This is a genomic window from Paramagnetospirillum magnetotacticum MS-1, assembly GCF_000829825.1.
Classification (GTDB): Bacteria; Pseudomonadota; Alphaproteobacteria; order Rhodospirillales; family Magnetospirillaceae; genus Phaeospirillum; species Phaeospirillum magnetotacticum.
Genome location: NZ_JXSL01000034.1, coordinates 57,672 through 99,102 on the forward strand (window position 1 = coordinate 57,672; position 41,431 = coordinate 99,102).

General features: G+C 64.8%; 37 protein-coding genes, 1 tRNA gene and 1 pseudogene (1 of these 39 running past the window's edge). 20 read left to right on the forward strand and 19 right to left on the reverse strand.

Annotation, left to right across the window (positions count from 1 at the left end; all coding sequences use genetic code 11):
• The 3 genes in view from CCC_RS20055 to CCC_RS20065 are tightly spaced (each overlapping or abutting the next) and all read left to right on the forward strand, a layout consistent with a single transcriptional unit that may run on beyond the window.
• Positions 1 to 1,119, forward strand: partial view of a M23 family metallopeptidase gene (locus CCC_RS20055; protein ID WP_009869385.1) — the 3' portion only. Its footprint begins 81 nt before the window's first position; the window shows 1,119 of its 1,200 coding nt (coding positions 82-1,200); its start codon lies beyond the left edge, outside the window; its stop codon occupies positions 1,117 to 1,119.
• Positions 1,100 to 1,600 carry a bactofilin family protein gene (locus CCC_RS20060; protein ID WP_009869384.1) on the forward strand — a complete coding sequence of 167 codons (501 nt, stop codon included), beginning with the start codon at positions 1,100 to 1,102 and terminating at the stop codon, positions 1,598 to 1,600. Before CCC_RS20055 ends, CCC_RS20060 begins: the two co-directional genes overlap by 20 nt.
• Positions 1,597 to 2,577 carry a magnesium transporter CorA family protein gene (locus CCC_RS20065; protein ID WP_009869383.1) on the forward strand — a complete coding sequence of 327 codons (981 nt, stop codon included), beginning with the start codon at positions 1,597 to 1,599 and terminating at the stop codon, positions 2,575 to 2,577. Before CCC_RS20060 ends, CCC_RS20065 begins: the two co-directional genes overlap by 4 nt.
• Before the next feature lie 3 nt (positions 2,578 to 2,580).
• On the opposite strand, the gene CCC_RS20070 is transcribed toward CCC_RS20065, so the two are convergent.
• Complete coding sequence (locus tag CCC_RS20070; RefSeq protein WP_041042875.1) at positions 2,581 to 2,763, reverse strand: DUF2934 domain-containing protein; 183 nt, start codon at positions 2,761 to 2,763, stop codon at positions 2,581 to 2,583.
• Between the two features lie 147 nt (positions 2,764 to 2,910).
• Between CCC_RS20070 and CCC_RS20075 the strand changes: the two genes are divergently transcribed.
• The 5 genes from CCC_RS20075 (at position 2,911) to CCC_RS20095 (ending at position 7,482) form a co-directional block, all read left to right on the forward strand.
• Positions 2,911 to 4,299: a tetratricopeptide repeat protein gene (locus tag CCC_RS20075; protein ID WP_009869382.1), complete on the forward strand. Its 1,389-nt coding sequence runs from the start codon at positions 2,911 to 2,913 to the stop codon at positions 4,297 to 4,299.
• Between the two features lies 1 nt (position 4,300).
• The gene (locus tag CCC_RS20080; protein ID WP_009869381.1) at positions 4,301 to 4,783 is read left to right on the forward strand and encodes an FKBP-type peptidyl-prolyl cis-trans isomerase; all 483 of its coding nucleotides are present in this window, start codon (positions 4,301 to 4,303) and stop codon (positions 4,781 to 4,783) included.
• A gap of 166 nt (positions 4,784 to 4,949) precedes the next feature.
• Positions 4,950 to 5,789: a 2,3,4,5-tetrahydropyridine-2,6-dicarboxylate N-succinyltransferase gene (dapD, locus tag CCC_RS20085; RefSeq protein WP_009869380.1), complete on the forward strand. Its 840-nt coding sequence runs from the start codon at positions 4,950 to 4,952 to the stop codon at positions 5,787 to 5,789.
• The gene (dapE, locus tag CCC_RS20090; protein WP_009869379.1) at positions 5,789 to 6,928 is read left to right on the forward strand and encodes a succinyl-diaminopimelate desuccinylase; all 1,140 of its coding nucleotides are present in this window, start codon (positions 5,789 to 5,791) and stop codon (positions 6,926 to 6,928) included. Before dapD ends, dapE begins: the two co-directional genes overlap by 1 nt.
• Positions 6,925 to 7,482 carry a hypothetical protein gene (locus CCC_RS20095; RefSeq protein WP_009869378.1) on the forward strand — a complete coding sequence of 186 codons (558 nt, stop codon included), beginning with the start codon at positions 6,925 to 6,927 and terminating at the stop codon, positions 7,480 to 7,482. Before dapE ends, CCC_RS20095 begins: the two co-directional genes overlap by 4 nt.
• Before the next feature lie 107 nt (positions 7,483 to 7,589).
• On the opposite strand, the gene tpx is transcribed toward CCC_RS20095, so the two are convergent.
• Positions 7,590 to 8,087, reverse strand: coding sequence for a thiol peroxidase (gene tpx, locus CCC_RS20100; protein WP_009869377.1), 498 nt, complete (start codon positions 8,085 to 8,087; stop codon positions 7,590 to 7,592).
• A 93-nt stretch (positions 8,088 to 8,180) separates the two neighbouring features.
• Positions 8,181 to 8,543, reverse strand: coding sequence for a hypothetical protein (locus tag CCC_RS20105; protein WP_009869376.1), 363 nt, complete (start codon positions 8,541 to 8,543; stop codon positions 8,181 to 8,183).
• Positions 8,544 to 8,754: 211 nt separating this feature from the next.
• Between CCC_RS20105 and CCC_RS20110 the strand changes: the two genes are divergently transcribed.
• From CCC_RS20110 to CCC_RS21405, 4 genes are read left to right on the forward strand one after another with little or no spacing between them, the layout of a single operon-like run.
• Positions 8,755 to 12,294: a response regulator gene (locus CCC_RS20110; RefSeq protein WP_009869375.1), complete on the forward strand. Its 3,540-nt coding sequence runs from the start codon at positions 8,755 to 8,757 to the stop codon at positions 12,292 to 12,294.
• A complete protein-coding gene (locus CCC_RS20115) occupies positions 12,278 to 13,117 on the forward strand; it encodes a CheR family methyltransferase (RefSeq protein WP_009869374.1) in 840 nt (279 codons plus the stop codon). Before CCC_RS20110 ends, CCC_RS20115 begins: the two co-directional genes overlap by 17 nt.
• Entirely contained in the window at positions 13,114 to 13,692 is a 579-nt protein-coding gene (locus tag CCC_RS20120) for a chemotaxis protein CheB (RefSeq protein ID WP_009869373.1), read from the forward strand. Before CCC_RS20115 ends, CCC_RS20120 begins: the two co-directional genes overlap by 4 nt.
• Positions 13,689 to 15,233, forward strand: coding sequence for a sensor histidine kinase (locus CCC_RS21405; protein WP_052473406.1), 1,545 nt, complete (start codon positions 13,689 to 13,691; stop codon positions 15,231 to 15,233). Before CCC_RS20120 ends, CCC_RS21405 begins: the two co-directional genes overlap by 4 nt.
• A 129-nt stretch (positions 15,234 to 15,362) precedes the next feature.
• Here CCC_RS21405 and CCC_RS20130 read toward each other — a convergent pair whose 3' ends face one another.
• The 5 genes from CCC_RS20130 to nadA are packed head-to-tail and all read right to left on the reverse strand — an operon-like array spanning position 15,363 to position 19,684.
• Positions 15,363 to 15,794: a hypothetical protein gene (locus CCC_RS20130; protein WP_041042877.1), complete on the reverse strand. Its 432-nt coding sequence runs from the start codon at positions 15,792 to 15,794 to the stop codon at positions 15,363 to 15,365.
• Between the two features lies 1 nt (position 15,795).
• Positions 15,796 to 16,182: a Crp/Fnr family transcriptional regulator gene (locus tag CCC_RS20135; RefSeq protein ID WP_009869369.1), complete on the reverse strand. Its 387-nt coding sequence runs from the start codon at positions 16,180 to 16,182 to the stop codon at positions 15,796 to 15,798.
• Positions 16,183 to 16,196: 14 nt separating this feature from the next.
• Positions 16,197 to 17,816: an L-aspartate oxidase gene (nadB, locus tag CCC_RS20140; protein ID WP_041042879.1), complete on the reverse strand. Its 1,620-nt coding sequence runs from the start codon at positions 17,814 to 17,816 to the stop codon at positions 16,197 to 16,199.
• Position 17,817: 1 nt separating this feature from the next.
• Positions 17,818 to 18,672, reverse strand: a complete 855-nt coding sequence (gene nadC / locus CCC_RS20145) for a carboxylating nicotinate-nucleotide diphosphorylase (protein WP_009866883.1) — start codon at positions 18,670 to 18,672, stop codon at positions 17,818 to 17,820.
• The gene (nadA, locus tag CCC_RS20150; RefSeq protein ID WP_201773322.1) at positions 18,662 to 19,684 is read right to left on the reverse strand and encodes a quinolinate synthase NadA; all 1,023 of its coding nucleotides are present in this window, start codon (positions 19,682 to 19,684) and stop codon (positions 18,662 to 18,664) included. Before nadA ends, nadC begins: the two co-directional genes overlap by 11 nt.
• Before the next feature lie 290 nt (positions 19,685 to 19,974).
• On the opposite strand from nadA, the gene CCC_RS20155 reads away from it, so the two are divergent.
• Positions 19,975 to 20,397 carry a response regulator gene (locus CCC_RS20155; RefSeq protein WP_009868864.1) on the forward strand — a complete coding sequence of 141 codons (423 nt, stop codon included), beginning with the start codon at positions 19,975 to 19,977 and terminating at the stop codon, positions 20,395 to 20,397.
• On the opposite strand, the gene CCC_RS20160 is transcribed toward CCC_RS20155, so the two are convergent.
• Both CCC_RS20160 and CCC_RS20165 read right to left on the reverse strand, forming a co-directional pair.
• Complete coding sequence (locus tag CCC_RS20160) at positions 20,351 to 22,999, reverse strand: cation-translocating P-type ATPase (RefSeq protein WP_052473407.1); 2,649 nt, start codon at positions 22,997 to 22,999, stop codon at positions 20,351 to 20,353. The two genes, CCC_RS20155 and CCC_RS20160, sit on opposite strands and share 47 nt — an antisense overlap.
• The gene (locus CCC_RS20165; protein WP_041042883.1) at positions 22,986 to 23,645 is read right to left on the reverse strand and encodes a response regulator; all 660 of its coding nucleotides are present in this window, start codon (positions 23,643 to 23,645) and stop codon (positions 22,986 to 22,988) included. The genes CCC_RS20160 and CCC_RS20165 overlap by 14 nt, the downstream gene beginning before the upstream one ends.
• Before the next feature lie 187 nt (positions 23,646 to 23,832).
• On the opposite strand from CCC_RS20165, the gene CCC_RS20170 reads away from it, so the two are divergent.
• From CCC_RS20170 to CCC_RS20185, 4 genes are read left to right on the forward strand one after another with little or no spacing between them, the layout of a single operon-like run.
• Positions 23,833 to 24,186 carry a DUF952 domain-containing protein gene (locus CCC_RS20170; protein WP_009868867.1) on the forward strand — a complete coding sequence of 118 codons (354 nt, stop codon included), beginning with the start codon at positions 23,833 to 23,835 and terminating at the stop codon, positions 24,184 to 24,186.
• A 2-nt stretch (positions 24,187 to 24,188) separates the two neighbouring features.
• Positions 24,189 to 25,256 carry a quinone-dependent dihydroorotate dehydrogenase gene (locus tag CCC_RS20175; RefSeq protein WP_009868868.1) on the forward strand — a complete coding sequence of 356 codons (1,068 nt, stop codon included), beginning with the start codon at positions 24,189 to 24,191 and terminating at the stop codon, positions 25,254 to 25,256.
• Complete coding sequence (locus CCC_RS20180) at positions 25,253 to 26,119, forward strand: TIGR01459 family HAD-type hydrolase (protein ID WP_009868869.1); 867 nt, start codon at positions 25,253 to 25,255, stop codon at positions 26,117 to 26,119. The genes CCC_RS20175 and CCC_RS20180 overlap by 4 nt, the downstream gene beginning before the upstream one ends.
• Positions 26,120 to 26,129: 10 nt before the next feature.
• On the forward strand, positions 26,130 to 27,143 hold the full coding sequence (locus tag CCC_RS20185) for an NAD(P)/FAD-dependent oxidoreductase (RefSeq protein WP_009868870.1): 1,014 nt from the start codon (positions 26,130 to 26,132) through the stop codon (positions 27,141 to 27,143).
• A 134-nt stretch (positions 27,144 to 27,277) separates the two neighbouring features.
• Here CCC_RS20185 and CCC_RS20190 read toward each other — a convergent pair whose 3' ends face one another.
• Both CCC_RS20190 and CCC_RS20195 read right to left on the reverse strand, forming a co-directional pair.
• On the reverse strand, positions 27,278 to 28,561 hold the full coding sequence (locus CCC_RS20190) for a DUF2336 domain-containing protein (RefSeq protein WP_009868871.1): 1,284 nt from the start codon (positions 28,559 to 28,561) through the stop codon (positions 27,278 to 27,280).
• The gene (locus tag CCC_RS20195; RefSeq protein ID WP_236686425.1) at positions 28,558 to 30,207 is read right to left on the reverse strand and encodes a sensor domain-containing diguanylate cyclase; all 1,650 of its coding nucleotides are present in this window, start codon (positions 30,205 to 30,207) and stop codon (positions 28,558 to 28,560) included. Before CCC_RS20195 ends, CCC_RS20190 begins: the two co-directional genes overlap by 4 nt.
• A 143-nt stretch (positions 30,208 to 30,350) precedes the next feature.
• Between CCC_RS20195 and CCC_RS20200 the strand changes: the two genes are divergently transcribed.
• Positions 30,351 to 31,040 (forward strand): pyrimidine 5'-nucleotidase, encoded by a 690-nt coding sequence (locus tag CCC_RS20200; protein ID WP_009868874.1) that lies wholly within the window; start codon positions 30,351 to 30,353, stop codon positions 31,038 to 31,040.
• 279 nt (positions 31,041 to 31,319) lie between these two features.
• Here CCC_RS20200 and CCC_RS22265 read toward each other — a convergent pair whose 3' ends face one another.
• From CCC_RS22265 to CCC_RS20215, 4 genes are all read right to left on the reverse strand, one after another.
• Positions 31,320 to 31,832 (reverse strand): hypothetical protein, encoded by a 513-nt coding sequence (locus CCC_RS22265; RefSeq protein WP_152619819.1) that lies wholly within the window; start codon positions 31,830 to 31,832, stop codon positions 31,320 to 31,322.
• Between the two features lie 11 nt (positions 31,833 to 31,843).
• Positions 31,844 to 32,569 (reverse strand): hypothetical protein, encoded by a 726-nt coding sequence (locus CCC_RS20210; RefSeq protein WP_041042889.1) that lies wholly within the window; start codon positions 32,567 to 32,569, stop codon positions 31,844 to 31,846.
• 13 nt (positions 32,570 to 32,582) lie between these two features.
• Positions 32,583 to 32,741, reverse strand: a complete 159-nt coding sequence (locus CCC_RS22510; protein ID WP_009868875.1) for a hypothetical protein — start codon at positions 32,739 to 32,741, stop codon at positions 32,583 to 32,585.
• Positions 32,742 to 32,983: 242 nt separating this feature from the next.
• Positions 32,984 to 33,068 (reverse strand) — tRNA-Leu (locus CCC_RS20215).
• Positions 33,069 to 33,341: 273 nt separating this feature from the next.
• Here CCC_RS20215 and CCC_RS20220 point away from each other — a divergent pair.
• Entirely contained in the window at positions 33,342 to 35,669 is a 2,328-nt protein-coding gene (locus tag CCC_RS20220; protein ID WP_041042891.1) for a methyl-accepting chemotaxis protein, read from the forward strand.
• 123 nt (positions 35,670 to 35,792) lie between these two features.
• Entirely contained in the window at positions 35,793 to 38,495 is a 2,703-nt protein-coding gene (secA, locus tag CCC_RS20225) for a preprotein translocase subunit SecA (RefSeq protein WP_009868219.1), read from the forward strand.
• Between the two features lie 22 nt (positions 38,496 to 38,517).
• Here the strand turns inward: secA and CCC_RS20230 are convergent, their stop codons facing one another.
• From CCC_RS20230 to CCC_RS22270, 3 genes and pseudogenes are all read right to left on the reverse strand, one after another.
• A complete protein-coding gene (locus CCC_RS20230; protein ID WP_041042893.1) occupies positions 38,518 to 40,185 on the reverse strand; it encodes a methyl-accepting chemotaxis protein in 1,668 nt (555 codons plus the stop codon).
• Positions 40,186 to 40,377: 192 nt separating this feature from the next.
• Positions 40,378 to 41,256, reverse strand: coding sequence for a 3-hydroxybutyryl-CoA dehydrogenase (locus tag CCC_RS20235; protein WP_009868216.1), 879 nt, complete (start codon positions 41,254 to 41,256; stop codon positions 40,378 to 40,380).
• A 48-nt stretch (positions 41,257 to 41,304) separates the two neighbouring features.
• Positions 41,305 to 41,431 (reverse strand): annotated as a pseudogene (locus tag CCC_RS22270) (electron transfer flavoprotein subunit alpha/FixB family protein); the annotation flags it as partial.

The window sequence follows — 41,431 nt, forward strand, 5'->3', positions numbered from 1 at the left end:
TGGCAGGTCTTCGTGCGGCGCCCCAACGGCACCGCCGAGCATTTCACCTTCACCCGCAAGCGTCAGCTGATCTTGTTGGGCATCGTGGTCGGCATCACCGCCTGGGCCGGAATCGTCTCGGCGCTGCTGACCCGCCAGCCTGACGAGATCGCCGCCAAGGAACGCCAGCTGGACGAGATGATGGCCGCCACCCGCGCCGCCCAGTACCGTCTGGCCTCGTCGCAGAAGATGGTGGCCGACATCGCCCGCGAAGTGGATCTGGTCCATTCCAACGTGGCGGTGCTGGCCGAGACCAATGCCGCCCTGGCCAAGGACCAGCCCCCAAAGAAGGTCGCTCCTCCGGTCAAGCGCAGTTCTGGTGGCGAGCCCGCCTGGAACGAGGACGGCCAGCCCGCTGGTGACGAGGCGAGGGCCGTGCGCGAACAGGTCCGCCGCCTGGAAGGCTCGCTGGAGCGCTTGCGCGTCGCCTATTCCCAGGCGGTGCAGAATACCGATGCCGCCGCCCAGTCGCGCATTTCCGACACCGAGCGGCTGCTGAACCGCCTGGGCCTGGACGCGTCGCGCCTGTTCGAACGCCGCGACCGCGATGCCGGACGGGGCGGCCCCTATATTCCGCTCAGCACCGTGACCGGCGATACCGGCCTGTCGGGCCTGATGGACCGCCTGGACCGCTGGAGCGGCATCAAGGCGGTGATGCAGAAAATGCCCCTGGGCGAGCCGCTGCATACCGATTACGACCTCAATTCCGGCTTCGGCACCCGCAACGACCCGCTGAACCGCCGCACCGGCGTGCATGAGGGTATCGACCTGGGCGCTCCGCACGGAACGCCCATCTATGCCACCGGCGACGGAATCGTCGAATCGGCGGGGCCGTCGGACGGCTACGGCCTGACTGTCGACGTCAATCACGGCAACGGTGTCACCACCCGCTATGCCCATATGTCGCGCATCAAGGTCAAGGAAGGCCAGAAGGTGACGCGCACCACGGTGGTCGGCCTGTTGGGCAATACGGGCCGCTCCACCGGCCCCCATCTCCATTACGAGGTCCGCGTCGCCGACGTGGCCAAGGATCCCCTCAAATTCATCGCGGCAGGTGAAAATGCTCCCAAAGCTTGGTAAGGCCCTGGGGGCGGTATCCGCCGCCGCCCATGGATCGCGCCACAACGGCACCAACGGCCTGCCGCTCTCGGTGATCGGCGCCGATGTGCGCATCGTCGGCAACATCTTCACCCAAGGTGAGATGCAGATCGACGGTCAGGTGGAGGGTGACATCACCTGCCACCGCCTGCTGGTGGGCGAAGGCGCGCGCATCACGGGCGAGGTTACCGCCGAGACGGTGCAGGTTCATGGCGAACTGAACGGCAAGATCAATGCCGGTTCGGTGATGATCGCCAAATCGGCCAAGGTCGTGGGCGACGTGATCCAGGACAGCCTGGAGATCGAGGCAGGCGCCTCCATGGAGGGCCGCCTGGTCCGCAAGACCGGCTCCGTCAAGGCGCTGGAGCATGCCAAGGGCAACGGCGCGGCCGAGGCCGAATCCGAACAGACCCCGCCCCCGGCCAAGCCCGACATCAGCCAGGAAGCCGCCGGCACGGCATGATCTCCACCTTTCGCTCCGAAGATGGCGCCGTGATCGCGGGCGGTGCCGACGGCGCTGCCAGAGACGCGCTGTGGATCGACCTTCTCGACCCTTCGTCCGAGGAGATCGCCCTGGTGGAGGCCCGCACCGGGCTCGACCTGCCGTCGCGCGAACGCATGGAGGAGATCGAGGCCTCGTCGCGCCTGTCGCGCCGCGGCGACACCATGATGATGACCGTGCCGGTCCTGACCGGCGCCACCAGTACGGACCCGCATAACAGCGCCGTGACCTTCATCCTGAGCGGTGCTTTGCTGGTGACGCTGCGCCATGATACGCCGCGCGCCATGGCCACCTTCGCCCAGGAACTGCTCGAAGCCGCCCCGGCCCCGGTCAATGGCGGCGACGTGCTGCTGGGACTGGTGGAAGCCATCGTCGACCGTATCGCCGACCTGCTTCAGGATCTGGGCGCCGGGCTGGACACCATCTCGCACCGCATCTTCCACCAGCCACACACAACGCATCACCGCCGCCGCCGCGCCAGTTCACGCGAGATGGAGGCCCTGCTGCGCACCATCGGCCGGACCGGCGATCTGACCGGCAAGGCGCGCGAGACCCTGCTGGGCTTAAAGCGGGTCACCGCCTTCCTGCCCCACGGGCCGAACGCGTTGGGCCTGGACGACACGCCCGAGCGCCTGCGGTCCATCGATCAGGACCTGCACTCCCTGTCCGAGTTCACGGATTTCCTGGGCAACAAGATCAACTTCCTGCTGGACGCCACATTGGGGCTGATCGGCATTCAGCAAAATCAGGTGATCAAGCTGTTCACCATCATGTCGGTGCTGTTCCTGCCCCCCACCCTGGTGGCCAGCTGGTACGGCATGAATTTCAAGATCATCCCCGAGCTGCAATGGGAGCTGGGCTATGGCTACGCCATCGCCCTGGCCATCCTCTCGGCGGTGGTGCCCTATATCTTCTTCCGCCGCAAGGGCTGGGTATAAGGGCTACTTAGCCTTTGTCTTGGCCGGAGCCTTCGCCTTAGCCGGAGCCTTCGCCTTAGCGGAGGCCTTGGCCGGGACAGCCTGACGGCGTTCCGCCTCCAGCCAGAACTCAAGATCGCGTCCCTCGGGTCGACCAGCCTCTTCCCACAGTTTGTAGGCAATATCCTTGACAGCGGAACTGGACATGGAAAGGGCTCCTTCAACGGAACGACAGGCGGAAACCATAGCGTAAACAGCGCGCCGCGCCAACAACCAGGGCGCTCCGTTCAAGCCCTCCCCTTGCCCTGGCCGCCATCCTCGGGAAAGATGACGCGGACAAGAGGAACCCAGGACATGACGGCCAGCCAATTCGCACCTCAGGCCCAACAGGCCTTTGCCGCCGCCGCCCAGGCTTATCGCGATGGGCGCATGGACGACGCCGCCCAGGGCTTCGCCACCGCCGCCCTGCTGGAGCCCGGCTGGAACTCGGCCCATGCCAATCTGGGCGCGGTCCTGCGCCGCCAGGGCAAGGCCGAGGCGGCGGTCGCTTGCTATCGCCGCGCCCTGTCCCTGGGGCCGGAGGATGCCGGAACGCTGTCCAATATGGGCAATGCGCTGCGCGACCTGGGGCAGTTGGAGGAAGGCGAGAAAGCCCATCGCCGGGCGGTGGCCCTGGCGCCCGACAGCATCAATTACCGCTATAATCTGGCCTTGCTGCTGCGCGACCGCCGCCTTCACGCGGAGGCCCGCGCCATGCTGGCGGAGTTGGCGGCGACCGAGCCCGATAATGCCGAGATTCAATGGGATCTGGCGCTTGCCGATCTTTATCTCGGCGATTACCAACGCGGCTTCGCGGGCTATGAGTGGCGTACCAAACTGGCCCGCAACCCGGTCCGCGATCATAAGGGGCCGCGCTGGAGCGGCGACGATCCGGTGGGCCGCACCATTTTGCTGCTGTCGGAACAGGGCTTCGGCGACGCCCTGCAATTCGCCCGCTATGTCCCCCTGCTGGCCGCGCGAGGCGCCAAGGTGGTGCTGGAATGCCTGCCCGAACAGGCCGAGCTGTTTGCCGGTCTGGACGGCGTGGTGGCCCTGGTGACCAAGGGATCGCCCCCGCCCGCCCACGATTGCTGGGCACCGCTGGCCAGCCTGCCCCATCTGCTGGACACCCGCTTCGACGCCATCCCCGCGCAGGTCCCCTACCTGTCCGCCCCGCCCCGTCCCAATCTGCGCCTAGTGCCGCCGCCGGGCCAGAAACTGGCGATAGGACTGGTCTGGGCGGGCAAGACGACGCCGCGCGACCGCTCCTGGCCGCTGGAGGAATTGGTGCCGCTACTTGCCGATCCGCGCGCCACCTTCTACTCGCTGCAACTGGGCCCGCGCGCCGGGGACCTGAGGCTCACGGGGCTGGACCGGCTGGTCCGCGACGCCGCTCCCGTGCTCAAATCCTTCGCCGATACCGCCCATGTGATGGAAAGCCTGGATCTGATCATCACCATCGACACGTCGGTGGCTCATTTGGCCGGAGCCCTGGGCCGCCCAGTTTGGGTGCTGTTGCGCTATGTTTCCGATTGGCGTTGGCAAGATGAACCGCTAACGTCTCCCTGGTACCCGACCATGCGGCTGTTCCGGCAGCCCACGCCCATGGATTTCAAGACACCGGTCGCCGAGATGGCCGCCGCACTGGCCTCACTCATCGACGCCCCCTTTCCCGACGCCCCCATTACCGACGAAAGACACTGACATGCGCATCGCCAAGGACACCGTCGTCACGCTCAGCTACCGTGTCACCGACACCGACGGCAACATCGTCGATGAGGGCGCCGAGCCCATCATCTACCTGCATGGCGGTTATGACGGCCTGTTCCCCCGGCTGGAAGCGGCCCTGGAGGGCAAGGAAGCTGGCCACGAACTGAACATCAAGCTGCAGCCCGAGGACGCCTTTGGTGAATACGACGCGGAACTGGTCAGCGTCGAGGACGCCGCCATGTTCCCCGCCAATGTGCAGGTCGGCATGCAGTTCGAGCGTGTCATGGACGGCAATCAGGACGAGGCCATGCTGTTCTCGGTCACTGACGTGGCCGACGGCAAGGTGGTGGTCGACGGCAACCATCCCCTGGCGGGAATGGCGCTGATCTTCGACTGTACGGTCGCCGATATCCGCGCCGCCTCGGCCGAGGAGGTCGAGCACGGCCACCCGCACTTCCCTGGCCACCACCATCACTAGGAAATTGTCATCCCGAGGCGAGAGCCGAGGGATCTCATCCTGACAGGACGGAGCAGACGGAGATTCCTCGGCTCCGCCTCGGAATGACAGACTGGAATCATTGACTCCGACCCGACGGAGAGTATCTTCGGGCCCCGTTTTCAGACCGCTTCAGCAGGAATCCGCCATGAGCTTCGCCGCCCTTGAAAAGACCATCGACGCCGCCTGGGAGGCCCGCGACGGCATCAATCTCCAGACCAAGGGAGAAGTGCGCGACGCCGTCGAGGCGGCGCTGGACGCCCTGGACGACGGCAAGCTGCGGGTGGCCGCCAAGGGCGCCGACGGCAAATGGGTGGTGAACCAGTGGCTGAAGAAGGCGGTACTGCTGTCCTTCCGCCTCAACGACAACAAGGTGATGGGCGAAGGCCCGTCCACCTGGTTCGACAAGGTTCCCACCAAGTTCGAGGGCTGGGACGATTCCCGCTTCCGCGCCGCGGGCTTCCGCGCCGTGCCGGGCGCCGTGGTGCGCCGTTCGGCCTATATCGCGCCGGGCGTGGTCTTGATGCCCAGCTTCGTCAATCTGGGCGCCCATGTGGATTCGGGCACCATGGTCGACACCTGGGCCACGGTCGGCTCCTGCGCTCAGATCGGCAAGAACGTGCATATCTCGGGCGGCGCCGGAATCGGCGGCGTGCTGGAGCCCTTGCAGGCCGGTCCGGTGATCATCGAGGACAACTGCTTCATCGGGGCGCGCGCCGAAGTGGCCGAGGGCGTCATCGTCGAGACCGGCGCGGTGCTGTCCATGGGCGTCTATATCGGGGCATCGACCAAGATCGTCGACCGCGAGACCGGTGAAGTGTTCATGGGCCGGGTTCCCGCCTATTCCGTGGTGGTGTCGGGCACCATGCCGGGCAAGGCGTTGCCCGACGGCACGCCGGGCCCCGGCCTCTACTGCGCCGTGATCGTCAAGCGCGTGGACGAGCGCACCCGTTCCAAGGTCGGCATCAACGAGCTGCTGCGCGACTGATGAACCTTTCCGATCCCGTCCAACTGGCCCAGGCCCTGATCCGCTGCCCCAGCGTCACTCCTGAGGATGCGGGGGCGCTGGACGTGCTGGCCGGGGCGCTGGAACGTCTGGGCTTTACCTGCCACCACATCCGCTCAAGCACCGGCGGGCCGGAGATCAGGAACCTCTATGCCCGTCTGGGCACCGAGGGCCCCAATCTCTGCTTCGCCGGTCACACCGATGTGGTGCCGCCCGGCAAGGGATGGACGTTGGAGCCCTTTGACGGCGGCATCGACCAGGGCCGCCTGTTCGGGCGCGGCAGCGCCGACATGAAGGGCGCCATCGGCTGCTTCGTGGCCGCCGTGGCGCGGATGTTGAAGGACGGCGCGCCCAAGGGCTCCATCTCGCTGCTGATCACCGGCGACGAGGAAGGCCCGGCTGTGGACGGCACGGTCAAGGTGCTGGACTGGCTGGCGGCGCGGGGAGAGCGTCTGGATTGCTGCATCGTGGGCGAGCCCACCAATCCGCGCAAGCTGGGCGACATGATGAAGATCGGGCGGCGCGGCAGCCTCAATTGCCGCCTGACCGTGTTCGGCACCCAGGGCCATTCGGCCTATCCCCATCTGGCCGACAATCCGATTCCGCGCCTGCTGGAAATCCTGCGTCTGCTGACCGAGGCGCCGCTGGACGAGGGCACGCCCCATTTCCAGGCCTCGACCCTGGCGCTGACCACCGTGGATGTGGGCAATCCCGCCACCAACGTCATTCCCGCCGAAGCCCGCGCCGGTTTCAACATCCGCTTCAACGACCTGCATTCCGGCGCCTCGCTGGGAAAGTGGATCAGGGAGATTGTCGCCAAGGCTGGCGGCGAGGTGGAGGCGAAAATCGAGGTGTCGGGCGAATCCTTCCTGACGCCGCCGGGCAAGCTGTCCGAGGCCATCGCCCAGGCCGCCTTCGAAGTCACGGGACTGACCCCGGAACTGTCCACCTCGGGCGGCACGTCGGATGCCCGCTTCATCAAGAATCACTGCCCCGTGGTGGAATTCGGGCTGGTCGGCCAGACCATGCACAAGTCCGACGAACATGTCGCCATCGCCGATATGGAAGCGCTGACCGAGATCTACCGTCGCGTCCTTGTCCGGCTGGCACCCGCGTCATGATCACCGCCGGCGAAATCATCGCCGGTGTCTTTGGTGCCTGGCGCCTGGCCCGGCGCGATCCCACCGGGCTGATCTGGTTCGATTCCAGCCCGCGCGGCTTCGTCAATTCCTTCTGGGGACCGGCGCTGATCCTGCCCGGCTTCCTGGTGCTGCAGACCCTGGACGGGACCTTCGAGACCGACCTGTTGCGGCCCCTGGCGGTGGAACTGATCGCCTATGTCATCGGCTGCGTCAGCTTTCCCCTGGCCATGAGCCACATCTCCGAGGGGTTGGAGCGCTCGCATCTCTATACCCGCTTCGTCGTCGCCTATAACTGGTCGCAGGTGATCCAGATGGCGGTGCTGCTGCCTGCCGGACTGCTGATCCATCTGGCGCCCAGTGACGGCATGGCCATGCTCAACATGGCAGCGACTATCGTGGTCCTGGTCTATCAGGCCTATGTGGCCCATCAGGCCCTGGACGTGAAACCCGCCAGTGCAGGATTGCTGGTCCTGCTGGACCTGTCGCTCGGCGCCCTGATCCAGATGATCGCCAACCGCCTGATGGGCGCATAAAAAAACGGGCCGCGTCCCGGCGGACACGGCCCGTTCATTTCACGTTGCGGGCAAGATGCCCGCGCTCCGTCCGATGGGAGCGCGGCCGTCCCGGCCGCATGTGAGCCTTACTTCGCGGCGGCGATGGCGGCGTCGTAATTGGGCTCCTGGGCGATTTCGGGGACCAGTTCGGCATAGGTCACCTTACCGCCCTTGATCACCACCACGGCGCGGGCCAGCAGACCGGCCAGGGGGCCGTCGACGATCTTGACGCCATAGCGCTCGCCAAAGCCCTTGTCGCGCATGTCGGACAGGGACTGGACCCGCTCTAGTCCTTCGGCGCCGCAGAAGCGCTTATGGGCGAAGGGCAGGTCGGCGGACACGCACAGCACCGCGACACTGCCCAGCTTGTCCAGCTCGGCATTGAAGCGGCGCACCGAGGCGGCGCAGGTGGGGGTGTCGATGCTGGGGAAGATGTTCAGGACGACGGTCTTTCCGGCCACCGCGTCCAGGCTCACATCGGCGAGATCGACGCCGGTCAGCGAGAAGGCGGGAGCGGCAGCCCCCACGGCCGGCAGTGAGCCGTTGGTGTTGATGGGATTGCCCTTAAGGGTGATGGCGGCCATGGCGGAACCTCTGGTCTTGTTTTTGGAAGGGTTCGACTTTGCCCCAGGCGCGCCCGGCAGGCAACCGATCCTCGACCTTGAACCAGAGAAATTTCAGCGGCGCTTGATGGCGCCCCACACCAGCAGCAAGGTGATGGGCGGAGCGCAGATCAGCAGAACGCGGTCCAATGCCACGGCAAACCCCCAACGTTCGCCGTTAAGCAAAAGCGCCTGCTTGCATTGATAGCGTTTCTGGAAACTGCCTTCGCAGCCCTTCATGCGTTCCTGCATGGCCTTGCCGGTGTGATTATCGAATATCTCTTCCGGCATATCGGCAATGAAGAATGTCCAGGTGGAAAATCCCAGCCACAGACAGCAGATCAGCGCGACCAGCAGATCGCCCAACTTGCGCCGCCGCTTCGGATCGGCCAGCCCGTCGGCAATGAAATCAGGCAAAAGGAGCGACATGGGCGGCATGGGTCTGGAATCCTTCGAACCGTCTCACGCTAGCATGACGCGGTTAAGGGACGATTAAATCCGATGCGATCACTCGGAATAATCTTTGAAAGCCATGGCGCGGGCGGGCTTGCCTCAGGCCTATTCCCTTTGCCGCGTACGGCCGATATTGTGTGCGAGATAAGAAATTCCTGCATTCTGACTGGGCTTGTCACAGCCTCAGGGGGGATTGGTGCGTTCAACCCAAATCCGGATCGTCGTCAGGCTGATCGCCGGTTTCTCCGCCATGCTCCTTCTTACCGTCGTCATGGCCGTCATGGCGGGGCGAAGCATGCTGATCATGGCGGATCTGGCCAACGAGCTCTACATCCACCCCTTTGCCGTCACCAACGCCTTGATCCAGGTCGAATCACAGATCAACGCCATTCGCGCCGCATCCCTGACCATGATCTACGGTCGATCGCCCAGCGATGTGCAGCGCATGCTGAGCCTGATCGCCATCCACGAGAACGAGATGGCCGCCAGCATGGCTGTGGTGAAGGGCCGCCATCTGGGCGATCCCGATGACGTCAACCGCCTGTCCAACGAACTCGCCCAGTGGAAGCAGATTCGCGACTTGAACTCCCTCTATTGCCAGACCGGGGAGTTCGATAAGGCCGCCGAGAATTTTTTGCACAACAGCGCGCCCCAGATCGCCCTCTTACGCCGCCATACAGCCGCCCTTTACGCCTTTGCCCAGGACAAGGCCGCTGAGTTCAACCACAGCATCGGCGACCGGCGCGATCAGGTCATCCGCGATATCCTCCTGACCCTCTTCGGTCTGCTGCTGCTGGGAGCGCTGCTGGCGCGGCTCATTACCCGCTCCATCGTGGTTCCGCTGGGCGAGTTGCGCGAAGCCATGCACCGTCTGGCGAACGGCGATCTGGACGCCCATATCCCCAACCGATCGCGGGTCACCGAGGTCAGCCGCATGGCGGCCGCCGTCGAGGTGTTCAAGCAGGCCGCCCTGCGCCTGGAGAGCGAGCGCTGGGTCAAGGACAACGTGGCGCGGCTGTCTCCCGCCCTGCAGCAGACCGAAACCATCGCCGAGTTCGCCGCCACGGCACTCGACTTCCTGGTGCCGCTATCGGGGGCAGGCGTCGCCGTCTTCCACGCCCGGCCAGGGGGCGCAACCCGATTCATCCGGGTCGCCGCCTGGGGCCTTGCCCCCGGATCCGACGGTTCCCCCGGCCTGACCTCCTTCGCTCCGGGCGAGGGCATCGCCGGTGAGGCGGCCCGCAGTGGAAATTCCATCCATATCGCGGCACCGCCCGAATCCTGGCTGCGCGTCGCCTCGGCCACGGGCATGGGGGCGCCCGCCGCCGTTCTGGCCGTGCCGGTGATGTCGCGCGGCGCGGCCCTGGCGGTCATGGAATTCGCCAGCTTCACCCCGTTCACCGACGATCAGCGGGCGGTGATCGAGGCGGCCCTGCCCATGCTGGCCCTCAATATCGAGATTCTGGAGCGCAATCTGCGCACCCGCGACCTCCTGGAGGAAAGCCAGGCCCAGGCGGAGGAACTGAAGGCCTCGGAGGAGGAGTTGCGCGCCCAGGGCGAGGCCCTTCAGGCGGCCAATGAGGAACTGCGCGTCTCGGAAGAGGAACTCAAGGTCCAGCAGGAAGCCCTGCAATCGGCCAATGAGGAACTGCGCCTCAACGCCGAGGCCTTGGAAGCACGCGGTCTGGCGCTGGAAGAGGCGCGGACCGAGGCCGACCGCCGCGCCATCGAGATCGAACAGGCCAGCCGCTACAAGTCCGAATTCCTGGCCAATATGAGCCATGAACTGCGCACCCCCTTGAACAGCGTCCTGATCCTGGCCCGCGACCTGGCCGATAACGAAACGGGCACTCTTTCGGATGATCAGGTGGAATCCGCCCGGATCATCCACGAAAGCGGCGCCCATCTTCTGGCGCTGATCAACGATGTCCTCGACCTGTCCAAGGTGGAGGCTGGCAAGATGAGCCTGGACCCGGTCACCATCGCCACGGCCGATCTGGCCCAGGTCATCCGCGGGCGCTTTGGCCCCGTCGCCGCCGACAAGGGGCTGGAATTCACGGTGGAATCCGCCCCCGACCTGCCCAGGACCATGAAGGCGGACCGCGGAAAAATCGAGCAGATCGCCAATAATCTGGTCAGTAACGCCATCAAGTTCACCCCCGAGGGCGGCGTCGCCGTGCGCCTTGCCCTTGACCATGACGGACAGGCCCTGGCCCTGTCGGTGGCCGATACCGGCATCGGCATCCTTCCCGAGGACCGCCAGAGGGTCTTCGCCGCCTTCGAGCAGGCCGACAGCAGCACATCGCGCCAGTTCGGGGGCACCGGCCTGGGCCTCACCATCTCGCGCCGTCTGGCCCGCCTTATGGGCGGCGACATCACCTTGGAGTCCAATGGCGATAGGGGCAGCGTCTTTACCCTGCTGATGCCCTTGGGCGGCCCGGTCCCGCAGCCAGCCCCTCCCCCTTGCGCCCCGGAACCTCCACCCGAATCCATCGCCGCGCCGCAAGCCGCCGAGGAAGCGCAGGCTGAGGAACCGCAGGCCGAGGGCAGGCTGCTTCTGGTCATCGAGGATGATCCCATTTTCCGCCGGGTGGTCTGCGACATGGCCAAGGCCAAGGGCTTTACCACCGTGACCGCCGAGGATGGCAAGAGCGGGCTGGATCTGGCCCGCCTGCGGCGACCCTGCGGCATCGTCCTCGATATCGGCCTGCCGGGCATGAGCGGCTGGGAGGTGATCGAGACCCTGCGCCGCCAGCCTGAAACCCGCGACATCCCGGTCCATGTCATCTCCGCCGGAGACGAGCGCGCCAAGGCCGCAGGCATGGGCACCGTCGGCCATCTGACCAAGCCCGTCAGCCGCGAGCAGATCAATAGCGCCTTCGAAGTTCTGCTGCGGGCCGGGAACACCCTGGACCGCCGCCGCCTGCTGCTGGTGGATGGCGATGGCGCCAGCCGGGCCTCCGTTCGCGAGACCCTGCTGGGCCTGAACCTGGACATCACCGTCGAGGAGACCGGAGAGCAGGCCTTAAAGCGGCTGGCGGAAGGGCCCTTCGACTGCATGGTCCTGGACCTTGCCCTGCCCGACATGCCTGGCGGAGAGTTCCTGGAACGGGCCGAGCGCACGCCGTCCGGCCTGCCGCCGGTCATCGTCTATTCCCGCCAGGAACTGAGCCAGGATGAAACGGTCCGCATTCAGGAGTTCACCGACAGCATCGTCATCAAGGGGGCGCGCTCGTCCGAGCGGCTGCTGGACGAGGTCGGCCTGTTCCTCCATGCCGTGGAAGCCAGGAAAAGCGGCAAGTCCAAATCCCCCACCCCCACCGAACCGGTGGACGGGATCCTGGCGGGCCGCACCGTCTTGCTGGTGGATGACGATATGCGCAACGCCTTCGCCCTGTCCAAGGTGCTGCGCACCAAGGGTTTGAAGGTGCTGATCGCCCAGGACGGAACCAAGGCGCTTAGCCAGTTGCGCTCGCGGTCCGACGTGGATCTGATCTTGCTGGACATCATGATGCCGGGCATGGACGGCTATCAGACCATGGGCGAGATCCGCAAGGACCCCCGCTACGCCCACCTGCCCATCATCGCCCTGACCGCCAAGGCCATGGCCGGGGACCGCGACCGCTGCCTGGCCTCGGGCGCCGACGACTATCTGACCAAGCCGGTGGATGTGGAGCTGCTGCGAAAGGCCATGGCGGGTCTGATGACGCGAGGCCATCATGCCGAGCCGGAGTGACGGCCTCAGGGCGCTAGAGGTCGATCTGTTCGTCGAGGCCCTGGCGCGGCGGCACGGCTATGATTTCAGCCAATACGCCAAGGCATCGCTGCGCCGCCGGGTCTCGGCCCTGGCCCAGAGCCTGGGCTGCGCCACCATCGCCGACCTGCTGCCCCGCGTCCTGCATGACGAGGCCTTGCTGCCCGCCATCCTCTCCACCCTGTCGGTGCCGGTCACCGAGATGTTCCGCGATCCCCTGGTGTTCCGCGCCATCGCCGAACGGCTGTTGCCGGTGCTGGCCACTTATCCCCGCCTGAACATCTGGCAGGCGGGATCGGCCACCGGCGAGGAGGCCTATTCCCTGGCCATCCTGCTCGAGGAGGCCGGGCTGCTGCAAAAGGCGCAGATCTACGCCACCGACATCAATGACACCGCCATTGCCAAGGCCGAGGAGGGTATCGTCTCGGCCGAGCACATCGCGCGCTACGAAGACGCCTACCGCAAGGCGGGCGGCAACAAGAGCCTGTCCCACTATTTCAGCCAGGGCTATGGCTTCGCCAAGATCAGCAGCGCCATCAAGGACCACATCTCATTCGCCCACCACAATCTGGTGTCGGATGGGGTATTCTGTGAAGTGAACATGGTCGTCTGCCGCAATGTCCTTATCTATTTCGACAAGAAGCTGCAGGACCATGTGCTGGGACTGTTCGGCTCCAGTCTGTCGCGGGGCGGCTTTTTGTGCCTTGGCCTGCGCGAGAATCTGGGAACTTCGGCCCATGCCCACCAGTTCATGGCCGTCGACCATGAGTTGCGCCTGTTCAGAAAAGCCGGAGGCTCGCAGTGAAACGGATCAGGGCGGTCGCCATGGGATGTTCGGCGGGGGGCATTGCCGCCCTGCACGACATTCTGCCCGCGCTGCCCGCCAACTTGCCCGTGCCGGTGATCATCGTCTGCCATTCCGGCCCCGCAGCCACCGATCTGCTGAGCGCCGCGATCCGCCGCGATTGCCGGTTGCCCGTGGCCGAGGCCCAGGAACGCAGCCCCGCCTTGCCCGGCCACATCCATGTGGCCCCGCCCGACTACCACCTGCTGATCGAACCCGACGGCACCTTCGCCCTGTCGGCCGAAGAGCGCATTCATAACGTGCGCCCCGCCATCGACGCCTTGCTGGAAACGGCGGCCGAGGCCTGGGGTGAGGAATTGCTGGCGGTCTTGCTGACCGGGGCCAATGAGGATGGCGCCCAAGGCATGGCCGCCGTCAAAGCAGCCGGTGGTCACTGCATCGTCCAGGACCCGTCGGATGCCGTGGCCGATGTCATGCCGCGCGCGGCCATCGCCAGGGGCGCCGCCGACTGGATCGCGCCGCTGGACCGCATCGCTTTCCTTATTACCTCGCTTTGCCAGGACAGCCGCCCATGACAGCGACCCTGCCCAAGATTCTGATCGTCGATGACACGCGAGCGAACCTGCTGGCGCTGCGCAAGATATTGAACAAGCTTCATGTGGAGGTGATCGAGGCGGTCAGCGGCAACGAGGCCCTGATCCACTGCCTCGAACACGATTTCGCCCTGGCCCTTCTGGACGTCAACATGCCCGGCATGGACGGCTATGAGCTGGCCGAGCTGATGCGGGGCGAGCCCCGGACCGCGCAGGTTCCCATCATCTTCGTCACCGCCGCCTATTCCGACGATATCCACCGCAACCGGGGTTATGACGTGGGCGCCGTGGAATATCTGCAAAAGCCCATCGACGACTTCATCCTGCGCTCCAAGGTGCGGGTGTTCATCGACCTTTTTCTCAGCCGCCGGGCGCTGGAGGCGGAACTGGCGCGCACCACCGCCATGAGCCAGGTTCTGCGGGAAAGCGAGGCCAGGCTGCACCACGCCGTGTCCGAAGCGCCCATTCCCATCATGATCCACGCCGAGGACGGAACGGTCACTCTGCTCAGCCGGGTGTGGAGCGAACTGACCGGCTATGGGCCCGAGGACATTCCCACCATCCAGGACTGGACCAGACGGGCCTATGGCGAACGCAGCGAAGAGAATCTGGCGCGGATACAAGCTTCCTACGGCATGAGCGGCCCACGCGCCGAGGGCGAACGCGAAGTCATTACCGCCAGCGGCGAGGTGCGCGTCTGGGATCTCCGCTCCGCCCCCATCGAGGCGCTGCCCGACGGACGGCGCCTCGTGATCAGCATGGCCATCGACGTCACCGACCGCTATCACGTGCAAGAGGAACTGGCTGGCAAGACCACGGAACTGGAACGCTCCAACGCCGATCTCGAGCAGTTCGCCTATGTGGCCAGCCACGATCTGCGCGAACCGCTGCGCATGGTCAATTCCTTCCTGGGCCTTTTGGACAAGAAATTCGGCTCAACCCTGCCCGACGACGCCCGCGAATACATCGCCTATGCCAAGGACGGCGCCAAGCGCATGGATTCGCTGATTCTCGACCTGCTGGAATATTCGCGCATCGGCCGCAAGGCTGTCCCGGATCAGGCCATCGACCTGAAACCGACCCTCGACACCGCCTTGTCCAATCTGGCCCTGGCCGTGGAGGAAAGCGGCGCCACCATCAATACGCCCGATACGATGCCCAAGCTTTGCGTCGATTCCGGAGAGTTCGTCCGGCTGTTCCAGAATCTGATCGGCAACGCCCTCAAATACCGCTCGCCCGACCGCGCGCCCGTGGTTTCCATAACCGCCGAGTTCAAGGGCAATGCCTGGGAGTTCCGCATCGCCGATAACGGCATCGGCATCGAGCCTCAATATTTCGACCGGGTCTTTCAGATCTTCCAGCGCCTGCACGCCCGGACCGAGACGTCGGGAACCGGCATCGGGCTCGCCATCTGTAAAAGGGTGGTCAGCCGCCATCGCGGCCGCATCTGGGTCGAATCGGTGCCGGGCGAGGGCTCGACCTTCTGTTTCACCATTCCGGCGGTGAAGGCGGGAGCGGCGTAAAAAGCGCCCCTTCATGTCATCCCGAGCCCATGCGAGGGATCTCATCCTGAAACGGCTTTTCAGAACCGCCACCAATGGTCCAGGCGGAGATCCCTCGGCTTGCGCCTCGGGATGACAGAGCCGATGCGTTCAGCGGAACAGCATCTTGGAAATCAGCACTTCCTTGGTCTGCTCGCAGCCGGGCTCCTTGCGCACCAGTTCAAGCATGGTCGCCTTAATCATGGGGGCCGGGTTGCCAGCCATGTATTCCTCGTAGGGAATACCGTTCAGCACCCTGCGCATCTTGTCCGAGATGACCTTCTCGGACAGCTTGGCCTCTTCGGGCACCAGCATCAGAAGGTCCACGGTGGACAGGTGGAAATTGCCGTAGGCGTCCCACAGTTCCAGGGCGATGGTGGGAATGCGGACATAGCGTTCGCCCTTGGCCGGGATGGGGAGCGGAGCGCTCTTGCCCTCCTTCTCCTTCTTCTTCTCTTCCTTCTTGTGTTCCTCGGCCAAGACCGCCGACGGCGCAAACCCCATGACGCCGATCATGCCCAGCACATGACGTCTGTTGATCATTTCATTCTTCCTCATGGGAGAGGATGACGGTGGCCTCGGCCAGTTCGGCACCCATGGCCCGGATATTGCCCAGCAGGGCATTGACGATGACCCGCACGCCCTTGGGCGCCTTCTCCAACTGCTCGGACAGCCGCTCCTTGCCGATGAGAACGCAGGCCGTCTCCTCCTCGGCCACCGCCGAGGCCATGCGCGGATGGTCGTCGATCAGCGCCATCTCGCCGAAAATGCCGCCCTGGGTGATGTCGCCGATATCCACCCGCTTGCCCTTGACCGTCTTGAACACCGAAACCCGGCCCGATTCCACCACATAGGCGGTGGTCCCCGGCTCGCCCTCGGCGAAGACGGTGGCGCCCTTGGGAAAAACCAGTCGGCGGGCGGAGTTGTTCATGAAGGACCTCGAGTTTAATCGACGCGGCGGATGGAGAAGTTCTTAGGCACCAGGATAGTGTTCTGGGGCGGCGCGATGCTGTCCAGACTGGGAAAGTCGATGGTGTAATGCAGGCCCCGGCTCTCGCGCCGACCCAGCGCCGAGCGGATGATCAGATCGGCCACCATGGACAGGTTGCGCAGTTCCAGCAGGTCGGAGGTGACGCGGAAGCTGCTGTAATACTCGTCGATCTCGTCTCTCAGCAGCTTGACCCTGTGGCGCGCCCGTTCCAGGCGCTTGGTGGAGCGCACGATGCCCACATAGTCCCACATGAAGCGGCGCAGTTCGTCCCAGTTATGGGCGACCACCACCTCTTCGTCGGAATCGGTGACCCAGGTCTCGTCCCATGGTGCGATCTCGGGAATGTCGGAAATGGTGCCGATCTTGCCCGCGATATCCTTGGCCGCCGCCGCACCCAGAACCAGGCATTCCAGCAGGGAATTGGACGCCATGCGGTTGGCGCCGTGCAGCCCCGTGAAGGCCACTTCGCCCACCGCGTAGAGATTATCCACGTCGGTGCGCCCCTCAAGATCGGTGAGCACGCCGCCACAGGTATAGTGGGCGGCGGGCACTACCGGCAAAGGCTCCCTGGTCATGTCGATGCCGAATTTCAGGGCCTCGGCATAGACGGTGGGGAAATGGGCCTTCACGAAATCCGCAGGCTTGTGGCTGATGTCGAGATAGACGCATTCACAGCCCAAGCGCTTCATCACGTCGTCGATGGCGCGGGCCACGATGTCGCGGGGCGCCAGTTCGCCTCTGGGATCGTACTCGTCCATGAAGCGGGTGCCGTCGGGACGCAGCAGCAATCCCCCCTCGCCCCGCACCGCCTCGGTCACCAGGAAGGATTTGGCCTTGGGGTGATAAAGGCAGGTGGGATGAAACTGGGAAAACTCCATATTGGCGACGCGGCAGCCCGCACGCCACGCCATGGCGATGCCGTCGCCGGTGGAACCGTCGGGATTGGAGGAATAGAGATAGACGCGCGAGGCGCCCCCGGTGGCCACCACCACATTGCGGGCGGCAAAGCGGTGGACGCGCCCGTCGCGGCGGTCCAGGGCATAGGCGCCGATACAGCGGCCCAGGCGCCCCTGGGGCAGCTTCTCGCGGATCAGGTCCACGGCGTTGTGATGCTCGAACAGATCGGCGCCGCTTTCGCGGATACGGCTTTCCAGCGCCAGTTCCACCGCCTTGCCGGTGGCGTCGGCCGAATGGACGATACGGCGGTGGGAATGGCCGCCCTCGCGGGTCAGGTGCAACTCCTCGCCCTCGCGATCGAACAGCACGCCGCATTGGATCAGCCAGCGGATGGCCTCGGGCGCGCCTTCCACCACCGAACGCACAGCGGATTCGACACAGATTCCCGCTCCGGCATTCAGCGTGTCGGCGATATGGGATTCGGTGGAATCGGCGGCGTCCAGCACGGCGGCGATGCCGCCCTGGGCATATTTTGTGCTGCCTTCGGAAAGGTCGTTCTTGGACAGCACGGCCACGCGGGCCTCGGGCCGGCGGGCCAGCACGTCCAAGGCCACCGAAAGCCCGGCGGCACCCGAGCCGATGACCAGCAGATCATAAGGGTTGGCCGTCTTGCTCATCTCAGCTCCAGTCCAGCCCGATATCGACCGCCGGGGCCGATTGGGTGATGCGTCCCACCGAGACGAAATCGACGCCAGTCTCGGCGATGGCGCGGATGGTCTCCAGCGTCACGCCGCCCGACGCCTCGGTCTTGGCCCGGCCCGCGACGATGGCGACGGCCTTTCGCAGAACGTCAGGCCCCATATTGTCGAGCAGCACGATATCGGCACCCGCCGCCACCGCCTCGGCCACCTGCTCCAGCGTGTCGCACTCGGCCTCGATATTGGGCCGTCCTTGCGATTTGGCCCGGCGCACCGCCTCGCCCACTCCGCCACAGACGGCGATATGGTTGTCCTTGATCAGCACGCCGTCATAAAGGCCCATGCGATGGTTCTTGGCCCCGCCGCACAGGGTGGCGTATTTGGACAGGCGGCGCAGGCCGGGAATGGTCTTTCTGGTATCGAGAAGTGTGCAGCCAGTGCCCTTGATACGCTCACTATACTGACTGGTCAGTGTGGCGATACCCGACAGCAATTGCAGCAGGTTGAGCGCGGTGCGCTCGGCCGTCAGCAGACCGCGCGCCGGGCCTTCCATCTCGGCCAACACGGTGCCCGCCTCCACCTTATCGCCGTCGGCGACTTTGGCGGTGAAGCGGGCCTCGGGCACCACCAGTCGGAAGACCTCTTGGGCCACCGGCATCCCGGCGATCACCATGGTATGGCGCGCCGCCATGACGCCGGTAAAGCGCAGATCGGCGGGAATCACCGAGGCCGAGGTGATGTCCTCGCCCTCGCCGCCTTTGTCCGCCCCCGTATCCTCGGCCAAGGCGGCGAGAATCACCCGCCGGGCGTCATCCCAGTCGACGTCAGGCCGCATTGGTCTTCTCACCCGACATGGGAACCGACTTGCTCATCTCCAGCATGCGCTCCAGCGGCTTCAAGGCCGCCACGCGCAGATCCTCGGGCACGGTAATGGCCGGGGCGTCGTTCTTCAGGCAGAGATAAATCTTCTCCAACGTGTTCTTGGCCATGAACGGACAGTTGGAACACGAACAGCCGCCATCGGCGCCGGGGGCGGGGATGAAGGTCTTGCCGGGCGCCGCCTTGCTCATCTGGTGGATGATGTGCTGTTCGGTGGCGATGATGAACTCCTGGGCCGGGCTGGCCAGCACAAAGTCCAGGATGTTGCGGGTCGAACCCACATGATCGGCATGGTTCAAGATACTGTCCGGGCATTCCGGATGGGCGGCCACCAGGGCCTTGGGGTGGCGGACCTTCAGCTTGACCAGTTCCTTCTCGGAGAACTGCTCGTGGATGATGCAGCTTCCCGGCCACAGGGTCATGTCGCGCCCGGTCTTCTTTTGCATATAGGCGCCCAGATGGCGGTCGGGGGCGAACAGGATCGGCCGGTCGGCGGGCAACTGGCGGATGATGGATTCGGCATTGGACGAGGTGACGATCACGTCGGACAGCGCCTTCACCTCGGCGGAACAGTTGATATAGGTGACGGCGATATGGTCGGGATGCTTTTCGCGAAAGGCGCGGAACGGCTCGGGCCGGCAGGATTCCTCGAGCGAGCATCCCGCCTCGGCATCGGGGATCACCACCAGCTTGGACGGCGACAGGATCTTGGCCACCTCGCCCATGAAGCGCACGCCGCAGAACACGATGACATCGGCATCGGTGGCCGCCGCCTTGCGCGACAGATCCAGGGAATCGCCGACGAAATCCGCCAGATCCTGAATCTCGCCTTCCTGGTAGTAGTGGGCGAGAATCACCGCATTGCGCTCCTTGCGCAGGCGGCCGATCTCGGCCACGAGGTCGAGGGTCGGATCGATATCGGCTTCGGTCATGGCACCGGCGGAAGGCAGGATAATGGTATCGGTCATCGGTCTGACTTTCTCCCAGGGGACGATTTCCCCCGCATCGCTTGAGGGGGAAGTAAAGGACGAATCGCACCGGCAAAGCAACCCTTCACCGCCCCCTAGAGGGTGCCGCAGGCATCCGCCCGGCAAGGGACAGAGACAAACCGGACCATCGCGCGTCAGATTTGACACTCGATGGTCCAAGACGGTTCATCCCCACCAGCGTTGTGTATAGGGGCTTATGACCACCGCGCGCTTCACTTAGAGTGACTTCGCGAGCATCATGGATTTGGGATGACGGATTGGATTTTGGCATGACGACTTTGGCTGGACGGACCACACAGGCCCAGAACACCGCCGCGTTGCCGCCTCTGGTGGTCGTCATCGAGGACGAGGCCATCGTACTGGCCGGTTATCAGATGTTGTTCGAAAGCTGGGGCTATCGTGTCGTCGCCGCCCAGTCAGCGGACGAGGCCGTCGAGCAGTTGGAGGAAGAGGGCGAGCCGCCCGCCTTCATCTTGTCGGATTTCCGCCTGCGCGACGGCCAGACGGGGACCGCTGCCATCAGCCTGCTGCGCAAATCCTTCGGCAAGTCCATCCCCGGCGCCGTGGTGACCGGCGACACCACCGTCACCGGCGAAGGCCTCAAACAGGCCGAGGCCGAGGGCACCCCCATCCTGCACAAGCCCGTTAACGGCCGTCAGCTTCAGGATATTCTGTCGCGCGCGCTGGGCTGACCAGGCGCCAAACCAGTTTCCGCCCCTCTTCCAGCACCAGCACCGAAGCCCCCAGCACCACCGCCACGATCCATTCCGTGGGGCCAAGGCCGGTGGTGTGGAACAGGGCCTGGGCCGGTGGCCAATGCACCGCCACCGCCTGCAACACCACGATACCGGCCAGAGCGCTCCACAGCTTGCCATTGGCCAGCGCTGCGCGGCCAAATGCGCTTTCCGTTCCCACCCGCGCATTGAAGACATTGAACACCTGGAACAGCACGAAGGTGGTGAAGGCCATGGTGCGGGCCCGGATAACATCCTCGCCACCGCCCTCCCACCACAGCACTCCCAGCGTGCCCGCCGCCATCAAAAGACCAAAGCCGAACAGGCGAACCAGCCGCGTCAAGGGCAGGATCGGGGCTTGGCGGCCACGGGGAGGCTGGTTCATCAGGCCGCTGCGGGCGGGGTCGAAGGCCAGGGCCATGGCGGGCGGACCGTCCATGATGATGTTGACCCATAGAATCTGGATGGGGCTGAACGGCACCGGCAGTCCGCACAGGGGCGCCAGCAGCACCGCCAGAAGGGCCCCCATATTGGTGGACAGTTGAAAGCGCACGAACTTCACGATGTTGTCGGTGATGACGCGGCCCTCGCGCACCGCGCCCACCACCGTGGAGAAATCGTCGGCGGTCAGCACCATGGCGGCGGCTTCGCGCGTCACGTCCGAGCCGGTTCTGCCCATGGCGACGCCGATATCGGCGGTGCGCAGCGCGGCGGCGTCATTGACCCCGTCGCCGGTCATGGCGGTGACCAGCCCACAGGCCTTCAGCGCCCGGACGATACGCACCTTATGTTCGGGCGTGACGCGGGCGAAGACGGCGATGCCCCTTACCCGTTCCGTCAGTTCCGCCTCGTCCATGGCATCCAACTGGGCGCCATCGACCACCTCGCCCTCCAATCCCAAGGCACGGGCCACCGCCGCCGCCGTCACACGGTGGTCGCCGGTGATCATCTTCACGGCGATCCCGGCGGCGCGGCAGGTCCTGATGGCATCGGCCACGCCGGGACGCGGCGGATCGGCCAGCCCGATCAGGGCGTACAGGGTAAGGCCGCTCAGGCCAGCCAACATATCCTCGCCCTCGGAAGCAGGCCGAGACGCCAGGGCAATGACTCGAAGGGCACGCCCCGCCATCGCCTCCATCCGTGTCACCAGTTCCCGGCGCAGGGCCTCGTCCAGCGGCTGGGGCCCGGTTTCTGTCAGGACCGAATCGCACAGATCCAGCACCCGGTCGGGTGCCCCCTTGACCGACAACAGACAGACCCCGCCAACCGTATCCAGGGTGGCCATCAGCTTTCGCCCGGAACTGAAGGGCAGTTCCGCCAGCCGCCGCCAATTCTTCATCGGCAGCGCCCCCGCCCGCTCGGCCAGCCGCAGCAAGGCCAGTTCGGTAGGATCGCCTACCGCCTCGCCGGTTTCGGCGTTGAGCCGGGCCTCGGTGCACAGCCCCGCCGGAGCCAGCGCCACTTCCAGACCGACCGGTCGGGTATCGGCGGCAAAGCCGTGGCCGCGCCCCATTGCCCAGGCTTCCAGGGCGGTCATCCGCCCCTGGGTCAGGGTCCCGGTCTTATCGGAGCAGATGACGCTGGTCGAGCCCAGGGTCTCCACCGCCGCCAGCCTTCGGACGACCGCGCCCTTGGCCGCCATGCGCACCATGCCCAAGGCCAAGGTGACGGTGACCACGGCGGGCAGGCCCTCGGGGATGGCGGCCACCGCCAGGGCGACCGCCGTCAGCACAACCTGGCCCAGGGGCTGACCGGAGAGCAGCCCCTGAATCAGGACGAAGCCCACCACCACCGCCGCAATGAGGCTGAGACGGCGCCCCAACTGGTCGAGACGGTTCTGCAGCGGAGTCGGGCCCTCCTCGGCGGCGTCCAGCAGGGCGGCGACCTTGCCCATCTCGGAATCCGGCCCGGTCGCGGTCACCACCATTTCGGCGCGGCCCCGCGTCAGCACCGAATTCATGAACAGCATGTTGATGCGCTCGGGCAACGGCACGCCGTCGTGGTCCAGCGCCGAGGTGATCTTGGCAACCGGTTCGGATTCTCCGGTCAGCGCCGCTTCGTCGGCCTCCACATCCTGGCCGTCCACCAGCCGCCCATCGGCGGGCACCCGGTCCCCGGCCTTGAGCAGGACCAGATCGCCGGGCACCAGATCCTCGGCACCGATCACCGCCTCTCCGGCGGCGCGGCGCACCCGCGCCTTCTGGGCCAGCATGGCCTTCAACGCACCCAGCATGCGTCCTGCCCGGCGTTCCTGGGCATAGCCGAGAGTGGCATTGAACAGTGTAACCGCCAGCACCACCACCATATCGGTGGTGTCGCCCACCAGCCCGGCCAGCACACCGGCCCCCAGCAGCATCAAGGTCAGCAGATTGCGGAACTGATCAAGAAAAACCGCCCAGGCGGGCCTGGGCGGTTTTTCTGGAAGACGGTTGAACCCGAATGTCTGGCGACGCGCCCGGATCTCGGTCTCGGCAAGGCCTTGGACCCCGCATCCGTGGCGGGCACGGATCTCATCCGCGCCAAGCCTGTACCAGAGGACCTCGGCGTCAGACGGCGGCATCGGGGGCCGTCAGCCCCAGATGCGAAGCCGCCACCACCGCACGGGTGCGGTTGTTGACGTTAAGCGCCTTCAAGATGGCGGTCACATGCAGCTTGACCGTTCCCTCGGCCAATTCCAGCACGCGGGCGATTTCCTTGTTGGACTTGCCTTGGCCCAGAAGGGCCAGCACTTCGCGCTGGCGCGGCGTCAGCGCGGCGATGGCCGATTCGCCAGCCACCGGGGCGCCGTCATCGCCGCCCGGCCCGCTTTGATCCAGCAGCGCCGGCGGCAGATAGACGCCGCCCGACAGCACCAGTTGCAGCGCCGACAGCATGACCCGCGACGACGAGGTCTTGGGAATGAAGCCCGCGGCCCCCATATTGACCGCCTGCAGCACATGGCGGCGGTCATCCGAGGCCGACAGGACGATCAGCGGCACTTCAGAGGGCAACAATTCCTTGAGCTTGGCCAAACCTTCGGCCCAGGCCATGCCAGGCATGGTGAGGTCGAGAAGGACGATGTCGATGTCCTTCTGGGTTTGAACAGCCGCTATGGCCTGGTGAAAATCGCTGGCCTCGATGATCGTGGGCGGTCCTTCGAACTGATCGAGGACATGGCGGAGCCCGTCACGAAACAGTTCATGGTCATCGGCGATAAGAATCTTCATCTCGTCCCCACCATGCATCTCCCGGCTGTATGAAACGCCGTTGCCCATCCGCGCCATGGTGGCAAGAATAAGGCTTCGTCGCCATGAAAAAATTTGCAACCCACCACAACTTTCGTCGCAGGTAAAACCGTACATCCCAGCGAGGGTCCCTGGCGTTTCCGCCCGACTTCCAGTATGGTCCGCCGCCATGAGCACGCCCACAACCATCTATCATGTATGCCGTCGAAGCGAGTGGCAATATGCCCAGACGACAGGGGTATATGGCGGATCGTCCCAGGACGAGGCCGACGGCTTCATCCATTTCTCCGGCCCCACCCAGGTCAAGGCCAGCGTTGCCAAGCATCGGGCCGGGCAGGACGGGCTGGTAATCATCGCCGTGGCAACGCCGTCCTTGGGCCCCGCCCTGAAGTGGGAAGTGTCGCGCGGCGGCCAGTTGTTCCCCCATCTTTACGGCCCTTTGCCGCTGTCTGCGGTGATTTGGGCTGCCGATCTGCCGCTTGGCCCGGACGGCAGTCACGTTTTTCCAGCCATCGAGGACTGACCTTGAACTACTTTCGCCTTGCCGGGCCGCTGGTCCGCCTGCTTGACGCCGAGATCGCCCATGGCCTGACAATCAGACTGCTGAAGGCCGGTCTGGTGCCGAAACAGCCGGTCTTCAATCCCGACGCCCTGAAGGTGCGACTGTGGGGTCGCGACTTCGCCAATCCGGTGGGACTGGCCGCAGGCTTCGACAAGAATGCCGAAGTCCCCGACGCCATGCTGGACCAGGGCTTCGGCTTCGTGGAAATCGGCTCGGTCACGCCTCGGCCCCAACCGGGAAACCCCAAGCCCCGCATGTTCCGCCTGTCCGAGGACCGGGCGGTGATCAACCGCATGGGCTTCAACAACCAGGGTCTCGATGCGGTGGCTGCAAGGCTGGCGGCCCGGCCGCGCATCGGCATCGTCGGCGCCAATCTCGGCAAGAACAAGGACACCGAGGACGCGGCCGCCGATTACGAGAAGGGCGCCGCCCGCCTGGCGCCGATGTCCGACTATCTGGTGATCAACGTATCCTCGCCCAACACGCCCGGCCTGCGCGCCCTTCAGGGCCGTGACCAACTTGAATCCCTGGTGGGCCGCACCCGCGCCGCCCTGACCAAGGCCATGCCGTCGGGCGCGCCGCCGCTGCTTTTGAAGATCGCCCCCGATCTGGCCTGGGAGGATCTGTCCGATATCGCCACCGTGGCCCTGGCTGGCGCCTTGGACGGACTCATCGTCTCCAATACCACGATCGCGCGGCCCGATTCTCTGCGCTCGAAGAATGCGGGCCAGACCGGCGGCCTGTCGGGCGCGCCCTTGTTCGAATCGTCTACCGCCATGTTGCGCCGGGTCTACGAACTGACTCAGGGCAAGCTGCCCATCATCGGCGTGGGCGGCATCGCCTCGGGGTCCGAGGCCTATGCCAAGATCCGGGCCGGAGCCTCGCTGGTCCAGCTCTATTCCGCCATGGTCTATGAAGGCCCGGCCCTGGTCACCCGCATCAAGCGCGAAATGGCCGAATTGCTGGCCCGCGACGGGTTCTCCTCCATCGCCCAGGCCGTGGGCGCCGATCATCGGGGCCACGGATTGTGATTGCGCAGATATCGGGACTGGCCGCCGTTGCCCAGCGCTATGACGGCTTCGTCCTCGACCTGTGGGGGGTCATCCATGACGGCGTCGTCGCCTATCCCGGCGTCGCCGAAACCCTGGCGGCGCTCCGCACCGCGGGCAAGCGCACCATCATGCTGTCCAATGCACCGCGCCGGGCGAGCGCCCTGATCGATCAGCTGACCCGTTTAGGCATCGGTCGCGATCTCTATGACGAGGTCCTGTCCTCGGGCGAGGCGGTGCATCTGGAGCTGGAACGCCGCACCGATCCCGTCTTCGCGGGCCTGGGCCCCAATCTCTACCATCTGGGGCCCGAGCGCGACCGCAATGTCTTCGATTCTTTGCCTTACCGGTCGGTCGACCTGAAATCCGCCGATTTCGTCCTCAATACCGGGCCGGTGGAAGTGACGGAGAGCGTTGCCGATTACCAGTCCGTGCTGGACGGCGCCCTGGTGCGCCGCCTGCCCATGGTCTGCGCCAATCCCGACCATGTGGTCATCCGCCAGGGCAAGCGCATCACCTGCGCCGGAGCCATTGCCGACCGCTATGCCGATATGGGCGGTCTGGTGGTGCAGCGGGGCAAGCCCGATGCGGCCATCTATGAGGTGGCGCTGGCGGCGCTGGGCATTGCCGACAAGACCCGCGTCTGCGCCGTGGGCGATGCCCTTCACACCGATATCCGGGGCGCGCGGGCCGGGGGCATCGACGCGGTGCTGGTCACCGGCGGCATCCATGCCGACGAACTTGGCATCAAATGGGGCGAGACCGCCGATCCGGTCCGGCTGGCCGAACTGGCCCGTCACCACGGCGAAATGCCCGTCGCCGCGCTTTCTAAATTCATCTGGTAAGGAGACTCCCATGGCCCAGCACGAAACCGATGTGGTGATCGTCGGCGCCGGCCCGGTGGGGCTGTTCGCGGTGTTCCAGTGCGGCATGGTCAAGCTGCGCTGCCATGTGGTCGACGCCCTGGAAGCGGTCGGCGGCCAGCTCTCCGCCCTTTACCCTGAAAAGCCCATCTACGACATTCCCGGCCACCCTTCCATTCTGGCCGCCGATCTGGTGGAGCGCCTGTCGGAACAGGCCTCCCCCTTTCACCCCACCTACCATGTCGCCACCCAGGTCAGCACGCTTTCGCGCCAGAGTGACGGGCATTGGCAGTGCGGCCTGTCCAATGGCGACTGCATCACCGCGCCTGCCGTGATCATCTGCGCCGGAGGCGGCGCCTTCGGCCCCAACCGCCCGCCCCTGGATGGGTTGGAGCAGTATGAAGGCTCCGGTGTTTTCTATCTCGTGCGCAAGCGCGAGGATTTCCGCGACAAGAAGGTGGTGATCGCCGGCGGTGGTGATTCCGCCGTGGACTGGGCCATCTCGCTCTCCGAAGTGGCCCAAAAGGTCATGGTGGTCCATCGCCGCCCCAAATTCCGCGCCGCCCCCGAATCCGAGGCGCGCCTCAAGCAACTGGCCGAGGCGGGCCGCGTCGAACTGGTGGTTCCCTACCAGCTTCACGGGCTGGATGGCGCGAACGGCAAGCTGTCGGCGGTCGTGGTCGCCACCCTGGAAGGCGAAACCAAGCGCCTGGACGCCGATGTGCTGCTGCCCTTCTACGGCCTGTCCAGCGATCTCGGCCCCATCGCCCAGTGGAATCTCGGCATGGACCGCAACCTGATCGCCGTCGATCCAGCCACGGGCGCCACCGACGCGCCCGGCATCTATGCGGCGGGCGATATCTGCACCTATCCCGGCAAGCTTAAGCTGATCTTGTCGGGCTTCGCCGAAGCCGCCCGCGTCGCCCATTCGGCCCATGACGTGGTCCATCCGGGCGAGGCCCTGCACTTCGAGCATTCGACCACGTCTGGGGTGCCGAAGGCTTAGACCATCGTGCATCAAATATGACGCACGATGGTCTAGATTATGTTTGTCCCTCGCCGGGCGCGCGCTTTGGCGCGCTTGGCCGCCGCCTCAATGGCGGCTGATCGCGGAGTGCGCCAGATTTGGCGCACTCCGCTCTAATCCCCCGCCCCGAAGAATTCCAGCTGCCATTCCATCTCGGCGGCGGATAGCGGGTGGTCGCCCTGCATGGGGGCCAGCACCTTGGAGGGGGGCAGCCGCAAAAGCTTGCTCTGCAACTGGCCGCCGAACCCGGCCGAGAGGCCAGCCTTCCAGGTCACCGCCACCATGCCCTTGGCGCTCTTGGTATAAACCACCTTGCGCACCGCCTTGGGCGGCAGGCCGGACAGCACCGCCAGGGCGGCGGAAACAAAGGCATAGTCCCCCGAGGACAAGGCCGTATCCACGGCCGTCTCGTCCAGATGCCCGGCGGCGTGCAGGGCGTGGGCCCGCTGGAGGGCGGCGGCCTCGTCGGCATCGCGCTTGGCCTCGCCCTTGGCGCCTGCGTCATCCTCGATCTCGCCGATGCGGCGCGACACCACGGCGGCCACGGCGGCCATGGCCTCGGCATCCAGATCGTGGCGCGCCGCCAGGGTCTGCAAAAGATTGGCGGCAACGAAGCGGGCCAGTTTTTGCGCCGTCCGGGCGGAAAGCTGCGGCCGCTCGATCATGGGACGATGCCAGGCCTCGATATCGGCGGCGCGATCGGCCAGACGGTCCAGGGTCTCCTCGCGGATCTGGGCGGACGGATTGCCCAGCAGCACGGCGATGGCGTCCACGTCATCGGTGGCGGCGATGGCGTCGGCCACCTTGACATTGACCACCGAGCGCCGCGAGATGCAGGCCAGGGCGCCGGGAATGGGACCCGCGCCGATGATCTCCAGCAGGTCCTCATCGGTCAGGACCGGCGAGAATTGCAGCACCGGCCCGGCCACCACCAATTCGGCATCACGGGCCAGACGGCGGATCACATCGGGCGGCGCATTGGCCACATCCTGCAAGGCCTCGGACAGAATCTGGCGCACCTTGGGGATCTGGTCGCGGGCCAACATCTCCAGGGATTCGAAGGTCATGCGGCGCAGGCGGTCCTGTTCATGGGCGGACAGGCCGGGAGCGACGCGGGCGATCTTGGCGGCCAGATCACCGCGCACCGCGTCGCTTTGATCGGAGGCGAGAAGCAGATTGGCCTGGGCGGGGGCATGGGGATTGGCCGCCACCTGACGGCGCACCTCCACATCCGTATCCTCGGCCAGGAAATAAAGGATTTCGGCCTTGATGTCCTCGCGGGCGGCCAGTTCGGCGCGGACCTTGGAATCGGAATGGGCGGCCAGTTCCTTGGCCTGCTCGTAATCCAGCGGCCCCTTGCGGCCGCCGCCGAACAATTTCTTGAGAAAGCCGGTCACGCAGCCCCTCCCGTCTGGGCGGGCGGAGCGATGCGCCAGGCGCCCTTGCCGCTACGCTTGACCTCGTACATGGCTTTGTCTGCCCTGGCGATGAGTTCCTCGAGGGTCTCTTGGTAAGTGCCGCCATGAACCGCCACGCCCAGCGAACAGCCCAGCGGCTTGTCCGGCGAGCCGGAGAAGTGGTTCAGCCCCTTGGCCGCCTCCAGAATATCCTGGCAGCGCTTGATGGCGATATGTTCCTCGGCGGCTTCCAGCCATATGGCGAATTCGTCGCCGCCCAGCCGCGCCACCAGATCGATGGGCCTGGTATGCTGCAAGAGCATCTCGCGCACCGCCAGCAGGGCCTCGTCGCCGGTCTGGTGACCATGGATGTCGTTGACCGCCTTGAAATTGTCCAGGTCCACATAGATCAGAGCGGCGGGCTTGCCCTCGCGCTTGAGGCGCTGGAACCTGCGGGCGATCTCCTCGAAGAAGGCGCGGCGGTTGAACAGGCCGGTCAGACCGTCGGTGCGCGACAGTTTCAGCATGCGTTCGTGATTGGTGATCTGTTCGGCGGCCAGCCCCACCTGATTGGCCACGTCGTCGATGAGCAGCCGGTCGTCGTCGCTCCAGGCGGCGCGGTTCATCTGGCGCCACAGCAACACGGCGCCGTTGATGGAATGGCGGTAACGGCAGACCGAGGCCAGGACCCGCCAATCCCCCAGGTCGGAATCGTAATGGTCGGAACTTTCGAAAGTATCGAGTACCGAGCGGGCCTCTCCGAATTCGCCATATTCGGCCGAAAGGGCGAAATCGGAATCCTCGGACTGGATGCGGAAAATCTGGCAGCCGGAAGCGCCCAGGGCGCGGGCCGTGGCCTCGGCCGCCGCCTTCAGCATGTCCGAGGGATCGACCTCGTCCCTGATGGTGCGCACGATATAGCTGAGCAGGCGCTCGCGGTTATTGGCGCGCGACAGAGCCGCATCGCGCAGCCGCTCCTGCGTCACGTCGCGGCAGACGCCGCGCGCTCCGCGCCATTCGCCGCCATCGCCCCGGATGGGCGTGGACGAGGCCAGAAGGCAAAGCGGATGGCCGTCCGATTGGCGCATCCAGACCTCGATATCCTCGACCGGAGAGACCGCGTCGAAGGGGCCGGGGCCGTGGGTGTTTTCCTCCTGAAGCACGAAATCACTGGGGCGGCGCCCCACCAGTTCGTCGGCGGCAAAGCCCAGGGCGCCCTTGGGGCTGACGAAGACGAAATGCCCGTCGGCCCCGGTCTCCCAGGCGAAGTCGCTGGAAATCTCCACCAGATCCTTATAGCGCTGGCGCGATTCCACCAGGGCGGCGCGCAGATTGCGTTCCAGGGTCACATCGCGGCCGAACAGGATGGTCTGGCCGCCCTCGGCGGGAATGGCCACCAGATCGAGGATCATCGTCCCTCCGGTGGCGAGGGACAAGCTCTCCACCGACGTGGCCCCCGGCTGCGCCAACAGGGCCGACAGACATCCGAGCCGTTCCTGGACCAGCGCGTGAGTCAGGGCCTCGGCCCGGCCGTTGGCGGCGAGAATACCGCCGTCGCGGTCAAGCAACACCGCCGGACCGGGAAAGGCGTTCAGCCCCTCCACCCCCAGGACAAGCGCGGGGCGACCGCTTTGCGGAAGCTTCACCCTCGATTTTTCACCCGGCACATCCATTAAACGCTGATCCGGCCCATCTGATGGTTGATCCTCCTACCATAGGCATAGCCGCTTAACGATCCCCTAAAGGGGCAAGCTTGCCTTGGGCCTCCGAGCGCGCTACCTCTTGGGCCATGGACAAGGATTTTCCCGATCTGTCGCGCATCGAGACCTGGGTCTTCGACCTGGACAACACGCTGTATCCGGCGTCGTCCAGCCTGTTCCCGCAGATCGACGTCCGCATGCGACGCTTCATTGCCGAGCGTCTGAACCTGTCGCTGGACGACGCCTATGCCTTGCAGAAGCGTTACTATAAGGAATTCGGCACCACGCTGCGCGGCCTGATGCTGGTGCATAAGATCGAGCCCGAGGCGTTCCTGGCCTTCGTTCATGATATCGACTGCACCGTGCTGGACGCGGCGCCCCGGCTGGACGCAGCTCTTTCGTCCCTTTCAGGGCGCAAGCTGATCTTCACCAACGGCTCCGAGCGTCACGCCGAGAACGTGCTGGCCCGCCTGGGACTGGCCCGGCATTTCGAAGGCATCTTCGATATCCGCGCCGCCCGCTTCATCCCCAAGCCGCAGCCCGAATGCTACCAGCTGATGATCGACCGCCACGCGGTCGATCCCCGCTCCGCCCTGATGGTCGAAGACATCCACCGCAACCTGCGCCCGGCAGCCGCCATCGGCATGACCACATTGTGGGTCAAGGAGGATGGGCACCCCGATACCGAGGTGCTGGGCCAGGATGGCGGCGACCTTTCCCACGTCCACCACATCACCGACGACCTGGCCGCTTGGCTGGAACGGGCCGCGCGGGGCTGAAGGCTTCCCCCCAATTGGTGGCCACTGCCGGAATCGAACCGGCATGCCCGAGGGCGAGCGATTTTAAGTTAATCGTGTTTATATAGCGCCTTGTTTTTACAAGGGAAATTTGCGCACATACTAAACTGTGTATGTTTCTGTGTTTACGCAGTCATTATTGCGTTGTGCTTTTCAGCGCCAACGACGCGGGCGCGGACTTACATCATATAAGTCCGCCGATAAGCCGCCCCGCGTGATTGTAAGGCTGGCGAACTATCTCGCCGCCATATTTTCTGACAGTCAGTCGTTGGAGCGTATGGGACGGCAAACCTCCCGATAGGCGGTCTGGGTGTCCTCGTCAGAAACATATTCGCAGCCATTCCACCGCAGATCACCCCATCGGCCATACCCGATCCGATGCCAACCGCCATCGGTATCGGGGAGAACGCGGACATAGCCCGCTTCTCCACTGGCATTGGCGAGCAGGCGCCATCGACCGTCACGCAAGGTGAGTATCCGCATCAGGCAACCACCGCTACCGCACCAGGACGCACTTTGCATGAGGAGCAGTCGTTCGGGTTTACCATCGTCATTCAGGTCCACATCGGCCCAATAGACTTCACTCTTGTTGATGGCATTCCGCCAATCTCGCCGCTCCTCCCGGAAGTGTGATGCGGTGCGGATGAAGTGCTGTTCCTCGGGCGAAAGGGTATTATGGAATGAGATGGCGCGCCCCGGCGGCATCTCTTGGGCCGTGGCGGCGCCTGCCCAAAAAAAGACTACGCCCGCGATAAGCCTGAGACGTCTCCCCACTTGCTCCTCCCTTATTTCCAGCCTCCTGGAGTGTATGGAGTATCCCTGAACTGGCGCAATCGACGCATGACACGCCTGTCGGCGGAATCAAATTTTTGTGCTTTGCCGCTGGCTTGGCGCTCCAGTTTAGCAAGTGTCTGGTGGGTTTTTCCCGCGCCCTCACGATGTGCGGCGGCGGCAACACCACCGGCTGTGACCGGAACGGTGCTGCCATCCGGCCCGACATAGTCTTTTCCGGCATGCGCCATGCTGCCGTTCCTGGTGGCCTGTTCCTCAGCGCGGCGCATGACGTCACCAAAAGCAACCTCTTGAGCGTCGGGCTTGTCGAGGAAATCCTGATCAGAACCGACCCCTTGCGCACGAGCCTTGTTGGTCCAATTGCCCTGGCTATCTTTCCAACCGGCGTCTTTAAGAGAGCCTTCGAGAATCTGATAGCGCCCCAGCGCGCTTGAGCCGTCTTCGTTGCGCAGGTCATAGCCTCCACCGGGATGAACGTCGCTACGCTCGGCCTCCGCGATTTTCTCTCGGAATTTCTGGTTGGACTTGCCCTGCCATGGCTCGCTCCCATTGGAAGAGCTGCCAGTGCCGCCGCTCCGCTCATGGGCGGCGACATCGACGACCTTGCCGTTGATGGTGCGGCTATAGCTACGAACGTGAATGGACCCCGAGGAGCCATTGGCCACCTTGGTCCCGTCCGAGGCGTAGATATGCCCGTCGGCGCCCTGGTGGCGCTCCAACTGATCGGTATGGTCACCGCGCAGGGGTCTGGTCGGGGTAGAGAGTGGCGAAGCCCTGGGACACCATGCCGCGCCAGGACTGAGAGTTCGGGTGGCGGGAATTGGTGTAGCGGGGATCGGCCATTGCGTTCTTCAGGTTGGCCTCGGTCAGGGTGAATGGGTATTTCATCATGGCTCTCCTTTGGCGAGCGTCAGAGCGTGCAACACCCATCGCCGAGGCATGGCCCCGGCGGCGCTCCCAATCTGAATTGGACATAAAAAAGCCCGGCCCCGCGTGTTCGGCGGTCCGGGCGCAACTGTGACGTTGATGAGTGTTTATACCATAGCGCGCCGCGCGACAGAACTCTTTTTGTTCACCATGCGATCACGCTATAATCGCGGCGCGGCGACGAATTGGCACGTCATCCCATGTGGTGGTGGCCCCTGCCGGAATCGAACCGGCACGCCCGAAGGCGAGCGATTTTAAGTCGCTTGCGTCTACCAGTTCCGCCAAGGGGCCTTGGGGAAAGTCCGTCCTTATACCCCAGCCTCGTTCCCGCCCCAAGCCCCGGCTTGCGTCCAGGATGAAGCGGTATAAACACTTATTGCTAATATTAAAACAATCATATCTAATGGCGCCGTGGCACGCCCTGGGGAGGTTGTGCCGCCAATTCATCACCTTCGGCGTGCGCTGCGCGACGAACCTGGGCTGGCCGGGTGGCTCTCAGGGATCGATCAGCGTCCGCGCGCCGGAACGAATCAGGCGCCTGCCTGTCTGGAAGGAAGACGGTCCATGGCCTTTGGAATCGCCGCGCGCTTTGGCGCCGCTTTGGTCGCCATGTCGGTTGGCACCGCCGCCACCATGGGATGGTTCAGCAACAGCCACACGGTCTCGCTGATCGAGCAGGCCGAGCAGCGGGAACTGATGGGCCGCTTCGAACAGTTGTCCGACGCCATCGGCAATTCCTCCGACCAGGCCAAGGCCATGGCCGCCCTGGTGGCCAATCTGCCCGGCATTCCCCATCTGGTCGCCACGGCAAGCCGCGATGCCCTGGCGCTCCAGATGGTTCCCATGTTCAAGGCCATTGCCCAGCCCTTCGGTGTCGAGCAGTTCCAGTTCCACACGCCCCCGGCCACCTCGTTCCTGCGTGTCAATTCCCCGGCCAAGTTCGGCGACGACCTGTCGTCCTTCCGCCAGACCGTCGTCCAGACCAACGCCACGCAACAGCCCAATTCCGGCCTTGAATTCGGCGTTACCGGCCTGGGCGTGCGCGGATTGATGCCGCTGTTCGACGAGGGACGCCATGTGGGCTCGGTGGAATTCGGCATGAGCTTCGGCCAGCCCTTCTTCGCCGATTTCAAAAAATCCTTCGGCGTCGATGTGGCGCTTCACATCAAGGCCAAGGACGAGTTCAAGATCTTCGCTGGCACCTTACCCGCCTCCACCCTATCGGCCGACGAGATCGCCACCGCCCTGGGCGGCAAGGACATCGTCAAGGCCATGGAAAGCGACAAGGGCGCCCGAACCGCCGTGCTGGCCCGCGCCATCAAGGATTTCAGCGGCAAGCCGGTGGGCGTGGCCGAAATCGTCATGGACGCGTCCCACTACGGCGCCCAATTGTCCGAGGCGCGGCGGACCATGAGCCTGCTGATCCTGGGCGCCGTCCTGGTGGCGGTTGCTTTAAGCGTGGTGCTCAGCCGCTCCATCACCCGGCCGGTTCTGGCCATGAGTGCCGCCATGGACCGCATCGCCAGGAGGGACTTCGCCGTGGACATCCACGGGCTGGAACGCGACGACGAGATCGGCCACATGGCCCGCGCCGTCCAGGTGGTCCAAAAGGAGGTTCAGCGCACCGCCGAACTGGAAGAGGCCCAGAAGCGGAACCTGATCGAGTTGGAACAGGGCCACAAGGCGCTGAACGACGGTATGCAGATGCAACTGGAAGGCATCGTCGAAGCCGCCATGCAGAGCAACGAGGCCGGTGTGGTTCTGGCCCGCATGTCGGGTTCGGTGCGCCGCGCCTCGGAACAGAGCCAGTCCATCGCTAGCGCCATCGAGCAATTGGTGGCCTCCGTCGGCACCATCGCCCAGTCCTCGGAGATCGCCGCTGGCGAGGCTTCGGATGCCGAGGCCGCGGCCAAGGAAGGCGTCTCGGCCACCGCCGCCGCCCGCCGAGCCATGGACGGGTTGTTGCAGGCGGTCTCCGACGTGGGCGGCAAGATCGAAGCCCTGTCCAGCGCCTCGGACCAGATCGCCGCCATCATCGACCAGATCGAGGCCATCGCTGGCCAAACCAACCTCCTGGCGCTCAACGCCACCATCGAGGCGGCCCGCGCTGGCGAGGCCGGGAAGGGCTTTGCCGTGGTGGCGGGCGAAGTGAAAACCCTGGCCAACCAGACCGCCAAGGCCACCGTCGATATCCGGGCCCGCATCGAAGGCCTGGTCAGCGACATGGACGGCGCGCGGGCCTCCATGGAACGCTCACGCGGCGCCGCCAATGACGGAATGGCCGCCGTTGGCCAGGTCACCGGCGGGCTGGAGGCCATCGCCGGACGGATCGACGGCGTGACCCGGCGCATGCATGACATCGCCGATATCCTCGGCCAGCAGAACGCCGCCGCCGCCGAGGTCTCGTCGGCCACCGGCGAAATCGCCTCGCTGTCCGAGCATAATCTGGAAGAAATCGCCCAGGTTCTGCATTCCATGACCGAGGCGGCGACGGTTCTCGACCGCCGCGCCGAGGACTTCGCCAAGATGGGAACGGCGGAAACCCTGCTCCAGGTGGCCAAGAACGACCATATCCGCTTCAAGCGCTCCATCATCGACCGCATCATGGGCCGCAACGACCTGACCGCCGACAGGCTGGCCGACCACCATACCTGCCGCCTGGGCAAGTGGTACGACAGCCTGAAGGACGACCGGCTGACCGGTCTTGCCGCCTATGGCAACCTGCTCGATCCCCATCAGCGCGTCCATGCCCATGGCAAGCGGGCCCTGGACCTCCACGCCCAGGGCGACACCCAGGCCGCCATGGAAGAAGTGGACAAGCTGAACGGGGCTTCGCACGAAGTTCTGTCCCTGCTGGAGGAAATGGCCCGGGCTCTGCGCCACGCGGCCTGAAAACCCGCCTTTTCCTTACCCAGAACCGGCCCGCAACATTGACAGAAGGCGGGCTGGCCTCTATCTCTTGCCGGTCGCGATAGGCCCTCGTTCGGGCCTGCTCTCATATCTTGGGGAAGCTTCATGTTCGGCGCCCTTGCCCGGCGGATCTTCGGAACCGCCAACGACCGTGTACTCAAGCCGCTGAAGAAGCATGTCGAGGCGGTCAACGCCTTGGAACCTGACTTCGAGAAGCTCTCCGACGACGAGCTGAAGGCCAAGACCACCGAGTTCCGCGCCCGGCTGGAAAGCGGCACCGAACTGAACGACCTGATGGTCGAGGCCTTCGCCACCGTGCGCGAAGCCGCCAAACGCACCTTAGGGCAGCGCCCCTTCGACGTTCAGTTGCTGGGCGGCATGGTGCTGCATCAGGGCCGCATTTCCGAGATGAAGACCGGCGAAGGCAAGACCCTGGTCGCCACCTTGCCGGTCTATCTCAACGCGCTCTCGGCCAAGGGCGTGCATGTGGTCACCGTCAACGACTATCTGGCCAAGCGCGATTCCGAGTGGATGGGCCAGATCTACCGCTTCTTAGGGCTTAGCGTCGGCGTCATCGTCCACGGCATGGACGATCTCGAGCGCCAGCAGGCCTATGCCTGCGACGTGACCTACGGCACCAATAACGAACTGGGCTTCGACTATCTGCGCGACAACATGAAGTTCCGCCTGGAAGAGATGGTCCAGCGGCCCTTCAACTACGCCATCGTCGATGAAGTCGATTCCATCCTGGTGGACGAGGCGCGCACCCCGCTGATCATCTCAGGGCCCACCGAGGACAATTCCGACCTCTACCGCCTGGTGGACAAGCTGATGCCCGCCCTGGTCCCTGAGGATTACGAGAAGGACGAGAAGGTGCGCGCCGTGACGCTCACCGACCGTGGCACCGAACACGTCGAGGAGATGCTGCAGGCCGCCGACCTGATGAAGGGCACCCTCTACGACATCGGCAATGTCAGCCTGGTCCATCACGTCAATCAGGCGCTGCGCGCCCACAAGCTGTTCACCCGCGACGTGGACTACATCGTCAAGAATGACAAGGTCATCATCATCGACGAGTTCACCGGCCGCATGATGGAAGGCCGCCGCTATTCCGAGGGCCTGCACCAGGCCCTGGAGGCCAAGGAAGGCGTGACCATCCAGAACGAGAACCAGACCCTGGCCTCGATCACCTTCCAGAACTATTTCCGCCTCTACCCCAAGCTGGCGGGCATGACCGGCACCGCCATGACCGAGGCCGGGGAATTCGCCGAGATCTACAATCTCGACGTCGTCGAGATCCCCACCAATCTGGCGGTCAGCCGCAAGGACCACGACGACGAGGTCTATCGCACCGCCAAGGAAAAATACGAAGCCATCGTCACCCTGATCGAGGAATGCCGTGGCCGCATGCAGCCCGTGCTGGTGGGCACCACCTCCATCGAGAAGTCCGAGCTGCTCTCGGAGATGCTGAAGAAGAAGAAGATTCCGCATCAGGTGCTGAACGCCCGCTATCACGAGCAGGAAGCCTATATCGTCGCCCAGGCTGGCGTGCCCGGGGGCGTGACCATCGCCACCAATATGGCGGGCCGTGGCACCGACATTCAGTTGGGCGGCAATCTCGAGATGCGCACCAAGATGGAGCTGGCCGACATCACCGACGTGGCCGAACGCGCCAAGCGCATCGAGGGCCTCAAGGCCGAGATCGAGGTCAACAAGCAGAAGGTGCGCGACTCCGGCGGCCTCTATGTGGTCGGCTCGGAACGCCACGAATCGCGCCGCATCGACAACCAGCTGCGCGGCCGTTCGGGCCGCCAGGGCGATCCCGGCGCGTCGAAGTTCTTCCTGTCGCTCGAAGACGACCTGATGCGCATCTTCGGGTCCCAGCGCATGGACGGCATGTTGCAGAAGCTGGGCCTCAAGGACGGCGAGGCCATCGTCCATCCCTGGATCAACAAGGCCCTGGAAAAGGCCCAGCAGAAGGTCGAGGCCCGCAACTTCGACATCCGTAAGAACCTGCTGAAGTTCGACGACGTGATGAACGACCAGCGCAAGGTCATCTACGAACAGCGCAAGGACCTGATGAGCGCCGACGACGTCTCGGAAGAGATCGTCGCCTTCCGCCACGAAGTCATCGCCGAGATGGTCGCCCGCTGCATCCCCGAACGCGCCTATGCCGACCAGTGGGATACGGCGGCGCTGCACGAGGAAGTGCTGCGCGTCTTCAACCTGGACCTGCCCATCGCCGAATGGGGCAAGGAAGAAGGCATCGCCGACCAGGAAATCCGCACCCGCATCACCGACCACGCCGACCGCAAGGCCGCCGCCAAGGTGGCCGAATACTCGCCCGAAACCATGCGCATGGTGGAAAAGAGCCTGCTGTTGCAGATCCTCGATCAGTCGTGGAAGGAACACCTGCTGCAGCTGGATCATCTGCGCCAGGGCATTTCCTTGCGCGCCTACGCCCAGCGCGATCCCTTGAACGAGTACAAGCGCGAGGCCTTCAACATGTTCGAGCAGATGCTGCTCGACCTGCGCGAACGCGTCACTTCGGTCCTGGCCCATGTCCAGCTACGCTTCTCCAGCGAGGAAGAGGCGGAGCAGGCCCTCGAGCCCCAGCGCCCGTCGCGGACCCAGGAAACCCGCGAAGATCCCGCCCTGTCGGGCGGCGGCGGAGCCTCCATCGCCCTGGCCCAGCGCAACACCACCATCGACCCCAACGACCCCGCCACCTGGGCCGCGACGCCGCGCAATGCGCCCTGCCCCTGCGGCTCGGGCAAGAAGTACAAGCACTGCCACGGGGCGGCCTGAAGCGGAGCGCGGAACGCCCCCGTTAACTGGTGCGGACCTTCTCCACGAAGTCCCGCACGATGACGCGCAAGGTCTGCGACTGCGCGGCCAGTTTGCTTGCGGAGGTCAGGACGGTCCCCGAGGCCTGGCCGGTTTCCCGCGCCGCCGACGTGACGCCGGCGATGTTGCCGGACACTGACTGAGTACCCTGTGAAGCCTCTTCCACGTTGCGGGCGATTTCCCGTGTGGCGGCGCCTTGCTGTTCCACCGAGGACGCAATAGCGGCTGAAATCGCATCGATGCGGGTTATGGTGGCGCCGACGCCCTGGATGGCATGGACGGCTCGTCCGGTTTCCGTCTGCACCGAAGAGATCTGTTGCGATATCTCGTCGGTGGCCCGCGCCGTCTGATTGGCGAGGTTCTTCACCTCGCCCGCCACCACAGCAAAGCCTTTTCCCGCTTCACCCGCCCGGGCCGCTTCGATGGTCGCGTTGAGCGCCAGCAGATTGGTCTGCGAAGCGATATCGTTGATCAGAGTCACCACCTCACCGATGCGCTTTGTGGCCTCGGACAGGCCGTGGACAATGGCATTGGCCTGGGAGGCCTCTTCTACAGCTGCGCGGGCGATTTGGGCCGATTCGGCGACCGAGGCGGACAGTTCTTCGGTCGCGGCCGCGACGGTCTCCACATTGGCGGCGGCATGCTCCGAGGCGTCCGCCACGTCCTGCGCCCTGTGGGCCACCTGCTCCGAAAGACCGGACAACGCCTGGGCCGTGTGTTCCATCTCGGCCGACGCTGTAGCCACGTTGTCGACCACCCCGGAGACACCGGCTTCGAATTCGGTGGCCAAGGCTTTCATTTCCTCGTGATGGCGGATTTCCGCCTGCCGCTTGCTTTCCAGCGAGGATGCTTCCAACCGGATTTTTTCCTGCGCATTCAGCTTGAACACCTGGACGGCACGGGCAATCCCCCCCACCTCGTCCCTGCGATCCTGTCCAGTCACCTCGACGTCGGTGTCGTTACGGGCAAGCCGGTCCATGACAGCGATGATGTTGTGGATGGGGCGGGACACTGAACGCCCGAACAGCGCCGACAGGGTGAAGCCCAGAACCAGTCCGAGGCCGACCAGTCCGAAACTGGCACTGCGGTCGCGTTCATAGCCTCTCTCCCCTTCGGCGAACAAATTCGCAGCCTCCTTTCTCTGGTAATCCAGCAGCTTGCGAAGCGGGGTCGCCGCCTCGCGGAACTTGGCCACCCCCTTGGCCCCCATCAGATCGACGAGGACGGCGTTGGCGTTACCGGCGGCGATGCGGTCCCAGCTTTCCTGAATGAATGCCTGATAGCCCTTGATGCCAGCCTCGGCGTCACGGGCCAGAGCTGCCTCCTCGGGCGACAGAGGACTGGCGGTGTAGGCCATCCATGTCTTGTTCAGATCGGCAAGCTGTTTGGCATATTCGTCGCGGACCACGGCCAGACGGGCCGCATCCGTCTCGATGGTCGCCCCGACCAGGCGGACACGAATGCGATGCAGGGCATCCACGGTCCCAGACAGATGAATCAGCGCCTGGGTGGTGTCTTCCGTCACCATCTTGAAGCCATCGTGCATGCGGCTCATACCCATGATGCCGAAGCCGCTCGTGGCTGTCAGCAACAGCAGCAGCAAGATGGTCATGGTCTGAAGCTTACGGGTGATCGTCCAATGAAATCCCATGACACGCCCTCGCTACCTGTCTCTTTCCGGCCATGCCGACCCGCTCCGCCTTGCTGCTGACAGAGCACCGCGCACCGCCTAACCACAGTGCAATCGGGTGTGCAAAAGATAAGAGTTGCCAGCCATTTCTGGAATAGAAAAAGGGCGGGAAGCCGTGGCCTCCCGCCCTTCTCTTGACCGAACGACGTCCGCTTAGCGGGTCGGAACCGGGGTCTCGCCGGTGTAGTCGTAGAAGCCACGACCGGTCTTGCGGCCCAGCCATCCGGCTTCGACATACTTCACCAGCAGCGGGCAGGGACGATACTTGGTATCGGCCAGGCCTTCATGCAGCACCTGCATGACCGCCAGACAGGTATCCAGGCCGATGAAGTCGGCCAGTTCCAGCGGGCCCATGGGATGGTTGGCGCCCAGCTTCATGGCGGTGTCGATGCAGGTCACCGAGCCGACGCCCTCGTACAGGGTGTAGACGGCTTCGTTGATCATGGGCAGCAGGATGCGGTTGACGATGAAGGCCGGGAAGTCTTCGGCCGAGACCGGGCTCTTGCCCAGCTTCACGGTCATGTCGCGCACCAGGGAGAAGGTCTCCTCGCTGGTGGCGATGCCGCGGATCAGTTCCACCAGCTTCATGACCGGCACCGGGTTCATGAAGTGCATGCCCATGAACTTGGCGGGACGGTCGGTGGCGGCACCCAGACGGGTGATGGACAGCGACGAGGTGTTGGACGCGATATGGGCCTCGGGCTTCAGCACCGGGCAGAGCTGGGCGAAGATGGCCCGCTTGATCTTCTCGTCCTCGGTGGCGGCCTCGATGACCAGATCGCTGTCCGAGAAATCGGCATAGGCGGTGGTGGTCTTGATGCGCGACAGGGTGGCGGACTTCTCAGCCTCGGTCAGCTTGCCCTTGGAAACGGCACGGTCCAGGTTCTTGGTGATGGTGCCCATGCCCTTCTTCAGGGCTTCCTCGGTGACGTCCAGCAGGACGACATCAAAGCCGGAAGCGGCACAGACATGGGCGATACCATTGCCCATCTGGCCTGCGCCGATAACACCGATCTTCTTGATAGCAGTCATTATGTGGCTCCCGGATACTAGGGCATTTGCCTTAGGGCAGGTTGAAAACTACTTGTTCAGTTCGGAGGCAAGCTCCGGCAACACCTTGAACAGGTCCGCCACCAGGCCGTAATCGGCGACCTGGAAGATGGGGGCCTCTTCGTCCTTGTTGATGGCGACGATGACCTTGGAATCC

Coding starts and splice junctions, on each gene's coding strand:
- CCC_RS20060 (WP_009869384.1), top strand. CDS start 1,100: ATGCTCCCAAAGCTTGGTAAGGCCCTGGGGGCGGTATCCGCCGCCGCC.
- CCC_RS20065 (WP_009869383.1), top strand. CDS start 1,597: ATGATCTCCACCTTTCGCTCCGAAGATGGCGCCGTGATCGCGGGCGGT.
- CCC_RS20070 (WP_041042875.1), bottom strand. CDS start 2,763: ATGTCCAGTTCCGCTGTCAAGGATATTGCCTACAAACTGTGGGAAGAG.
- CCC_RS20075 (WP_009869382.1), top strand. CDS start 2,911: ATGACGGCCAGCCAATTCGCACCTCAGGCCCAACAGGCCTTTGCCGCC.
- CCC_RS20080 (WP_009869381.1), top strand. CDS start 4,301: ATGCGCATCGCCAAGGACACCGTCGTCACGCTCAGCTACCGTGTCACC.
- dapD (WP_009869380.1), top strand. CDS start 4,950: ATGAGCTTCGCCGCCCTTGAAAAGACCATCGACGCCGCCTGGGAGGCC.
- dapE (WP_009869379.1), top strand. CDS start 5,789: ATGAACCTTTCCGATCCCGTCCAACTGGCCCAGGCCCTGATCCGCTGC.
- CCC_RS20095 (WP_009869378.1), top strand. CDS start 6,925: ATGATCACCGCCGGCGAAATCATCGCCGGTGTCTTTGGTGCCTGGCGC.
- tpx (WP_009869377.1), bottom strand. CDS start 8,087: ATGGCCGCCATCACCCTTAAGGGCAATCCCATCAACACCAACGGCTCA.
- CCC_RS20105 (WP_009869376.1), bottom strand. CDS start 8,543: ATGCCGCCCATGTCGCTCCTTTTGCCTGATTTCATTGCCGACGGGCTG.
- CCC_RS20115 (WP_009869374.1), top strand. CDS start 12,278: ATGCCGAGCCGGAGTGACGGCCTCAGGGCGCTAGAGGTCGATCTGTTC.
- CCC_RS21405 (WP_052473406.1), top strand. CDS start 13,689: ATGACAGCGACCCTGCCCAAGATTCTGATCGTCGATGACACGCGAGCG.
- CCC_RS20130 (WP_041042877.1), bottom strand. CDS start 15,794: ATGATCAACAGACGTCATGTGCTGGGCATGATCGGCGTCATGGGGTTT.
- CCC_RS20135 (WP_009869369.1), bottom strand. CDS start 16,182: ATGAACAACTCCGCCCGCCGACTGGTTTTTCCCAAGGGCGCCACCGTC.
- nadB (WP_041042879.1), bottom strand. CDS start 17,816: ATGAGCAAGACGGCCAACCCTTATGATCTGCTGGTCATCGGCTCGGGT.
- nadC (WP_009866883.1), bottom strand. CDS start 18,672: ATGCGGCCTGACGTCGACTGGGATGACGCCCGGCGGGTGATTCTCGCC.
- nadA (WP_201773322.1), bottom strand. CDS start 19,684: ATGACCGATACCATTATCCTGCCTTCCGCCGGTGCCATGACCGAAGCC.
- CCC_RS20155 (WP_009868864.1), top strand. CDS start 19,975: ATGACGACTTTGGCTGGACGGACCACACAGGCCCAGAACACCGCCGCG.
- CCC_RS20160 (WP_052473407.1), bottom strand. CDS start 22,999: ATGCCGCCGTCTGACGCCGAGGTCCTCTGGTACAGGCTTGGCGCGGAT.
- CCC_RS20165 (WP_041042883.1), bottom strand. CDS start 23,645: ATGAAGATTCTTATCGCCGATGACCATGAACTGTTTCGTGACGGGCTC.
- CCC_RS20170 (WP_009868867.1), top strand. CDS start 23,833: ATGAGCACGCCCACAACCATCTATCATGTATGCCGTCGAAGCGAGTGG.
- CCC_RS20185 (WP_009868870.1), top strand. CDS start 26,130: ATGGCCCAGCACGAAACCGATGTGGTGATCGTCGGCGCCGGCCCGGTG.
- CCC_RS20200 (WP_009868874.1), top strand. CDS start 30,351: ATGGACAAGGATTTTCCCGATCTGTCGCGCATCGAGACCTGGGTCTTC.
- CCC_RS22510 (WP_009868875.1), bottom strand. CDS start 32,741: ATGATGAAATACCCATTCACCCTGACCGAGGCCAACCTGAAGAACGCA.
- CCC_RS20220 (WP_041042891.1), top strand. CDS start 33,342: ATGGCCTTTGGAATCGCCGCGCGCTTTGGCGCCGCTTTGGTCGCCATG.
- secA (WP_009868219.1), top strand. CDS start 35,793: ATGTTCGGCGCCCTTGCCCGGCGGATCTTCGGAACCGCCAACGACCGT.
- CCC_RS20230 (WP_041042893.1), bottom strand. CDS start 40,185: ATGGGATTTCATTGGACGATCACCCGTAAGCTTCAGACCATGACCATC.
- CCC_RS20235 (WP_009868216.1), bottom strand. CDS start 41,256: ATGACTGCTATCAAGAAGATCGGTGTTATCGGCGCAGGCCAGATGGGC.